We start from the raw sequence: 57,671 nt of genomic DNA on the forward strand, positions 1-57,671 counted from the left end.
TTCAAGAAACCAAATTATAGATTTGGACTTTCACTTATCTGCTTAATAATCATCACAGCTTAATTTCATATGCAGCTTGCACAAATATGTATGTAATTTCTAGTGTAGTGTTACGATTATAATTTCTCAATGATGCATGTATATTTCATTTATAAGTTTGATTATTAAATTGGATATCTATAGAAGCTTAAAATTTAGAAACAAATGAAAGGTTGATTTAAAATGGGAAAATTAAGAGTTATAGGAATAGGACCAGGAAGTATTGAAAATATGAGTTTAAGGGCATTAAAGGCCATTGAAGATAGTGAAGTTATTGTTGGATACAACAAGTATATAGATATGATAAAAGATTTAGTAAAAGATAAAGAATTATATTCAACAGGAATGAGGGGAGAAGAAGCAAGATGCCAAGAAGCTTTAAAGCTTTGTAAGGATAAAAATGTGGCATTAATAAGTACAGGGGATGCAGGTATCTATGGGATGGCGGGTCTTATACTTGAACTTAAAGAATATGAAGATGTTGAAATAATTCCAGGAATAACCGCAAGTAGTGCAGCTGGATCAGTAGTTGGTGCTCCTCTTATGCATGATAATTGTAATATTAGTTTAAGTGATCTTATGACACCTTATGAAGATATTAAAAAGAGAGTAAAGCTTGCCGCAGAAGGAGATTTTATAATATCGTTATATAATCCTAAGAGTAAGGGAAGACCAGATTATTTAAAAGAATGTATTGAAATAATAAGAGAATTTAGAGATGCTTCAACACCAGTAGCTGTGATAAGGCATGCTCTTAGAGAAGGACAAAGTTATAAATTGTTTACTATTGGAGATTTTGATCCAGAGGTTGTTGATATGATGTCAATTGTTATTGTCGGTAATACTAAAAGTTTTTATAAGAATGGAAACTTTATAACACCTAGAGGTTATGAAAATAAAAGAGATAAATGTGAAAATTAACTAGACCATAACCCAATTTTTATTGAGTTAGGAAATGGAGAAAAAATGATTGGATTTATACTTGGAACTTCAGAAGGAAGAAAAATTTTATCTTTAATAAATGAATATACTGACAATATTGCAGTAACAACAGCTACAACATATGGTGGGCAGCTTCTTGAAAAATTTAAAATGAAAAATTTAAACACAAAACCTTTAAACAAAGAAGAAATGTTAGAATGGATTAAAGTAAACTCCATCAATATATTGGTAGATGCATCACATCCTTATGCAGAAATTGTTACTAGAACTGCAATAGAATGTGCTGAAGAACTTGATATTAAATATTTGAGATATGAAAGAAAAGGTGCATTAGAAGATATTGAAGATGAAGATATAATAAGAGTTAAAGATTATGATGAAGCTATTAATATTATAAAAAACATAGAAGGTAATGTTTTGAATACCACAGGCGGAAATAATGTTACTAAATTTTTAAGCTTAGAATGCAAATACAGAGTGATACATAGAATTTTACCATCGCCAAATGTCTTATCTAAAATTGTAGATGCTGGAATCAAGCTTAAAGATATCATAGCACTTCAAGGACCTATATCCTATGAACTTGAAAAGGCTTTTATTAAGCAATATGATGCTAAGGCGATTTTGACAAAAGATAGTGGCACAGAAGGTGGAGTATTAGAAAAATATAAAGCAGCAAAAGAGTGTAATATTAAGTTAATAGTTATAGATAAACCTAAATTTATAGGGGATACACCTTTTTCTAGTGAAGAGGAATTAGTTCAACATATAGTAAAAATAACTCAAACATACTAAATACCACTGTTTTTTTACAATATATAAACAATTATAGATTGAAGAAGTATAGGCGAACAATTAATTGAATAGTAAATTTTAGTAGATAATTATTATTGATTAAAATTTATTTATATATTATAATATATAAATAAATGATTAAGAGGAGATGAATTTAATGAGCGTTAAAGAAAAGGTGTTAGAAACTATGAGAGAAGCAGGTAAACCAGTAAGTGCTGGTGAAGTTGAAAAATTATCTGGGTTAGATCGTAAAGAAATTGATAATGCATTTAAAGAATTAAAAAAGGAAAATGCTATTGTTTCTCCAGTTCGTTGTAAATGGGAGCCAGCTAACTAATAAGTATTTTTGAATACATATTTAATTTTATGAAATAATAAGTTTAAAATCAATTATGTCCTATGAAAAGAGTTAGGAAATCTATTTCATAGGATATTTTCATTTATACTTTAGCATTCAGAAAACCATTGTCTAAACAGGTTACCATGAATTATTCTGTTATAAGTTTAAATTTGTAGAAATTATATAATATATGTTGACAATAAAAGAATGTTCGTTTATTATAGAAATATAATAGAGGTGTTTACAATGAGAAAAAAGGATGATGAAAAAGAAAAAAGTATAAAAGAAGCGGTAATTAAATTAATACTTAAAGAAGGCTTTCATGGGACTTCTATTTCAAAGATAGCAAAGGAAGCAGGAGTTTCACCGGCAACCGTTTATATCTATTATGAAAACAAAGAAGTAATGCTTCGAGATATATATCTTGAGTATTCAGAAGAAATTCTAGAATATTTACTTAATAAAGTTTCCAATATTAATAATGGACAAATGCTCATTGAAATTTTAATTAAAGAGTATTATACCTATATTAGAGAGAATGAAGAAATATTTCATTTTGTAGATCAATTTTCAAATTGCCCAGCTTTAGCAAATCAATGTGCTTCAAGAAATAGTATTAATAAATTAAATTATTTATTGGACAACTTGAAAGAAAAAAGAATTTTTAGAGATTTTCAAAATGATAATCTAGCAGCAATAATTTTTTCACCAGTAAAATCAATTGCTATAAATAATTGCATTGAAGAAAGAAAACAAGTTGAATTGATAGATGAGATTACTAGAATTATACAAAAAGCTTTGCTTTTTTAATCGAAGAAGATTTATGAGCGAGAAAGTTTTGGAATTATTAGAATAACAAAATTTTCTCGCTATTACTAAAAAAATAATTAAATGAGCATTCATTTAAACACTGTTTAGAGAAAGGATGATTAATATGATGAATTTAGATAGAAAAAATACAAAAGCTGTAGTTATACCTATATCAAATATGGTTTTATTATCAAATATGACTCACAAATTAAAATTCAGTAGAATTAGTGATGAGCAATATGAAAGATTAAATAGTGAAAATCAAGATATTATTGTTTTACCATTGAAACAAAATTTTAATCAAGTCCAATTAAAAGAAGAAGATTTTCATAGAGTTGGAGTATTAATTCAAATAGATGGAATTGAAAAAAATCAAAAGGGATATGAATTTGCTATTAAAGTATTAGATAGAGTAGAAGTTAAATCAATTGAAGTTGGAGAAGATTTTGTAAGTGCTGAATTTGAAACAGCATCAGACATTATAGATCTTACTGAGAAAAGTAAAGAAGAAATGTTAGAATACATGAAAAATGTTACTTATGATATCAGTAAAAAATTTGATGGAGCAGAACCTATAGTAAGAAAAATAGAAAATCAAAAAGATTTGAATAAATTAATAGGTTATCTTGTTCAGTTTATGCCACTTTCAAATGATGAGAAATATGACTTAATGGAAACTCAATCTATAAAAGATAGAGGTCTAAAGTTTATGGACTATCTATTAAAGCAAAAAGAAGCTTTAAAATTACAATTTGAAATGGCAGAAAAATTCACTGAGAAGGCAAATAAAAATTATAGAGAAACAGTATTAAGACAACAATTAAAGGCAATTCAAGATGAATTAAACGAAGGTAAAAATGGAAGTCCGAAAGGCGAAAAAGATTACTTAAAGCAAATTGAGGAAGCTGGAATGCCTGAAGAAATAAAAGAAGCTGCGTTATATGAATTAGAAAAATTAGAAAGTCAAGGTCAAAATGGTTCTGAGTATAATGTTATACGCAACTATTTAGAATTATTAATAAAGTTACCTTGGAAGAAATCAGAAGCTACAATGGTTAATTTAGAAGAAGCTAGACGTATTTTAGATGATCAACATTATGGTTTAGAAAAAGTTAAGGATAGAATAATCCAACATCTAGCAGTTATGCAACTTAAAAAAGATAAAAAGGGATCTATTTTATTATTAGTAGGACCTCCTGGAACAGGTAAGACAAGCTTAGGAAAGAGTATAGCTGAAGCTCTTGGAAGAAAGTATATTAGATTAAGTTTAGGTGGTGTTCGTGATGAAGCAGAAATCAGAGGCCACAGAAGAACTTATGTGGGAGCAATGCCAGGTAGAATAATTCAAAGTATTAAAAAAGCAGGAGAAAATAATCCTGTAATGATATTAGATGAAGTTGATAAATTAATGACAGGTTATAATGGAGATCCAGCTGCTGCATTATTAGAAGTATTAGATCCAGAACAAAATAATACTTTTACTGATCATTATTTAGACTTACCATATGATTTATCAGATGTGTTCTTTATAGCAACAGCAAACTCATTAGAAACTATTCCAAGACCTCTATTAGATAGAATGGAAGTAATTCAAATATCAAGTTATACTATAAATGAGAAATTCCACATTGGTAAAAATCACTTAATCCCAGAAATACTTGAGGAACATGGCTTGAATGAAACTCAATTAGTTGTAGAGGATGAAGCTTTAGAAAAGACTATAAGTGAATATACTTTAGAGGCTGGCGTTAGAGGTCTTAAGAAACAATTAGCTACTATTGCAAGGGTAGCATCAGAAAAAATTGTATCCAATAAGGTAAAATTACCATTTAAAGTTACTGTAGATCAATTAGAAACTTTACTTGGTAGAAAGGTTTCAAGACATGATAAAGCTCAAGATGATAATCCACCAGGTGTTGTAACAGGATTAGCTTGGACAGCAGTAGGAGGAGAAATTCTTTTCATAGAAGCAACTGATATGCCAGGAAGTGGACAAGTTATTTTAACAGGTCAACTAGGAGATGTTATGAAAGAATCAGCAAGAATTTCTTTAAGTTTATTAAAATCAAGATTACCATTGAATACAGTAAACTTCAGAGAAAAGGATCTTCACATTCACGTTCCATCAGGATCTGTGCCTAAGGATGGTCCATCAGCTGGAATTACATTATTTACTGCATTAGCATCTTTAGTTACAGGCATAAAAGTAAATTCAAAGATTGCAATGACAGGTGAAATTACTTTAAGAGGAGCTGTTCTTCCAATAGGTGGTCTTAAAGAAAAATTATTAGGAGCTCAAAGAGCTGGAATAACAAAGGTGTTAATTCCAAAAGATAATTTAATTGATTTAAAAGATGTTCCAGAAGAAGTTAAGAAAGAATTAACTATTGTAGCAGTTGAAACTGTAGAAGATGTTCTTAGAGAAACTTTAGGAATATCGTTACCAAAAGTTGAACATGTAGTTAATTTTAATGTATCTCCAGAAGGAACTTTGAATTCAATATAATTTAATAGAACAAATAAAAAAGGAAGAGTCTAATAAAATAGATTCTTCCTTTTTTAAGTTCAGAAGATTTTTATATTAGAAAGAAACTTTATTTTTAATGTGTATATTAGAATTTACAATAATATTTATGGTAAAATGTATTAGAATATTTTTTATTAATAGCTTATTGATAAAAGCTTAGATAATTAATGATGCAAATCATGAAAGAGAGTTGTAAACAATGAATAATAGTTTTAATGATAAATTATTGCTTTGCCCTGTTTGTAAGGAAAGCTTAATTAAAGATACTTCAAGTAAAGTATATAGATGTGATAATAATCATTCTTATGATATAGCTAAGGAAGGCTATGTCAACTTAATTATTAGTAATCAAAAAAGAAGTAAGAATCCAGGAGATTCTAAAGAAATGGTTCTTGCAAGAATAGATTTTTTAAATAGAGGTTTCTATAAAAAGATATCTGATAAAATTAATGAAGTAATTGTTGAAGAGTTAGGAAAAAATAATTCTGAGAAAATAAATATTCTTGACTTAGGATGCGGTGAAGGATATTATTTAGTGAATTTGAAAAATTATATGCAGGAAAAAAATATTGAGGCAGATTTTTATGGCTTTGATGTTTCTAAAGATGCTGTAAAGCATGCTGGAAAATCAAATAAGGATTGCATATGGTCAGTTGCAAATAATTTTAATATTCCAGCAAAAGATAAATCTATAGATTGTATATTATCTGTATTTAGTCCTATAGATATTGACGAATGCAACAGAGTTTTAAAGGATGATGGAGTTTTTGTTAGGGTACTGCCTAGAATTAATCACTTAATTCAGCTTAGAAATATTATATATTCTGAAGTTCATTTGAATAATAAGGTTTATACAGCTAGCGAAGATGATAATGAATATATCAAAGAAAGCAATGTAACCTTTGATATGGAATTAAATAAAGAAGAAATCTTAAGTTTGTTAAAAATGACACCACATTATTGGAAGTCAACTCCAGAGAATAAAGAAAAATTAGAGTCATATGAAAAGTTAACTATTACTGTGGATATGAGGATTGGGATATTTATAAAGAAATAATATATGTTGTGAAAAAATTAAGAATAGAGATATTTTTTAGGAAGTGAGATTTAGTGAAATTTTATATTGAGTCAGAAAGAGTTGGATTTTCTGTGTGGGATAATGAAAATGAGCAATGTGCCTATCTATTATGGGGAAATAAAGTAGTGACTAAATATATATCAGCTACAGGAAATATGACAGAAGAGCAGATAGAAAAGAGATTAGAAAAAGAAAAAAATACATATGAAAGATATAGAATTCAGTATTTTCCTATATATGAGAAGGAAAGCAATAAATTTATTGGATGTTGTGGTTTAAGACCTTATGATCTAGAAAAAAATATAGCTGAATTAGGAATTCATTTATTACCAGAATATTGGGGGAAAGGTTACGCAAAAGAAGCTTGTTTAAGAATGATAAAATTTGCATTTGAAACCTTATCCTTTGAAGAGATATTTGTAGGGCATAATCCATATAATTTAGCGTCTTCACAACTTATAAAAAAACTTGGTTTTGAATACGTGCACGATGAATATTATGCACCAACAGGGCTTAATCATCCATCATATTTATTGAAGAAAATAGATTAAATTTAATGAAAAGGAATTAATTAATATGTTAAAGGATATTGCAATTGGGATGCTGTCTGAAAATTATCTGTTACATGTAGATATGTTGGAATGCATAAGAAGAGGTAGTGCCGAAATTTTATATGCTTCAGAAGAAGGCGTGCTTTTAGTAGATATTCCTTCACAAGTTTTCATGATTTCAGCTTTTAATAATCATACTTCTGAAAATTTAATTTCTAAAATTCCGGATAGCGCAGAAATTATTGCTGCTCATGATAAATTTTCTTATGATTCGTTGTTAAAAAAACATGACTATTCAGCTCAGATGATTTGTCACAATACAGTATACACAAAAAAGACCTTAATACCAGTTGAAAATTTTGATATTAAAATTAAGCATTTAAATACTGATTATAAAGATATTATAATTAACAATTATACTAAGGCAGAGGTTGTAGATAGCAATTATATTGAGGAAAGACTAAAAGCTAATGTTATGCTTGGTGCGTTTATTAATAACGATTTGTGCGGATTTATTGGCAACCATTCAGAAGGTTCAATAGGAATGTTAGAAGTTTTTCCTAAGTATAGAGGTAAGGGAATTGGAATGGCATTGCAGATTGCAGCAACTAATGATGTTTTAGCAAATAATAGATATGCGTATGGACAAGTTGCAGAAGATAATTTAGCTTCAACAAAATTGCAAAAAAAGCTTGGATTTGAATTATCAAAGGACAGAGTATATTGGCTAATAAGATAAATAATAAACACCAATGTTTAATTTTATATAAACATTGGTGTTTATTATTTAATGTATTTATGAATAAACTAAAATAAAGTATAATTAATGTAATTCAGAAGATAGTATTGAAAAGAGTGTGAGTTAAAGGTGCTAAGAAGATATAGAGAAATTTTAAATTCAATTTTAAATACAGATGGATGTATTACAGGGAACGAATTGGCTAAACTATGTAATGTAAGCATACGCACCATAAGACTTGATATTAAAGAAATAAACAAATTATTAGAGGGATATAATATAGAAATTGATTCGATTATGAAAAAAGGTTATTACCTTACGGAAATATGTAAAAAGCGTTTGAAAGAAAACGATATTATAAAGTCAGTTTGGGATCAGGAATATATAGCACAATTGCCTAATACACCTAGGGAAAGACAGATGTATATAATTCTAAAGTTAACAATGAAAGATTATATATCTATAGAAGAATTATCAGATAAGCTTTATATATCAACTTCAACTATTAATAATGACATTAGCGCCATAAAAAAATGGTTAAAAGAAAATTTAAACTTAAATATAAAGTATTCACTGAATAAAGGGATAAAGCTTGAGTGCAGTGAATGGGATAAGCGCAATGTTATTGGCTGGGTTATAGCAAAAAAATCAAATGCCAGTTCAGTAATGAAAAATTGTTATTATCTATTTAACCATCAGAATATTGTGATCTTAACTGATAAATTATTTCCAATAATCAATTCTGAAACAAAGAAATATGGATATGTATTATCAGGTCATAGCTCACAATTTTTATGTAATCAAATATTTATAGCACTTGAAAGATGTAAACTTGGGTTTAGGTTAAAAAGTACTGAAATTGAAGAAGAATTTTTACCAGTGGTTACTGCAATAAGAGAAACTATACTAACTCAACTTAAAATAGAATTGCCTGAAATTGAATGGTTAAATTTACAGCAATATTTTAAGTCAAGACAATTTATAGATGGAACAGATTTAAAAAATATAAATACTAAAGAAGCTATAAATATAACAAGAGAATTTATAAGAAATGTATATGCAAAGTTTGATGTGAACATAGAAAATTATCCCAAAATAAAAGATATTTTACTATTATATACAGCATCAATGATAAATAGATTGAGATTTAAGCATTGTATAGTAAATAGCATTGACGAAAATATAATAAAAACGTATCCATTTGAATATAAAATTGCTTGTGAGATGAGGAATGTGGTTAAAAAGGAATTAGGTTTAGAGGTTACATTAATTGAATTAGCATATATAACTATGCATTTAGTTTCAACAAAAGAAATGTGGAGTAAGAAATTTAAAACTATTATTGTTTGTGATTTTGATCAAAGTATAATTAATTTTATAAAGAATAAGATTTTTACATATCTTAATGAAAAGGTTTCATTTTATGGGTTTTATACATATCAAGAATTTACTTTTGGATTAGTTGAAAATTTAGAAGAAGTTGATTTTATAATAACAACTGCTACACTTGCTGGCAGAACTAATATTCCATTTGCCATAATCAGTCCAACAATGGAACAAAAAGATTTTATCAATTTGTATGAGCATTTGGAAAATTTGAAAGTTACGAATAAAAAATAAAATACCTTTTTGCACTCTAATAGGTGAATTTATCTAGATTGTTTAGAATAGTCGGAATCTGTAAAATAGGATTAGGAAATGTATTGTATGTCTAAATATATTTAATAGTGATTTAGATTACAATATTTTTATGAATCTAATGGTAAATTTCAAATTTTGTTAAATTGAATTTTAATGAGTGTGTAAATTATATATTATGAAATTTTAGGAGGAAAGTTTATGGCTTTTAGTAAAGATTTTCTATGGGGTGGTGCTGTTGCAGCGCATCAAGTTGAAGGTGGATGGAATAAAGGTGGAAAAGGTCCTAGTATTGCAGATGTTATGACAGCTGGGGCACATGGAGTGCCAAGAATAATTACTGATGGAATACTTGAAGGAATGAATTATCCGAACCACGAAGCTATCGATTTTTATGGTCATTATAAGGAAGATATCGCTTTATTTGCAGAAATGGGCTTCAAATGCTTTAGAACAAGTATTGCTTGGACACGTATTTTTCCAAAAGGTGATGAATTAGAGCCTAATGAAGAAGGTTTAAAATTTTATGATGATATGTTTGATGAATTATTAAAGTACGGAATTGAACCTGTTATTACCTTAAGTCATTTTGAAATACCATATTATATAGTTAAAGAGTATGGTGGGTGGCGTAATCGCAAAGTTATTGATTTCTTTGTAAGATATGCTACTACAGTAATGGAACGTTATAAAAACAAAGTTAAGTATTGGATGACTTTTAATGAAATTAATAATCAAAAGAATACTTTAAATCCAATTTTTGCATGGACTTGTTCAGGAATTGATTTTAAGGAGGGGGAAAAAAGAGAAGAAGTAATGTACCAAGCTGTTCATCATGAATTGGTTGCTAGTGCATTAGTTGTGAAAAAAGGACATGAAATAAATCCAAACTTTAAAATTGGATGTATGTGCTCTTTTGTTCCTATATATCCTTTCTCTTGTAATCCTGATGATATGATGCTTCAGGTTGAAGCAATGCATGATCGTTATTTCTTTGCTGACGTGCATTGCAGAGGACGCTATCCTTCTTATGCAATAAAAGAATGGAATAGAAAAGGCTATAACATAAAGATGGAAGCTGAGGATGCTGGAATTTTATCTGAAGGGATTGTAGATTATTTAGGTTTTAGTTATTATATGTCAGATGCAGTTAAATCAGGTGTTAATGCAGAGGATAAGGATTCAGTAACTGGAGGCTCAAGTTCCAGTGTTAAAAACCCATTTGTAAAAGCTTCAGATTGGGGATGGCAAATTGATCCTGTTGGATTAAGATATTCTTTAAATCTGTTATATGAAAGATATGAACTTCCATTGTTCATAGTAGAAAATGGATTTGGAGCTATTGATATTAAAGAAGCTGATGGATCATGTAATGATGATTATAGGATAGATTATTTAAAATCGCATATTAAGGAAATGGAGAAAGCTATAGAATTAGATGGAGTTGATTTAATGGGATATACTCCATGGGGATGTATAGATTGTGTTTCCTTTACTACAGGTGAAATGAAAAAACGTTATGGATTCATATTTGTTGATAAAGATAATGAAGGAAATGGAACTCTAGCTAGGTCTAAAAAGAAATCTTTTGATTGGTATAAAAAAGTAATTGCTTCTAATGGAGAAGAATTATAATTGATTAAAGTGATAATCTCAAAATAACGTTATTAAACTTTTATTTTGAGGTTATTCTTTAACATATATGTTGCAATAAGAATCATTTAAAACTTAAGAATTTCCAAAGGAAATCAACGTTCATTGATGCCTTGAAAGGGTACCCTGTGGGGTATTGAAAATTGCAATATGTATACTTTTCGAAAAATATAAGAAGATTACAAAATAGAGATATATTGAGTTAGTATTTTGTATGTCTAATTTGAGGTGAAATTAATGAAATTTTTAAAAAGTGCACTTGGATATTTTTTAGCTTCAATTATAATAAATGGATTTTGGGGAATTTTTACAGGTAAACTTGGCCCTTTTGGAGGATATCTTGCAGCATTATTTCTTACAGGATCGTCTTGGTACATAGCGCATTATTTAGGATTAATCAAACATGATGAAGATTCAGCTTTTATTGATATGGCTTTAGCTATAGGTCTTTCTTTAGTAGTAAAGGGCTATTTATTATATGGAATAAATTCTGTAATAAGTTCAATACCAACTTTCATATGTATAGCAATTGGTGCAATTTTAGGAGGATATGTATCTGTAGTTATAGAAAAAAATATTGAAGCAAAAAAATTAAATAAGAAGATTAGAGACGTAAACTCAGAAATAATTGATAATAGATGTGGAGGAGAATTATGCCAGGACAAGCTATAATTACAACAATAATTGGAGCATTTATATTTCCTATATTTATTAGGCTATTTTGGGGAAGGCTTGTAAATAAATTTGGAGCTATTGGCGGATTTTTATCAGCTATAATTATAGTAGGAACAATATGGGTAATGAATCATGGTATTGAAAAGCATTTAATACAACAAAGTGGAAGTACTTGGATAGATATGGCTTGGGCAGCTGCTATTGGAGTTTTCACAGCATCTGTTGTAGCAGGAGGGAAAATTAAAAAGTCACTTCCTAATATTGGTTCAGCTATAGTTGGCGGTATATGTGGAGGAATAGTACTTGTACTTATGTTTTAGATGTGGGATACTTCTAACATAATAAGCTTAATGGATTCAAAAAGAGCAATATGTTGCTCTTTTAATTTTATAAGTCTTGCAAAGGTAAACTCTAGAGTTCGTGCAAAACTAAACTCTAGAGTTATGTAGGATTAAAGTCTACTTATATTAATAAAATGATACTTCAAATTTCATTTAAGGTAAATTTTATCAAAAAAGTAGTGCAAGACTAAAGTCATTAATCACGAATTTAATATTGCAAACAAGAAATTAACTTTTCATTTTAGGCACAAGGCAATAAAAAACTATTGACCTTGAGTGGACTCAAAGGAGTAAAATATACTTGAAGTATTACTTAATGTAATATTTAATAGTTATTAAGGAGTGATTGTTTTGTTGTATAGAGAACTTGGAAGGACAAATGAAAAGGTTTCGGTATTGGGGTTTGGTTGTATGAGAATGCCAATAATTAATGGAGACACAACTAAAATTGACGAAGAAAAGGCTACAAAAATGCTTCGCCATGCAATTGATGAAGGGGTGAATTATGTTGATACCGCTTATCCTTATCATGGGACTGGAATGGGAAGTGGAGGAGAAAGCGAACCATTTGTAGGTAGAGCTTTAAAAGATGGATATAGGGAAAAAGTTAATTTAGCTACAAAACTTCCTAGCTGGTTAATAAAAACTAGAGAGGATATGGATAAGTATTTAAATGAGCAATTAGAACGCTTACAAACAGATAAAATTGATTTTTATTTAGTACATGCATTAAATAAAGGCTCATGGGAAAATTTAAAGAAATTAGGAATAAATGAGTTTCTAGATTCTGCTATTAAAGATGGAAGAATAAGATATGCAGGATTTTCTTTTCATGATAAATTAGATGTATTTAAGGAAATTGTAGATTATTATGATTGGTCATTTTGTCAAATTCAATATAATTATTTAGATGAAGATTTTCAAGCAGGAACAGAAGGTCTGGAATATGCAGCGAGCAGAGGATTAGGTGTCGTTATTATGGAACCACTTAGAGGTGGTAAGATTGTTAGAGATCTTCCAGAAGAAATATTAAATACTTTTGATAAGTCTGAAATTAAAAGATCACCAGCTGAATGGGCTTTAAGATGGGTATGGAATCATCCAGAAGTGTCAGTAGTATTAAGTGGAATGAATATAATGGATAATGTTACTGAAAATTTAAGAGTTGCAAATGAAGCACTACCAAATTCTTTAAATGAAAATGAACTTGAAATCATGGAGAGTGTGAAAAAGGCATTTGAAGAAAGAATAAAAGTTAATTGTACAGCTTGTGAGTATTGTATGCCATGTCCAGCAGGAGTTAATATTCCAAAGAATTTTTCTTGTTATAATGAGTATAATGTATTTGTTACTCCAGCAACAGAAAAAGAACTTAAAAATAGATATAATGGGATTGATGAGTCAGAAAGAGCTGATAAATGTGTAGAATGTGGTAAATGTGAAAGTCATTGTCCACAGGCTATTAAAATTAGAGAAGAATTGAAAAATGTTAAAGCTTTATTTGCATAAGATTTAAATTAAGTATTATATGCTTTTAAATTTAAAGAGATTTGATAATATGGAGCTATAAAAGTAATATTATAGGGACATCTCAAAATAATTTTAAATTATTTTGAGATGTCCTTAATAAAATATATAATGATTATTGTTGAAATAAATACTCAACAGAATTATAATATAAGTTAATAATGTTATAAATAATTATAAAAAATTGGGGATGATGGGAAATGAAGGAGCTATCGTTTGTTTTACAGTATATTAAGAAACCAAGGGCAACTGGGGCAATATTACCAAGTTCAAATTATTTAGCTGATAAGATGATTGAAGATATTAACTTTGAACAAGCAAGGTGCATTGTAGAATATGGGCCAGGGACAGGGATTTTTACAGAAAAATTACTTGAAAATAGACAAAGAAATACTACAGTTATGCTTTTTGAGTATAATTACGATTTTTATAATCTATTAAAAGATAAGTTTAAAAATGAAGAGAACTTAATTATAGTAAATGATTCGGCTGAAAATGTTGGTAATTATTTAGAAAAGTATGGAATTACGAATGTGGATTATGTAGTTTCTGGGCTTCCTTTTGCAAGTTTACCTAAGGAAATTTCTGAAAACATATTAAAGCAAACAAAGATTATTCTTAAAAGAGACGGAAAATTTGTAACCTTTCAGTATAGTAGATTTAAAATTAAATTCATTAAAAAATATTTTAAATACATTGATTTAAAAAGGGAATTTAGAAATGTACCTCCAGCATATGTGCTCAATTGCATAAATTATAATCAGTAAGATTTACATAAGATAGATTTAGTAAAAATAGAATAAAAGCTTATAAAAATGCATGGTGGGTGTTTTTATAAGCTTTTATTTTTTTATTAGAGGGATAATAAAGTTTTTAGAAAAGAACATTATGAGTTTTATCTACTTTTGTTATATAATAGTTTTATGAAGCTGTAAGTTAAAGTAATATAGTTATCAAAAGCAAGAATTAGATATATGCGGAACTTACCGAAATTAAACACATATTTATTACAGCGGACTTATGAAATTTTCGCTGGATGGGTTCTAAGTGGAAGGTTGCATCCATTCCTGCATGTTCCTAAAGTAAATTTATGACAAGCAGAAAGTGGAATAACCCATAGAGGAAACTCGACTCGCGTTCGTTCGCTGAGTAAGCGATTCACACCAAATCACAGATTTGGGTTCTCTGCTTAATAATCATCACAGCTTAATTTCATATGCCGCTTGCACAAATATGTATCTAATTTCTAGTGTAGTGTTATGATTATAATTTCTCAATGATGCATGTATATTCCATCTATAAGTTTGATTCTTAAATTTGATATCTATATAATATAAATTTTATACATATTTATGGAGGAAAAAATGAGTAATAAAAGCAGTGGGAAAGTCACTTTATATTTAATGAGACATGGACAAACTATCTTGAATAAAGCGGAAAGAACGCAAGGATGGTGTGATGGAGTTCTTACTAGTGAAGGAATTGAGGTCGCAGTAAATGCAGGTTTTGGACTTAGAGATGTGAAATTTAAAGCAGTGTATAGCAGTGACTTAGGAAGAGCTATAAAAACAGCTAAAATTGTTATAAAAGAAAATCAAGCAAGTGAAAATCTAGAATTGAAAGAATTGGAAGGCTTAAGAGAAGTAGGTTTTGGAAAATACGAAGGAGAGCTTGAAAGCGTGAAGTTCAAGCATATACTTAATTTCCTTAATGTAAGTTCATTTAAAGAGGCTCTAGAAAAATATGATTTTCAAAAGGCATATTGTGATGCCTGTGCAGCTTTGGATGAAACAAAGCAAGCAGAGGATTATGCTACTGCTTCAAAAAGAATAATGAAAACTTTAGAAGAGGTATGCAAGGAGAATGTGAGTGATGAAGGCGGAAATGTTCTAGTAGTATGCCATGGTGGAATGCTTAGATTAATTATTGATTCTTTGGACAAAAGTTTTAATGTGAGAAATATGGACAATTCAAGTATATCTAAGATTACATATGAAAATGGAAAGTTTAAAGTTGAATCTGTAAATGACAATAGTTATAGTGAAAAAGGTAAGGCTTTAAAAGCACAATTGTAAATACAAAACTAGAATTAAGCATATATCTGCACAAAATAATTATAAGTTTTAGTGCAGGTATATGCTTAAAAATTTAATATTTATTTTAATGACATAAAAAGGAGTTATTGTTTACATGAGAAAAAGGAAAAAGAATATTAGAAGAACGATAATTACAATAATGCTTCTGTGTTTTTCTTTATTAATTGGAGTAGAAATTTACTTTGGTTATGCAGAAAAATATAAGGATATTAATTTAGAACAGCTAAATACAAAATTATATATAGAGGCAGCTGATAAAGCTAGTATTGGGAAGTTGCAAGTAAATTGGCAGTATATGGCTGCCATTGATGGAGTAAGATATAAAAATAATTTTTCTAATGTTACAGATGAAAGTTTAATTGAATTAGCAAATATGTTTTTAGAAGAAAATAGTACAAGCATTAAGCTTAAGAATAGCGAATATAAGTTAGTAGAATTAGACGATGTATTAAAAAAATTATCCTTTAGTAAAAGTCAAAAGGAAAAAGTTTATCATTACATAGATAACTTAAAATATACTGGAACTCAAAAAGATAATTTAAATGATAATTCAAAACAGGAATTTATAAAAGGGATATATCCTCAAGCAGCTGATATATATGATAAATATGGAGTGTTACCTTCTTTAACTATTTCACAAGCAATATTAGAAAGTGGCTGGGGAAAATCAGACTTAAGTGTTAAAGCACATAATTTATATGGAATTAAAGCAGACTCTAGTTGGAAGGGTAATAAAATTAAGATGAATACCTCAGAATATTATAATAAAAAAATTAAAGATGAATTTAGAGTTTATGGTAGTAATGAAGAATCTATAAAGGATTATGGAGAATTTCTTAAAAATAATAAAAGATATAATAAGAGTGGTGTATTTGCAGCGACTCAGTATTTAGAACAGGCAAAAGCTATAGAGAAAGCTGGATATAGTACTGTGGAAAATGATAAAGGTGAAGAAATTTATGCAGAACTTTTAACAGAAATTATACAAGAACAGAATTTGCAGCTTTTAGACTACGAATGTGAGATGAATTACTTTAAGAATAATCAATAATTAAAAATTTAATTATAATAAAATTAATGAGAAAAGATCCAAGGAAAAAGTTGATGTTTCTGAATATAAAATTGGACATTCATTTTTGTATACATACTTTTTGGAGATTAAAGATACCCAAAGCGAGAATTAAACTTATGCAACAATTACCTAAATAAGATACATTTATCTTCCACAGGACTAGTGAAATTTTCGCTGGAAGGTTCTAAATGGCGGCTTGTGGTCATTTCAGCGTGTTCCAGATATAAAATCTGGACATGCTGTAAATGAAACAAGCCCCCATTAAGAACCATCATCAGCTCAATTTCACATGCCTGCTTCCAGAAAAATGTATCTAATTTCTAGCGTAGTGTTACGATTATAATTTCTCAATGATGCATCTATATTCCCTTAATAAGTTTGATTATTAATTTGGATATCTATAAAAAGAATTTAATGATTTCCAAAAGAGTTTAATATATTGATAATTGAGGAGTGAACCTTGATAAATGGAATATATTAAAATTAGAGGTTTGGATGATATAAACATTTTGGTATAATAGAAAAATAAAAGATTTCAAAAATATTCATAGCATTTAATTGAATTAATGATTGGGGATATAAAATGAATGAAAATATAAAAAAATTAAATAATATTATTAAGGTTATAGAAGGGGCAGATAATGATGCTATCTTGCAAGCAGAGAAAAGAATGACTTCCCTTGCAAAACCTTTAAAAAGTTTAGGAAAGCTAGAGGAAATGGCTATAAAGCTTTCTGGTATTACAGGGAAAATAAAAAATAATATTAATAAGAAGTTAGTAATAATAATGTGTTCAGATAATGGAGTTGTTGAAGAAGGAGTTGCTTCAGCACCACAATCAGTTACTCTTTCTCAAACAATTAATTTTACTAAGGGGCTTACAGGGGTTGCCGTTCTAGCAAAAGCTAATAACACAGAACTTATGGTAGTTGATGTTGGAATAAATTATGATTTTGATTACCCAAATGTGATTAATAGAAAAATAAGAAAATCAACAAACAACATTGCTAAAGGGTCAGCTATGAGTTATGAAGAAGCAGCTCAGGCAATTTTAATTGGAATTGAGGCAGTTAATAAAGCACGAAATGAAGGTTATGAGATTATTGGCGTCGGTGAAATGGGAATAGGAAATACTTCAACAAGTAGTGCTGTTTTATCAGCATTAACAGCTATAAGTGTAGAGGATGTAGTTGGAAGAGGAGCTGGAATTACTGATGAAGCTTTCAGAAAAAAAATAAAGGTAGTAAAAAGAGCTATAGAAATAAATAAACCAGATAAGTCAGATCCAATCGAGGTTGTTTCAAAGGTTGGTGGATTTGATATAGCTGCTATGGCAGGAGTTTTTTTAGGAGCTGCTTATTATAAAATTCCAGTAGTTATAGATGGTTTTATATCAGCTGTTGCAGCATTAATTGCTTTTAGGTTAAATAATAATACAAGAGATTATATGTTTACTTCTCATTGTTCAAAAGAAGTGGGATATAATGCAGCTATTAAAGAACTTGGTTTAAGTCCAATTTTAAATTTGGATATGGGATTAGGAGAAGGTAGTGGATGTCCATTGGCCTTTTCGATCATAGATTCAGCTTGTGCAGTAATGAATAATATGGCTACCTTTGAGGAAGCTGAAATTAATGATAGTTATTTAGATGAACTTAAAAAAATGCAGAATAAATAGAAAAGGTATAGAAAGGAGAAGAAAAATGGAGTTAGGACTTATTCACATTTATTGCGGAGATGGGAAAGGAAAGACTACAGCTTCAATGGGGCTTGGAATTAGGGCCTTAGGCAGAAATAAAAAAGTATTGTTAACTCAGTTTTTGAAAGACAATGATACTGGAGAGTTGATTTCTATTGAGAAATTGGGAGAAAATTTTCAAGTATTAAAGGGAGAACCAGTAAGAAAATTTTTCAAATTCATGACTCCAGAAGAACAAAATCAAACAAAGCTTGAGCATGAAGAAAGATTTAGAAAGGTAACGCAAAAAGCAATAGATGAAAACTTTGATTTATTAATTATGGATGAGATAATAGCATCAACGAATTTAAATTTAATAGATTTGGAGGAAGTTGTAGAGTTTCTAAAAAATAAGCCTAAAGGTTTAGAAGTTGTTTTGACAGGAAGAAATCCAAATGAAAAATTAATTGAACTGGCAGATTATGTTTCAGAAATAAAAGCTATAAAGCATCCCTATGAAAAAGGGATAACATCAAGAATTGGTATAGAAAAATAAATTAAGGATAGAAAATGAGATGAATTATTTAATAATTGGTGGCTCAAAAAGCGGAAAATCTGAAGTTGGGGAAAAGCTCGCTCTAGCTTTAAATAACGATAAGGTGATATATATTGCTACAATGAAACCATATGATGAAGAAGATAAAAGGAGAATAGCAATACATATTAAAAATAGAGAAGGGTTAAGATTTATTACTATAGAGAAGCAGAGTAAATTACATGAAATAATTGATAAAATAAATGTTCATGATACTGTATTAATTGATAGTATAACTTCACTTTTAACTAATGAAATGTTTATAAATAATAAAATAATATTTAACCCAAGTGAAACTATTTTAAATGGACTGAAACAAATTATTTTGAAAGCTAAAAATGTAATAATTGTATCAGATTATATTTTTAATGATGCTATTAAGTATGACGAGATAACAGAAAATTATAAAAGAGAACTTGGAAAAATTAATAAAGAGCTTGCTAAATTATGTGATAAGGTAATTGAGTGCAGTTTTGGTAACATTAAATATCATAAGGAAAATTGATTATCAAATTTAGACTGCATTTAAATTCGATTTTTATTTAAACTAATATGAAATTTGTATATTTTTTAGGAGATATTTTTATGAAAAAACTTTATAAGAGCTTTATAATGGCACTTAGTATGTTTACGATACTTCCAACGCCTTATATCGAATGGGATGATGAAGGTGTTAAAAATATGATGAAGTTATATCCTATTATTGGATTAATTGTAGGGTGCATTTGGAGTGTAGTGTATTATTTATTAAGCTTTTTTAATTGTTCAATTATTTTAAAAAGTGTGATAGTCATGGTAGTTCCGTTTATTGTGACAGGTATGCTTCATTTAGATGGTTTTATGGATGTATGCGATGCTATTCTTTCAAGAAGGGATAGAGAAGAAAAGCTTAGAATATTAAAAGATTCGAGAATAGGAGCATTTTCAGTAATATTTTTATTAATTTTATTTTTTCTTCAGTTTGGAGGAATGTATTCTGTTGTAGAAAAAAATATTAAATTTTATTTGCTGATTTTGATTCCAATAATAAGTAGAAGCATTGTCGCATATTTTCTTTTGAGTAGAACAACGATAAAAGAAAGTACACTTGGAACTTATTTCAAAAAAGGAACTAATATTAAGGATAGAATAATAATGTTAATATCATTATTTATAATGATTATAATATCTTTTGTTCTACTAAAGGTTTATGGATTAATTTTGGTATTAGCAGTGGTTATTTCAGTTGCCTTAGCAGTAGAAAAATGTAGGAAAGAATTTGGAGGCATTTCAGGAGATGTCGCTGGATTTGCATTAGTAGTAGGTGAAGTTGTAGGCGTATTAGTATTAGGGATAATGTAAATGTGAAGTTGGAGGAAAAATTGATGATATTAGTTTTTGGGGGAGCTTATAACGGAAAACTAGAATTTATAAAGGAAAAATTTAAAATAGGACAGGAAGAAATATTTTTTTGCAAAGATGAAAAAATCGAATATGATAAGAAAGTCATATGTGGATTACATATATTTATTAGAGCTTGTATTGAACAGAACATTAGCTCACTTGAGATATTAGAGAATAATATAGATTTGATGAAAGATAAGATAATCGTTTGTGATGAAATAAATTCTGGAATTGTCCCTATTGAGCAGCTAGATAGGATTTGGAGAGAAGAAACAGGGAGAGGAATTCAATTTATAGCTAAGAATTCTTCTTCAGTGTATAGAATATTTTTTGGGCTTGAAGAAAAATTGAAATAAATATTTGGAGGTGAAGTTTAGTGATGAAATTAAATTATAAATTTATTACTAAATGTAAACCATGAGAGAAATTAAAGTATATTTAATTAGGCATGGAAAAACTTATTGTAATGAAAAGCAACTATATTGTGGGAAAAGTGATGTGGAATTAAGTGAAAATGGAATAAAAGAATTAAAGAATATTTCAGAAAAATACAAATTTCATAAATGTGATTTCTATTTTACAAGTGGAGCTAAAAGAGCAAATCAAACTATGGAAATTCTATGTTCAAGAAATAAATATAATGTTTTTGATAAATTATTTGAATATGATTTTGGAGATTTTGAGTTGAAATCTTATGAGGATTTAAAAGCATTAAAGGAATATACAGCTTGGATAGATGATATTGAAGGAAAGATAAAATGTCCAAATGGTGAAAATAAATTAGAATTTAGAAATAGAATTAAAGAGGGTTTCATAGAACTCATTAATTTGCTATATGAAGAAAATATTAATACTGCTTTTGGAGTACTTCATGGTGGAAGTATAGGAATGTTGTTGGAAATGTTGTATGATGATAGTAAAAAATTTTATGAATGGCAACCTAAAAATGGTGAAGGCTACGAACTTATAATAGATGTACTAGAAAAAAATAAGTTCAAGATTAGTAAAGTGAGGTTAGTATGATTGAATTAACAATAGGATTTCTTTTAGATATAATAATTGGAGATCCTAATAATCCATTTCATCCAGTTAGAGGAATAGGATATATAGCAAAAAGACTTGAAGCATTATTTAGGAAAATCTTAAAGAAAAGTTTAAAAACTGCAGGTTTTTTAACTTGGATATTCACAATATTAATAGTATTTGCAATTACCTTTGAAATTGTGAGTATATGCAAAAGAATTAATGTTTATTTTGGCGTTATTATTGAAGGAATATTAATATATTTTTGTATAGCATCAAAAGGCCTAGTAGTTGAAGGTTATAAAGTGATTAAGTTTTTAATGAAAGATGATATAGATGGTGCGAGAAAACAATTGTCTTTTATTGTTGGAAGGGATACTGGAAGCTTAAGTAGAGAAGGTATAATAAAGGCAGTTGTAGAGACTATAGCTGAAAATATGGCAGATGGAATTATAGCTCCATTGTTTTATGCAGGAATTTTTGGAGCACCTTTAGCTTTTGCATATAAAGCTGTAAATACCATGGATTCAATGTTTGGCTATAAAAATGATAAATATATGGAATTTGGTTATTTTCCAGCAAAATTAGATGATATCTTTAATTATATTCCTGCAAGGGTAACAGGAGTTTTAATAATAATTGCAGCTGGAATTTTAGGTTATGATTACAAAAATAGTTTTAAAATTTATAAGAGGGATAGGCACAATCATACAAGTCCTAATAGTGCTCATCCAGAAGCAGCTATGGCAGGAGCTCTGGGAGTAGAACTTGGAGGGGCCAATTTTTATTTTGGCAAGCTTGTTGAAAAGTCAACTATAGGAGATAAAATTAAGGAAATAGAAATTAGAGATGTTGATAAAACTGCTAGAGTACTTTATTTATCTTCTTTTATAGGATTTGTCCTTGTTATATTAATAAAGGGCATTATTTTTTATAGCACTTATGTTTAAATTATCAATTAATGATGACTTTTTTTAGAATTTCTTAATTTGAGCTGTAAATACTAATCAGAGAAAATAAATATGTAAGAAGTAAAAGCAGAAGGTACGAGTTTTAGGTGAAAAGCCTATTGGGTTTTCTAGAATTAAAATTATTAAAATAAAAAAATGTTAGAAAATATGGAGGGCTTTTATGGCGAACTTTGGTCATGGTGGAGATGCAAAGGAGTTAAGTAGAAAAAATAAGTTAGAGTATAATAAAATTATTGATTTTTCAGCTAATATAAATCCTTTAGGAATGCCAGCTAGTGTTAAAGAAGCAATAATTGATGGATTAAAGGAAGTTGAAAAATATCCAGATATAACTTATTTTGAACTTAAATGTGCAATTAGTGAGTTTGAAAATATAGATAAAGAAAGTATAATATTAGGTAATGGTGCAGCAGAAGTATTATTTAATATAGTCAGAGGTTTTAACCCTCAAAATGCATTAATACTAGCACCAACATTTTCAGAATATGAAGAGGCAACAAGAGCTGTAAGCGGAAATGTGATTTATTACAACTTAAAAGAAGAAAATAAATTTAAGATACAAGATGATATTTTAGAATATATAAATAGAGAATTAGATGTTTTATTCATATGCAATCCCAATAATCCAACAGGAGTTATTACGCCTAAAGAATTATTGATTAGAATTTTAATGAAAACAAAAGAAAATGATGTTATAACTATAATAGATGAATCATTTTTGGATTTTATTGAGGAAGATGTATCTATGATTTCTTATGTAAATGAATATAATAATTTAATTATAATAAAATCATTAACTAAGTTCTTTGCACTTCCAGGATTAAGAATTGGATATGGAATAAGTGGAAATTTAAAACTAAAAAGAGAAATAGAAAAAATTACTCCTGCTTGGAATATAAATATTTTAGCTGAAATAGCAGCGAAAATTGGTATTAAAGATAAAAAATATATATCAGAATCTATTAAATACGTGATTAAGGAAAAAGAATATTTATATAATGAATTAAAAAAGAATAGTGAATTGAAATTATATGAACCAAGTGTCAATTTTATTTTAATAAAAACTTGCAAAAATATTAATTTGAAGAAGGAACTACTAAAAAGAAATATATTAATCAGAAGCTGTAGTAACTATGAAGGGTTGAATAAGAATTATTATAGGATAGCTGTAAGAACGCATGAAGAAAATGTTATTTTAATCGAGGAGATTAGACGTATATTTGAAGAATTATAAAGTTAGAGGTAATATAAAATATATAGTAATAAGTAAATGAGGTAAGTATAAAATGAGTAAAGAAAAAGTTGTGATTTCATTTAGTGGCGGTAAAGATTGTACTTTATCCATGTATAGGATGATGAAAAAGGAATATGAAATAATCGGATTATTAGTAACCTTTGATAATCAAAATGACTCGTGTTTTCATAGGATACCAAAAAATGTTTTACAAATGGTTTCAAAAGAATTAGAAATTCCTCTTATTGAAGTTGAATGTGGAGAAGGAAAGGAATATGAAAAGGAATTTGAAAAAGCATTAATTGGGGCTAAGAAAAATGGTGCAAAAATATGTGTCTTTGGTGATATTGATATAGAGACTCATAAAAAATGGTGCTTAGATAGATGTGATGCAGCAGGAGTTGAAGGAGTATTTCCAATATGGCAGGAAGATAGAGAAAGCTTGACTAATGAATTTTTAGATTGTGGTTTTAAAGCAATAATAAAAAAGGTTAATTTAAAAGCTTTAGGAGAAGAGTTTTTAGGAAAAGAACTAACTAAAGATGTTGTTCAAGAAATTAAGAAGTTAGGTTGCGATCCAAGTGGAGAAAATGGTGAATATCACACCCTGGTATTTGATGGACCAATATTTAAAAATAGGGTTGCTTTTAACCAAATTAAAAAAGATATAGATGATAATTTTGGTTATCTAGTTATAGATGGGATATAAATACATAAAACTAAACAGTATTTAAAATAAGAGCAGAAGGATTAGTTTTAGTATACCTAAGTATTGGAACTCAAATTTGAGAGGAGTAAAATCAATGGATAAAAAAAATATAATGTTTTTAGGTACAGCATCCTCAGTTGGAAAAAGTACCATAGCAGCAGCTATATGCAGGCATTTGAAAAATCAGGGTTTTAGTGTAGCTCCTTTTAAGGCGTTAAATATTTCATTGAATTCATATGTAACTAAAGATGGATTAGAAATGGGAAGAGCACAAGTGGTTCAAGCGGAAGCTTGTAAAATAGAACCAGATGCTTTAATGAATCCAGTCTTATTAAAACCAAGTGGGAATTGTACGCAGGTAATTTTAAATGGAAAGGTTTTTCGTAATATTGAACCTTATAAATATAAGGAACTTAACAAAAATTTAAAGAAAAAAGTAAAAGAAGCATATGAAAAACTTAAAGAGGATTATGATATAATTGTTTTAGAAGGCTCTGGAAGTTGTGCAGAAATAAATTTAAAAGATAGTGATATTGCTAATATGGCAATGGCTGAAGTGGCAAATGCACCCGTGATTTTAGTATCAGATATTGATAGGGGGGGAGTTTTTGCTTCAATCGTTGGAACTATTCAATTATTATCAGAAGCAGAGAGAAGTAGAATCAAAGGTGTTATAATAAACAAGTTTAGAGGAAATGTAGAATTATTTAAGCCTGCAATTAAGCAATTGGAGGAAATTATTAAAATTCCTGTACTTGGAGTTATGCCTTATGAAAAGTTTGACATTGAAGACGAAGATAGTGTGACTGAAAGAATCAAGAATAGTGAAGAAGAAGGAACTTTGGATATTGCTATTATAAGACTTTCACATATGTCAAATTTTACTGATTTTAATATATTAGAAAGAATGCCAGGAGTAACAGTAAGATATGTTACTAAACCATCTGAGTTAAAAAATCCAAACTTAATAATAATACCTGGAACTAAAAGTACCATAGAAGATTTGCAAAATATTAAAGAAAATAAATTATTTAATAAAATCAAAGAATTAAAAGCAAATGGAGCTCCAATCTTTGGAATATGTGGTGGATATCAAATGTTAGGAACGTGTATTCTTGATAAGTTAGGAGTTGAAGGAGAGATTTCTCAGGAAGATGGTTTTGGATTTCTGGATATTAAAACAAGGTTTAACGAAACTAAGATCACAAAACAAACTAAGGGTGAAATACTATGTGATCTTAAATTAATAAGAAATATTGAGGCAACCACCATAAGTGGATATGAAATTCATAATGGAATAAGTAAAATAGGTAAGAAAGCAATTCCATTTATAAAAGATTTAGAGGGTAATGTGGTTGGAGTATGTGACGAAGAAAAGATGGTTGCAGGAACTTATCTTCACGGGTTGTTTGATTCTGAGGAATTCATGAGTTTATTTGTAAAGTCTCTCAAAAAATACAACAATATAATAACATCTGAAGAAATGGTTATTGAAAAAATTAATGAATATAAAGATAATCAATATGATAAATTAGCTAAATTGCTTGAAGAAAATATAAATCTAGAAAAATTAAAAGAGATTATTGAAATTTAGGTTTAGAGGTGAAGAGAATATGTTGACAGTTACAGAAGAAAGGTTATTAAAATACATAGAAGATCGTGCAAGAGAAAACATTAAAGGAAAAAAATTTTATAAAACCACAGATGTATTAGAACAAGCTTTTTGGATATCTGAAGAAAAGGCCTATGAAGTTTTAAAGAATATAATCTCTAGAAAAAATATAGGAAATTCTAAAGAAGCTATTGTAGATGAATATATTGATATGCTAAAAAAAGGATATGGATCAATACAGGAGCAAGTAGAAGTTTTTGGCGGTGATAAAGTTTCAAGTGTACTTTATACAGCACAAAAAAGGGTGAAAACTTTTAGTGGAGGATCTTTTTTTGATGTGTTAAGGGAAGTGTATAAGGTTCCAGAAGAAGAAATTTTTCCTTTAACAGAGAAGTATTTGAATTTTTTAAATTCTAATCTATTTGCCTATAGATTAGAGAAAGAAACTTTTCATAAGTTTTTACAATCAGATTTAGAGGAATTGGACAAGCAATTTAGTCGATTTGTGAATTTATAAATGTAAGTATTGTATTTAGGTTTAAATAAAGTTTATATAAAAGCAGTGAAATTTGAGCTTATGGATATTATAATAATCATCCGGCATCAAATTGATCACTGCTTTTGCATATAATATATATTATATAAGTTTTTTATTTTATGTAAATCTAATTTTTATATATCTTTATATAAAGTATGTTTAAAATTAGTAATTAATTCATAAGCTGTGTCATAATCAAAAACATTCAATAGATTCTTGATTTTATTTAGAATTATAAATTGGCTTTCAGTTAAATCATATTCCAATAATTCATTTAAATATTTGTTGCTAGAATCCAAGTCGAAATTATCGATTGTGTTAGCTATATTAGTAACTATAGTTATTAAATCTTGAAAATTAAATTCCTTAATTTTAGGTTGGGGAACTGTAGTTTCTTTTGTAATTACAAATTCAATATTAGATAAAAGGGTAGTATATTTATTAAGTAAAAGATCAACATTCTCTGTAATGAATTTTAAATCTTTATTTGTTCCAGCGATTTCATGAAGTTTAGCTAACTGGCATAGGCTTTCATCTCCAATTAAAGCAGCAACAGTTTTTAGAGCATGTACCTCTATAGTATAATTTTCAATATCTTTATTATTCGCAAAATCTTTAATTATATTTATTTTATTTTTACCATCATAATAAGCAACTGAAAGAAGTGAAAGATAATTATCCATATTGCCACAGCAATTTTTAATTGCTTTTCTTGTATTAACATTCTTTATTTTTATTTCATTTGTTATCTTTGCTGGTTTTTCTGTAAAGGTTATTTCTTCAATATATTCTTTTGGAAGATAACTGCGAAGAATTTTATTTAATTCAAAAATTTTTATTGGCTTTTCTAAATAATCATTAAAACCGTTCTCAACATAGAGAGCGAGTGAATTAGAAGAAATGCTTGCAGTTAAAGCGATTATTGTAATGTTTTTCAAATGTTCTTCTTTCTTTTCACGGATCTTAGAAGTTGCTTGAATTCCATTTAGAATTGGCATTACAATGTCCATAAAAATAATGTCATATGAATTGTTTTTTAGTAATTCTAAGCATTCCTCGCCACTATGTGCAGTTGATATATCCATAGCAAAACTACTCATTATGTCTCTCTCAATTGTTAAGGTTACATTACTATCATCAACAATCAATACTTTAGCTTTAGGAGCAATAAAAGGTTTTACAATAATATTTTTTGATGTGACCATATCTATTTACCTCCTAAATCTTCAATATATGATTGTGAGATATAAAGAAAGGAATCACTTACTGATAAAAATACATCGACAATAGCTGGTTCAAAATGGGTTCCAGTCCCTTGTGATATTATTTCAACAGCTTTTTCATGGCTGAATGGTTTCTTATATACACGTCTTGAGGTAAGCGCATCATAGACATCAACAATAGCCATAATACGTGCACATAAAGGAATATTATATTCTGAAAGGCCATATGGATATCCAGTACCATCCCATCTTTCATGATGACAAAGAGCCATATCTTTAGCTATAAATAGAAAATTTTCTTCATTTGAAGCATCTATTACCTTTTGGAGTGCAGCCCCTCCTAAGATAGTATGTTGTTTCATGTAATCACGCTCATTTTTATTATAATCTTCTGTTTTTAGAAGTATGTTATCAGAAATGCCTATTTTTCCTATATCATGAAGAGGGGCTGAACGAATAATGTTGCGAATATAATCTTCTGTAAAAATATCTGGATATAATCCTGCATCAACCATTGCTAATACTAAGATTTCTATATATTTCGCTGTTCGCTTAATATGTCCACCTGTTTCACCATTTCTGCATTCAACTAGCTCTGCAAGTCCAACAACGATACTGTCTTGCAAGTTTTCTATAGTTTGTGTTTTTTTAAGTACAAGATATTCAAGTTCCTTTCTGTACCGTGCAAGTTCCAAATGAGTATTAATTCTAGTTAGCATTAATTCAGGTACGAAAGGTTTACTTATAAAATCTACAGCACCAAGTTTAAGGCATTTTAATTCACTTTCAATATCTGTTGATGAAGTCAAAAATATAACTGGTACTTTATTTAATCTATCCATTGATTTAATAGTACTCATTACTTCATATCCATTTATACCAGGCATATTTATGTCAAGTAATATTAAATCTGGAGTATTTTTTAGTAAGAATTTCATCGTTTGTATAGCAGAAGTCAACAGCGTGACGTTATAATATGGTTTTAAAACCTGTTGTGAAAATTTTAAATTAGTCACGCTATCATCCACGATCAAGATATGTTCCATATGATTCCCCCTAACTAATTTTTAAAAAATATATTTGGAATCTATATACTAAATAAAGTGTTCTCATTTAGCCCCGATATAAATAACATTTAATAATAGTATATTTATTTTTAAATTATAACTAAATGACAAATTTAAGTAACTATATATTAAATAATTATATAAGTTTTAAAAAAAAATATAAATTAACAATCCCCTAATATTATTTTAGCAGAATTATGGCAATAAGTAAAAGATAATGTAAAATAATGAAGGGGTAAATAAAATTTTAATTAAATGTATAAATATTGTAGTTTACGTAAGAAGTAAGAGTATTTTTATAATTTAAATTTGAGAAAAATTGATGGAATTTTCGACATCAACTTGTAATTATTCGCTTTTACTTCTTACCTATTTTAAAATGCTAGTTTGAATCTGACATACTTATTATTTTAATACTCTGAGTATTGCTAATAATATAAGCAGAGCACCAGAAAGCCAGGACAAGTTTAAATTTAATTTTTGTGCAAATTTTTTCCCAAGGAAACTACCAAAGGAAACTGCAATAAGGCCGATAATAAAGCAGAGTACTAAAACTTCAAAATAATTTACATTGCATAAACTTGAGCCAATTCCAACAGCAAGACTGTCTAATGATAAGGCTAATCCTAAATAGAAGGATTCTTTAATATTTAAAGATTTAGAATTATCAAAATCTGCTTTAATTTCATCTGCATAGACCTGTAGAATAAATTTAAAATCAAAAATTTTAAAGGTTAGTGGTTTGTCTGACCTAGAATATTTGGAAATATATGATTTAAAAATACTTTCAAACAACCTGTATGTTCCTAGTAACATTAAGAGAAAAAAACCTAAAATTACGGGGAGATTACTTGGAAGAAAACTTTTTAATATAGAACCAATAAGTAAAGAACAAGCTAGTGTGATTGTACATACGAGGTTTATAATAATTTTTGATATATGAGGAATATGAATTTTAGAAGTCCCATAAGCAATGCTTGCTACAAAGGAATCTATACATAAGGATGATACTAATAATAAAGATTCAAGCATAAATATTACCTCAGAAGTTTTGATACACTTTATAATATGAAAAATAATTACTATTAGTGACAAATTTTGAGGAATTATTTAGTAAAATATTAACTCGGAATTAAAATTGAAATAAATTATAGATATCCAAAGCAAGAATTAGACATATGCGGAACTTACCGAAATTAAACACATATTTATTACAGCGAACTAATGAAATTTTCGCTGGATGGGTTCTAAGTGGAAGGATGCACCCATTTCTGCATGTTCCTAAAGTAAATTTATGACAAGCAGAAAGTGGAACAACCTTAGAGGAAACTCGACTCACATTCGTTCGCTGAGTAAGCGATTCACACCAAATCATAGATTTGGGTTCACTGCTTAACAACCAATTTCATATGCCGCTTGCACAAATATGTATCTAATTTCTAGTGTAGTGTTACGCTTATAATTTCTCAATAGTATATGTATATTCCATTTATAAGTTTGATTATTTATTTGGATATCTATAATAATACTTGTAAACTTAGTATATTAGATTAAAGTTGAAGTAAAATAAGATAGTTAACTTTGTGAATAGTATAAGTTGGATTGATAACTTACAATTGTACATTGATAATTGCAATATATATATTATAATTAGATTATGTAGTAAATTTCAAATGTAGAAAGATTGCACATCAAAAGAAAACTATATTATTAATAAAAGATATTACAGAAGTTAAGTTAGTTATATCATGAGTATTAGTAATAATTGTATTAGCAACAAATGGAGGAGAAATATGTATAAATTAATAGCATTAGATATGGATGGAACTTTATTAACAACAGATAAAAAGGTTTCGATTAAGACTCAAGCTGCAATAAAGGCGGCAGAAGCAAAAGGTGTTAAAGTTGTACTGGCATCAGGAAGACCATTAATTGGTTTAACCAAGCATTTAGAAGAACTTGATTTAATGAAAGATGAAGATTATGTTTTGAGTTTTAATGGTGGATTAGTTCAAAATGCCAAAACAAAAGAAATTGTATCTAAGTTACCATTAAAAGGTAAAGATTTAAAATACTTATATGAGATAAGTAAAAAAAATAATGTAAATATTCATGCCTTTTCTGCAAGAGAAGGATTAATAGCTCCTAAAATTAGCAAATACACAGAGTATGAGGCAGAAATAAATGAAATAGATATAAATGTAAGGGATCTTAATGAAATTGATGATGAGGAAGACATTATTAAAGTTATGATGATTGACCCACCAGAAATATTAGATCCAGCTATAGAAAAATTACCTAGTGAAGCTTATGAAAAATACAATGTATTTAAGAGTTCGCCTTTCTTTTTAGAATTTACTAACAAGGAAGTAGATAAAGGATTAGGTTTGAAAAAGCTTGCAGAGTATCTTGGTATAAAACAAGAAGAAATAATTGCTTGTGGTGATGCAGCTAATGACTTATCTATGATAAAGTATGCTGGACTAGGAGTTGCTATGGCAAATGCAACTTCAGATGTAAAGGAAATAGCTGATTTTATTACTACATCAAATGACGAAGATGGAGTAGCAAATGTAATAGAAAAATTTATTTTATAAGATATGCTTTATGGGTAAATAATATATGGGGAAGAATAAAATTTATATGTTCAGCAAAATTAAATATAGAAAAGTAGCTGATGCCTTAAAAAATGGGAATTATATAGTGAGTGGGAGGGGATACGAGCTATGAGATTAGTCCCAATTGAAAGTGTAAAGCCTAATACAGTTCTTGGCAAAACCTTATATGATGTAGACGGTAGAGTTTTGCTAAGGGCGGGAGTTGTTTTAAGAGAAGTTACAATTGCAAAAATAAAAGAAATAAATATTTTATCTATATATATTGTTGATAAATATAGTGATGAGGAAATTGACGACATCATAAAACCAGAGATAAGACAAAAAGCAATTATAACTATAAAAGAAGCCTTTTCCAATATTGGAAGACTTAACACTACTGATCAAGAAAGAAATAAAGAAAGTGATTATACGTGGCAAGAACAAAGCTATTTTTATAATATAGGGAAAATGGCAGTTAATATAATTGAAGATATTTTAAAGCATAAAGATGTACTGTTGGCTTTAGTTGATATAAGAAGTATGGATAATTATATGTATTCTCATTCAGTAAATGTTGCTGTAATATCACTTACAATAGGAATAACTTTTCAGATGCCCAAAAAGAAATTGGAAGCTCTTTGTATAGGTGCTTTGATTCATGATATTGGAAAATCATTTTTGCCAAAGAGACTATCTGACATAGAAGCTGAATTAACTGCTGATGAAAAAGAAATGATTAAGCAACATCCGAGATTAGGATATAAATATTTATCAAGTACTTATAATATAAATAGTTTAAGTAAAATGATTGTATTACAGCATCATGAGAGACCAGATGGGAAAGGTTATCCAGATAGATTAAACAAAGATAATATTGTGGATTTGAGTTATATAGTAAGCATTGCGGATGCTTATGATAATTTATCAACAGATTTACCTGAAAAAAGAGCTATGTTTCCTAGTGATGTATTAGAGTATTTAATGTCTAATGCTGGATCAATGTTTGATTATAATATTGTTAATATTTTTTGCAGAATTGTTATTCCTTATCCAAAGGGAACTATAGTGGAAATCAGTACTGGAGAAAGGGCATTAGTAAGAGAAACAATCCCAGGTTTTCCGCTAAGACCAATTTTGAAAATAATTGAGAGCCAGAGAGTAACTAGGATTGGTGATGAAATTAATTTAATTAAAGAAATTTCTATAGTAATTACAAAAGTTGTACATGATGTATAGAGTGGTAAAGTATTAGTAATATAGAGTTAATATGAAGACACAATAAAAAGTTACAAGTGATAAGTAATTGTAAACACTTATCACTTGTAACTTTTCTTATTTTTCAGGAATTTATAATGCAGTAAAATCTGTGGATAATGTATAAAGTTAATTTTTACAAATATCTATAAATTCAAATTTAGTAACGTCAAATAGACCCTTATCAGTAATTTTCAAATCTGGAATCACTGGTAATGACAAAAATGACAATGTCAAAAATGGATTGAAATTAATATCTGGAGCTATAGCTTTAATAGCAAAATGAAGATTTTTTAAATCATCTTCAATTTCATGATACTGTCTGTTAGTCATAAGCCCTCCAATTTCAAGGGAAATATGAGCTAGGATAGTTTCATCTTTAACTATAATTATTCCACCATGCATTTTTTCTAACTCTTTAGCAGCAAATAGCATATCTTTATCATTTGTACCTGCAAGGATTAAATTATGGGAATCATGAGCAATAGTAGTTCCAATTGCACCTTCCTTAAGACCTAAGCCTTTTAATATTCCAAGGCCAACATTTCCAGAGCCTTTATGTCTTTCAATGACTGCAATTTTTGCTAAATCATCTTTAGGCGAAGGTTTGAATTCTGTATAATTATTATGATTCATAGATTTTATATCATCAATATTTAATTCTAAATGAATACTTTCTAATTTGTTTGGAATTATTTCTATTACATTTAATTTAGTGTTATCCTTACGTTTTATGCTAATGGTAAAGCTATTTTCACTAAGAAAGGGTAAATTAACAGTATTGCTGTATAAGCCAGAAGCTTTTTTTACTAAACTAGCGTTGTAATTAGTAATTTTATTGTTATCAACAATAAGTTTTCCAGCCTTAAATACTTTAGAAATCTTAAATTCTTCTAAATTATCCAAAATAATAAAATCAGCAATATATCCAGGAGCAATAGCACCCTTATCATTTAATTTATAAAGATTAGAAGGATTAATAGTTGCCATTTGAATTGCAGTTTCAGGTTTCAAACCATTCTTTATAGCATAAACAATAGAATTATTAATTGAGCCATTGTTAGCAATATCATCAATATGTTTGTCATCAGTACAAAAACAAAATCTACTGCTATTATTTTCATTTACCGCTGGTAGTAATTCTTTTAAATTTTTAGCAACAGTACCTTCTCGAATTAGGATATGCATTCCTCGTCTGATTTTTTCAAGGGCTTCATTTGCATTGATACATTCATGATCTGTTAAAATGTGAGCACTTCTATACGTGTTTGACATCATAGGTGTAAAACCAGCTCCATGCCCATCAATTACTTTATTATTATGTACAGCATCATAAATTTTATCAATAATATTTTCTTTACAATAGGCTACAGAGGGATAATCCATAACTTCAGCCAAACCTAGAATTCTATCATTTTTATAATAATTTATGAGATCTTGAGATAATAAGGTAGCGCCAGAACTTTCAAAACAAGTTCCAGGAACACATGAAGGAAGCATGAAATATATATCAAAAGGAAGGTCTTTTGAAGAATTTAGCATAAAATCTATGCCATCAGTGCCCATTACATTAGAAATTTCATGAGGATCAGCAATAATAGAAGTTATTCCGTTTAATAAAGCATACTTAGAGTATTCTGCAGGGGTAACTAAGCTGGATTCTATATGACAATGTGAGTCAATAAGGCCGGGACAAATATATTTGTTAGTACCATCTATAATTTCTTCACCATCGTAATTTCCAATACCAACAATATAACCATCTTTGATTCCTATACTGCCAACAAATCTATCTTTATTAAAAACATCTATTATAGTTATATTTTTAATTACTAAATCACATTTGATTTCTTTTCTAGATGCTTTTATAGTGTTTATTAATGTTTGTTTATTCAAAGTAATATCCTCCTCCTAATAATCATCATATTATAAAAAAAGCGCAAAGCGCAATCACGTTAAAATATATTTTTATTATTATAATTAAGTTAATTACTATTGTCAAAAAGATAAAAGGTTTACAATAAAATAAATTTTATTTCACGTATGATTTGGAATATATGAAGTGAAATTTTATTTATATATACGTATATTAAAAAAATATAGGAGATGAGCATTTGTTAAAATAGTGATCTTCTATATTTATATATAATTAAATAAATTCTATGCATGTGGGAGTTGGAATATTCTCAGATTTTATGAAAGTAAGTACTCCTGTTAATTGATTAATAGAGAATATTGTTATATTGTCAGAATTCTCGTTAGCACTAAGTAAAAAGTTTCCTGTTGGATCTAATTGAAAATCTCTAGGAGAATCACCGTTGCAAGAAAATGAATCGATATATTTTAAGTGGCCATTATTTTTGTCAATTAAAAATAAACTTATTGAATTATTTCCTCTGTCAGAAGTATATAAAAATTTATTATTATTATGAATTCTAATTGCACCTCCAGATTTTTTCTCAGTGTAATTAGGTGGTAAACTACTCAAAATTTGAATATTTTCAAAGAGATTTTCTGAATTTACGTTATATTTAAAAACAAAAATTTCAGAAGTTAATTCACTTATTACATAATAGTATTCAGGGAATGTTTTTGAATAAGTAACATGTCTTGGTCCTGTTCCAGCAGGAAATGTATAATTAAGATTATCCTTATAATTAAGAGTACCATCATTAATTGTTGAAACCATCAGTTTATCAGTTCCTAAATCTATTGAAATAATATAATTTTCATCATGTGTAAACATTGAACAATGGATATGAGGTTTTTCTTGTCTTGAAATATTTATACTATGTCCACAATGGCTTCCTAAAATAGGAGAATCTAAAATTAATCCATCTAAGGTTTTATATATAAGCATCTTATTTTCATGATAATTTGATGAAATTAGTATTTGTTTATCTTTGCTTATACTTACATGACACGGTGGTTTTTCTTCTGAGATATAGTTATTTATTATATTTAGCTCATCTTTTTCTTCCCAATATTTAAAAGAGGAGACCCCAGCTTTTTTATCATCTTTGCAGGAAGAATATAGAATGTGTCTATCTCTATCAATAGATAAATATGTAGGGTTTTCTATTTCAAAAGCTAAATTTACTTTTTCAATATGACCTGATGTAGTATTAAAATTAATTCTATAAATTCCTTTACTATTATTCTTAGTATATGTTCCGATATATCCAATTGCGATATTATTATTTGACATAAATACACGAACTCCTTTTTCTTACATATGTATTAGTATAGCATAAAGCTAAAAACAAAGCACAGTAATAAGATTATTATGTGAGGGTTTGTGATATATATACAGATTTAATTAACTTAAGTCGTGCTGCAATGTTGATTACAAAAGGAATTTTGATATAATAAATTATAAGCAAAAAATAGTAATGTCTATAATTTTTTAGTTATAGTAAAAGCACTTGCTGAGAAGTATATCATATGGATAATGTGAGGGTTACTGTTTTCAGTAATATTATCCTATGAGTAAGAAATATTTAAATAGAAGGGGGACTTAGGAATGCCAATAAAAATTCCTATACAATTACCTGCGTTTCAGGTTTTATCTAATGAAAATATCTTTGTAATGAATGATGAAAGGGCTAATACTCAAGATATAAGACCATTAAAAATAGCAATTTTAAATTTAATGCCTAAAAAAATAGTTGCTGAAAATCAATTGTTGAGATATTTATCGAATACACCTTTACAAGTTGAAATAACACTTATTCAAACAAAAACTTATATTTCACAAAATACACCATCAGAGCATTTAGATAAATTTTATAGTTATTTTGATGATATAAAGGATCAAAAATTTGATGGACTGATAATAACAGGTGCACCAGTAGAAAAAATGGAATTTGAAGAGGTTACATACTGGAATGAACTCACTAAGATAATGGAATGGAGCAAAACTAATGTGTTTTCTACAATTCATATTTGTTGGGCATCTCAAGCAGGCTTATATTATCATTATGGAATACCTAAATATGATTTGGAAGAAAAGATGTTTGGAGTATTTCCACATTGGGTAAATGATGAAAAAGCAGATCTTACTAGAGGTTTAGATGATGTATTTTATGCACCTCATTCAAGACATACTGAAGTGAAACGGGAAGATATTGAGAAAGCACCAGAATTAGAGATTTTATCTGAATCTGAAGAAGCTGGTATATTTATTGTCGCAACAAAGGATAGAAGAGGCGTGTTTATTACAGGTCATATGGAATATGACAGAAATACACTTAAAGATGAATATATTAGAGATAAAGAGAAAGGTGATAATGTAGCAATACCTAAAAATTATTTCAAGAATGATGATGTGAATGAAACTCCTAAGTATATATGGAGGGCAACAGCAAGTTTAGTTTTTGGAAATTGGTTAAATTACTGTGTATATCAAAATACACCTTTCGATCTTAATAAACTATAAATTAATAAAAAATGACATGCTTTAATTTTGATAATTTCATAAGCATGTCTTTGTTTTTTTCTATTGATTTATTAAATTTTATGGACTAAACTTAGGATAAATAAAAATGTGTAAAAGAGTAATAGTTTAATATATTTGGAAATATTAAATAGGGGTAAAGTAATGAGAAGAGAGTATTTATGTAAGTTCTTATTAATTAGTATATGTATAATTTTGATTTTATCAGCAATAAATTGTCATGATTTATTTACATGGGCACTAGAAGTATTACCGGCTATAATAGCGGGGGTAGTATTGATAGTTACATATAATAAATTTAAATTTTCAAATTTCACTTATTTGCTTATATGGATTCATGCAATAATATTAATAATAGGTGGGCATTATACGTATGCTGAAATGCCATTGTTTAATTGGATAAAAGATATTTTTCATTTAAGTAGAAATTATTATGACAGGGTAGGACACTTTGCACAAGGATTTGTTCCTGCAATAGTTCTTAGAGAAGTGTTTATTAGAAATAAAGTAATAAAAAACAGAGCATGGACTAATTTTATTGTGATTTCTATATGTCTTGCAGTTAGTGCTTCTTATGAATTGATAGAATTTGCTGTTGCAACATTTACTGGGGAAGCAGCAGATGCTTTTTTAGGAACTCAGGGAGATGTTTGGGATACTCAATGGGATATGACGTTTGCATTGATTGGAGCAATTTTTTCAATAATAGCATTAGGGAAGTATCATGATAAATTATTGGAGAAATTATAATTGCTCCAGTACCCTTTGATAAGTAAATTAAATTATTGTAAATAATATATAAAATGAGGTGTATTATAAATGAATAAAGAAAATAATTCAAAACATTGGAAATTTGGAATTTTTTATTATAATCCAGATGACCCATCAGAAGTTATTGAAAAAAATAATGGGAAAGGATCAACAATTAACTTTGCAAGTAAAGGTGGAAGAAGAACTTTTGCCCTTATGATGATACCTGCCTATATAGCAATTATTTTAGTCATAGCAATATATTTATTTTTCGTTTAATTTCTGTATGTAAGTTATGTATAATTAATAATTAAAATACAATATGATTAATCCAATTTCAATAAAAAGTATGAATGGTACACCAAACTTAAATTTTATATGTTTGGTTTTATGTCTAAAAGCAGACATTCCAAACAACATACCAATAGAGCCACCAATTATGGAAATACCAATAAGTGTATTTTCAGGTATTCTCCATTCCTTGTGAATAGCCTTTTGTTTATCAATAAGCATGATGATAAAGCCAACTAAATTAATTACTAATAAATATGCTAGAATAATTTTTAACATAAGTTTCACTCCTAAATAAATAATGTAAATTATAACAATATAATTTATTTTAGAGTATAAACCTAGTATAGTAAAGTATATTGTAATTTCAACCGCCTAAAGTAACATCCTGTTCATCATACCAAGCTAGAGCATTATAAAAATCTTTAGTTTTAAAATCAGGCCAATAATTTTCTAAAACATAAAAATCTGCGTAAACAGCTTGAATAGGCAACAAACCACTTAAACGTCTACGTCCACCCCAGCGAATTATCAAATCAATTCTAGAAATATCCTTTGAATGAATGTAATGTTGAATGTTTTTATTAGAGGCACTGCTATTTTTTAATAAATTTAAATCCCACTCCCAACCATAATTAATTAAAAAGTTTACCTTTATTCCACCATTACCGAATTTTCTTCTTGTGGTGAAAGGTAATAATTCAACTGGAAAGCAATTAGATTTTGTATTTCCCAATACTAATATTTCACAATCTTCTTTAGTTAAGAGAATTACTGAATCGATGCACGCCTTGGTAAAAGCTATTTTTTGATCTTTGGGACGTTTAGTATTATCTACAGTAAAACCATAAAAGGTCACTTCTTCAACCTGTTCTTTTTGGCATAACTTAAAAACTTCAAGTCCGGGATTTATACCATGCTGATATCCCTTATCTTTAGTCATAGAATTAAACATAGCCCACCGTCTATTTCCATCAGGAATAATACCTATATGTTTTGGAATGCGCATTTTTAGATCACCTCATAAATTTTAATTTTGCCTTTTAGAGTATATCCAAATGGGAGAAAAAAATACACACAGATAAAAAAAGCGCGAAGCGCAACCAAGATCATAATGAAAAAAACAAGAACCTATGGAAATAGTGTGAAGGACAATTAGAAACTTATTTGTCCAACCAAGATCAGGATTTATGCAGTTTCTCATTCTAATTATCAAAACATGCGTAATTGAGTTTCTAGTCAAATTTATTTTTTTATGTATTGGAAAAAGACATATTTCCGCTTTAGGACAAAAAACACCCACAGACATTCTCAGAAGAGAAAATCCGTGGGTTTCCTTATATTGATATATTTAGTGTTACTATTTGTCTCGACATTACAGATATTTTTTTCCTTCGACCCATGCATTTCCAGCTTTATCACCTAATGAAAAATAGCTGTTGCTGAACGAATCAAAAAATAACATTCCTGTTTTCTTGGCATCAATTATGCCGGTGTTATCTAATACTGACTCATCTGCCGCTACATTGACAATTCTGGCAAGTACAGTAGTGAAATTATTTGATCTTACAACCTCTATGAGTTCGCATTCGATGACTAGTGGACTGCCTTCGATGATAGGGGCATTGACGTGTTCACTCTTTACAGCCTTCAAGCCTGCTTTTTCAAATTTATCAGGAACTCTATGGCCGGTTACAATTCCAAAGTAATCAACTTCCTTTATCAAATTCTTATTAACAAGTGCAACAGTAAATGCACGTCTCTTTTTAATATTATCATGCGTCTTACTACGTGGACCAATACATAATGAGAGATCACCGGCATTTGTCCTTGTACACTCATGCAAATTCATCACATTGACTGTTCCATCATCATTATAAGTGCCAACCATTAAAACCGGCGCTGGATAACCATACGAAAAAGCATTTGGACCTAAATTTTTCATCATAATAAACAACCTCCTCTCAGTTCTTCTCTCTCAAATGAAGTCCGTCGCGGTAAGCATCACCGACCTTTTTACCAACGGACAGATATGACTTATTCATCCAATCGAAAGTGATCGGATGGAATTTTTCAAATGATACCTTTCCATCTTCTCCAAGAATCCGTTCATCCAGACTTACATTGACGATTTCGCCTACCAGTCTCCAGGTTTCCTCATCATAGCTCTTCACTCTGCACTCAACGGCAAAAGGAAGCTCATCGATAATCGGTGAATCTACGAATTCGGACTTTGTTGTATGGAATCCGGACTCTTCAAACTTATATTCCATTTTATTTCCAGTTGTTATACCAAGGTAATCACAGGCAACTTCATTTTCCACATCCGCCATACTTACAACAAAGGAACCTCTGCCAAGAATACCCTTTAACGTATTTCTCTGGGATGCTACGGTAATAGTAATTTCTGTCTCATTCGTGATTCCGCCCCATACTGCTAACATGGCGGTCGGCTTTTCAGCCTCATCATAAGATGAAATCATCAAAACCGGCATCGGTGTGATGTATGGCTTTGCTCCGATATTTTTTCTAGACATATTTATCCTCCTTAAATTCAGGATGTCGGGTTCTCCACTCCCAGTGCTTTTGTCATTTTGATCATCTGTTCTTCTGCAGCCTTACGTTCTGCAAAGAAATCATAATAGTATGAGAAATCATAATCGTTACTAATCCATCATATAGATTTTCATCTTCCAAATCAGCGCTAAATATTAACTTGAATTATGGCATATTTTAACCTACAATTAGATACAAGTATATCTGATTTGCCAAAAACGTTGCAATGCTTGAAATAATTGCTCAGAAATCTGAAGAAAGGAATGTTGTTATGTCTTGGAATTGCGATACCGAAATTGATCACGCATTAGAAAAACTCGGTCGGGACTTTCCACACCTCAATTGGGACTTTAGCTCGGATCCGTCATCAGGAAATAACGAACTGATTTCGCATTGGTTAGGAGAGAAATCTGAGGAAGTTATGGTGTGTGCATTTAAAGGAAAAAAAATTGATGAGCGTTTTCACCGCCAGGAGTTTTTTTTCATTCATTTTGCCTACCACGGAGATTATGATGCATTAAGCGCCAACTATAACAATCGGATCACGGTAAAAGAAGGAGACTGCTATATAGGTCAACCCTACAGTGGCTATGCTGTTAAACATGATTCTGATCACGAATGTATTATTCTCGGAGTACTGATTCGTAAAGAAACCTTTTTCCGAGAATACCTGAGTGTGCTCTCAGCAGATAACTCCATGCTTAATTTTTTTCTGGAACCACAGAAAAACAAATATGCAGAAGAGTTCGTTCATCTTGAAATTCCAGCTTCTTCGCCAATCTGGCAGCTGCTGAATGTCATGATTCTTGAATATGCCCATAAAACAGAGGACTCACAGAAAATTTTAAAACCTATGGTCATGTCCCTTGCAATGTATATTTCTTATGAGTACAAGCGTCAGCATCTACCTACTGGTACGACATTAATTGACCGGATTATGGAATATATCGAATCACACTCTGATTCTGTAACATTGAATGACATTGCATCCCATTTCGGATATCACCCAGTTTATATTTCCCGTCTTTTGCCGGAAAAGACAGGTAAGACCTTTTCTGCTCTGCTAGCAGAATCACGTATGCGAAGAGCCAAGCTATTATTGGATCATACGGATCTTTCCATTGAAAAAATTGCTGATATGCTCGGATACAGCAATAGCAGCAATTTCTATAAGGCCTTTAAACAGTATTATGGTACTTCTCCTCGTCAGCTTTAATGGTCAATGTTACGGCTCGTGAAATGCATCAATAACGTTATTAAACCATTTTTTCAACCATAATACTGATTAGTTCATCATGCAAGATCTCACCTTTATTAAATTTAGTACAGTCCTAAAGAAACTGGCTGCTTCTGCTCGTCACCTGCTTTTGTGCAGTCTTCAGATGCTCACAAAGATCAGCCAGTTCTTCAAAGCCTATCTCTGTTTTTTCGGTCGGAGCGAGTTCTAAAAGAGATTCCGCTAATGCAAATTTATACGATTCCGCATTCATTCCAAACTTAAAGCTTTTCAATACAAATCAACTTTGAATATTAAATATTGAACATTGATAATTGAAATATATATAATAAAAAAAACCTAAGTATAAATAAGGGAATATTATACTTAGGCTAGCCATAAAATGACTGAAATTATATTTTATAAGGGGTAAATAACAATCAACTACTTTATAATATTATTATAATCATATTATGTGTCAAATTTATGGCAATAAATAATAAACTTCAATTAATGCTTTTTCTATAATAATAGTATATACTAAATTATTGTTGAGATATTTTTGTTAACAATGTAAATTAAATATATAATTGGATGATATAATTAAATCAACAGGCGAGGTGACAATAGGTGATAGGTTTAATTGGTATAAAGAAAGACACTCCGTTGGAAATAAGAGAAAAGTTTATAATAAAAACTAAAAAACGTGAACTATACTTGAAGGAATTACTTACGGAGTTAAAAGAAGCAGTTATTTTAGCAACCTGTAATAGAACAGAGATTTATTTTAATGCATCTTTTGAAAAAGAAGAATTATTAGAAAAGGTTTTTTTAATTTTTAATTGGAATTTTGAGTATAGAAAGTACATATTTATTGCTAGTGATAAAGGTGCATATAGACATCTTTTTGAAGTATGTTGTGGATTTCACTCTAAAATACTTGGAGAAGATCAAATTTTAGGCCAGGTAAAAGAGGCTTATGAAGAAGCAATAAAATTTAAAGCTGTATCTTTAGAATTACATAGATTATTCCAAGAGGCTATTACTGCTGGAAAGAGATTTAGGAAAGAAGCTAAATTGTTTGAAATTCCAGTCTCTTCTGCATCAATAGTTATAAATGAAGCTATAAAACAAAAGTGTAATAGTTTTATGGTTTTAGGATATGGGGAAGTTGGGCAGCTTATTTTGAAATATTTACTTTCTCACAAGGTTGAAATTATATATTTAGTGGTTAGAAATGCTAAAGTTAATGATGAGATAAATGATAAAAGAGTTAAAGTAATTGATTTTGAAGGGAAAAATAATTATATAGATAATGTAGATTGTATAATTAGCTGTACATCTGCACCTCATGCAGTCGTTAGAAAAGGTGATTTTAATGAGGAAGGTAACAAAATTTTAGTATACGATTTGGCTGTTCCAAGAGATGTAGAAGAAGAAGTTTCTTTTATAAGTAGAACCGAAGTTTATAATATTGATACTATAAGCCGAATCGATGATAACAACAAATTATTAAGAAAAGAAAGAATGGAAAATAATAAAGATATTATGCTTAAATATCTTAATGAATATGAAGAGTGGCTTAAGCTTAGGGAAGTTTCTCCTGTTATACAAAAATTAAGAACTTTAGGTAATGAAGTTTATGAAAAGAGGAGCAAAACTTTTATACATAAAAGTGATAATGATAAGGATATAATTTTAGCTGATAGATTAATTAAAAGTACATCAGATTTTTACATAAATAGAGCCATTGAAGTTGTTAAGGAAGAAGCTTTAAAAGGAAGTGGTGAAGAATGGATAAATATAATGCAAAAGATATTTTTCACGAAGGAATAGATTATTCTTATATTTCATTGATATCAAAAAAGCTTAGAATAGGAATAATTGGAGGAGGAAAAGCTGGTACAATAAAAGCAAAGCATTTTGTTAAGAGTAAATCTTATGTAGAAGTCTTAGCAAAAACTTTTGACGAGGAAATAATTGAATTAGCTAAGAACTCAAAAGACAATTTAAAGCTTATAAATGAACCCTTTAATTTTAGATTTTTACATGATAAACATATAGTAATTTTAGCCTTTAACGATGATATTTTAAAAAATAAAATAAAAGACTATTGTGATGAAAAATATAAAATATACATAGATTCCTCTGATTTTATGAATGGCATGGGAGTTGTTCCAGTTCAAAGAAGCACCGATAACTTAACTTTTGCATTGAATACTGAATATGGAAATCCTAAAGGTTCAGTTTTTCTTTCTAATAAGATAGAAAATTTATTAAAAGAATATGATAGTTTTATGGCGTTTATCACTAAAATACGAAATAAAACAAAAGGGATGGAATCATACAAAGATGATATAATTAAATTTATAGTAAGTGATGAATATAAAAAAGCTTTTGATGAAGGAAAAAGTGAGGAAGAACTAAGAAATAATTTCCCAAAGAATATTGTAGATTACTTACTTGAGCCTTAGAATAAAAAGATAAGGAGGGAAAATTGAAAAGTGGATAAGTTTATAATAGCAACAAGAAAAAGCCAATTAGCGCAAGTGCAAACTGAAATAATAATGAAGGATTTAAAAGATAAGTTTAATATAAATAGCGAAAAATTGCTTATAGTTACAGAAGGGGATAGGAGATTAGATGTTTCCTTAACTAAAATTGGAGGAAAAGGTCTTTTTGTCAAAGATATAGAAGTTGCTTTGCTAGAGGAAAGAGCACATGGTGCGGTTCATAGTATGAAGGATGTACCCTATGAATTAAGCAGTGAATTTGAAATTGCAGCAATAACTGAACGAGAAGATATAAGAGATGTCCTTATTTCAAAGGACAATATACCTTTTAAAGAAATGAGATCAGGAGCTGTAATAGGGACTAGCAGCATTAGAAGGGCATGTCAGCTTAAATTACTTAGAAATGATTTGGAAATTGTATCAATTAGAGGAAATGTGCAAACTAGATTAGAAAAGATGAAAAGGGAAAATTTAGACGGCATTATTTTAGCTAGTGCAGGATTAAAGCGGTTAAATGAGGAAAATTTAATAACTGAATATTTTGATCCAAAAGAATTTATACCAGCAGTTGCTCAAGGTGCATTAGGAATTGAGTGCTTAAGGAATAGTGAAAGCAGACAATATTTCAATAAATTGGAAGACGCAAATGCAAAATTAACAGTAGAAGCTGAAAGAAGCTTTATGAAAGAATTAAATGGTGATTGCCATAGCCTTATTGGCGCATATTCAGAAATTCAAGGTAATGATTTATATATGATTGGTATATACGATATTGGTGGAAAAATAGTAAAAAAAGATATTCTAGGAAGCAAAGAAAAGAATATTGAACTAGGAAAGAACCTAGCCCAAAAGATATTGGGAAAATAACTGTAAACTGTGAACTGTGAACTGTGAACTGAATCAAGGAGGGTGTTATGAGTCAAGTATATATAATAGGAACAGGACCTGGTGACGAAGAATTATTAACATTGAAAGCAGTAAAGGCACTTAAGAAGTGTACAGCTGTTCTTTATGATAGATTAGTTTCAAATAATATATTAAATTATTTAAATGAAAATTGTGAAGTTTATTATTGCGGAAAAGAGCCTGGGGCGCATTCAAAAACTCAAGAGGAAATAAATGAACTCTTGGTTGAACTTGCAAAGAAAGGACATATAGTTGGAAGAATAAAGGGTGGAGACCCTTATGTTTTTGGAAGAGGTGGAGAAGAGGTATTAGAATTAAGAAAAGAAAATATTTCTTTTGAAGTTGTTCCAGGGGTAACATCGCCTATTGCAGTATTGAATTATGCTGGAATTCCAATAACTCATAGAGGTATTGCACAAAGTTTTCATGTTGTAACTGGTAAATCAGCACAAGATTTAAATGTTAATTTTAAAGCTTTAGCTGGGGAACAAGGAACCTTAGTTTTTATGATGGGGCTAAGCAATCTAGATAATATTATTAGTCAGTTAATAGCTAATGGTAAATCACCATTAACTCCATGTGGAGTTGTAATGCGAGGAACTTCAGCAAAACAAAAAAAGGTAATAGGAACATTAGAAAATGTATCTGAAAAAGTTAAAGCAGCAAATTTAAAAGCACCATGTATAATAGTGGTTGGAGAAGTTGTAAATTTAAATGAAAGTTTAAGTTGGTATGAAAATAAACCACTTTTTGGTAAAAATATCTGTATTACAAGAACTAAAAAGCAGTCAGAGAATCTAAAAGAGAAATTAGTAAAAATGGGTGCAGAAGTTACAAGCTTTAATGCCATAGAAATAGAAAGCTGTGCAGAAAAGTTAGATGAATATTTAAATACAATAGAGGATTATGATCATATAGTATTTACTTCAGTTAATAGTGTGGAAATATTTTTTGATTATTTAATTGAAAAAGCGTATGATGTAAGAAGAATTAAGGCAAAAATTTCTGCAATTGGCCGTGCCACTGAAAGAGCCTTAAACAAAAGAGGTATTGTATGTTTTGCAAAAGCTAAAGAATTTGTAGGTGAAGGCTTAGTAAGTATTTTGAAACCTAACTTAAAGGTAAATGAAAAGTTACTTTTACCATGTTCAGCTAAGAGCAGGCAATACATATATGAAGAATTAGTTAAAACAGGTATTGAAGTAGATAGAGTATTTATTTATGATACAATTTGCGGTAAGGTAGTAAATAAAAAATCTTTTGAAGAAGTTGATATAGTATTTTTCACAAGTCCATCTACGGTGAAAAATATGGTTGATATGTTAGGAATAGATGAAATAAAAAAGAAACAGGTTATAGCTATAGGACCTAAGACAAATGAACCTTTAATAGAATTAGGAATAGAGGCTTATGTATGTAAAGAACATTCTGAAGATGGTTTTTTAAAGGAAATAGAAAACTTATTATTAAGAGAGAGGAAGTGAAGCTTTTAGTGATCAGGTAATTGATATTATTACTCTTGATCAACTAAAATTATATTATGATTAAAAGAGGAAGAAGACTTAGAGCAAATTCAGCTATTCGTGATATGGTTAGAGAAACAATATTAAATTCCAAGGACTTTATATATCCTATTTTTGTTGTTGAAGGTAAAAATATAAAAAATGAAATTTCTTCATTACCAGGAAATTATCATTTTTCAATTGATAGATTACATGAGGTAATTAATGAGGTAAAAGAAGCTGATATTGCAGGAGTTTTACTTTTTGGAATACCAGAACATAAGGATGAATGTGGTTCAGAAGCTTATAATGATAATGGAATTGTTCAACAAGCTATAAGGGAAATAAAAAGAATAGATAAGAATTTACTTGTTGTTACTGATGTTTGTATGTGTGAGTATACTTCTCATGGACATTGTGGGATAATTCATGATGAAGATGTGGATAATGATGAAACCTTAGATTATTTAGCTAAGATATCTGTATCTCATGCAAAAGCAGGAGCTGATATTATTGCGCCTTCTGATATGATGGATGGGAGAATTGGAGCTATCAGAAAAGCATTAGACGAAAATGGATTTAAAAAAATAAGTATAATGAGTTATTCAGCAAAATATTGTTCTGCATTTTATGGACCATTTAGAGACGCGGCAAATTCTGCACCTCAATTTGGTGATAGAAAAACTTATCAAATGGATCCAGCAAATAGAATGGAAGCTATTCGTGAAACACAAATGGATATAGATGAAGGTGCTGATTTTATTATGGTTAAGCCTGCACTTGCTTATTTAGATATAATTAGGGATTGTAGAGAAAACTTTAATCTGCCTTTAGTAGCCTATAATGTAAGTGGAGAATTTGCAATGATAAAAGCAGCTGGTAAGCTTGGACTTATCGATGAAGAAAGAGTAATGATGGAAACATTAACGTCAATTAAGAGAGCAGGAGCAGATATTATTATCACGTATCATGCTTTAGAAGCGTCGAAAATAATTAACTCAGTTAGGAGTTAGGAGCAGTTATGAGTTAATTATGAAAGCATTAAGTGGGATTTCATAATTAACTAAGAACTTAAGGAGGAAATTATTGTGAAGAATCTTGAGATATTTAAAGAGTCAGAAAAGTATATGCCAGGTGGAGTTAACAGTGCTGTTAGAGCATTTAAAGGAATTAATTTAAATCCACCTATAATAAAATCTGGAAAAGGCGTAATGATTACAGATGAAGATGATAATGAATATATAGATTTTGTATTAGCGTGGGGGCCATTACTCCTTGGACATAGTGATGAAGATGTTGTAAAGGCTATTCAAAAAATTAGTTTGAAGGCAGTAGCTTTTGGGGCTCCAACAAAATTAGAATTAGACATGGCTAAATTTATGTGCACCAATTTAGATAATATTGAAATGATTAGAATGGTTAATTCAGGTACAGAGGCTACTATGAGTGCAATAAAACTAGCAAGAGGATATACTAATAGAAATAAGATAGTAAAATTTGCTGGATGTTATCATGGGCATTTCGATGGATTTTTAGTAGAAGCAGGTTCAGGAGTAATGACTGGAGGAATTCATGGTTCTCTTGGGGTTCCAAAAGAGAGTATAGAAAATACGTTAATAGGTATTTACAATGATAAGAAGCAAATAGAAGAATTGTTTGAAAAGTATGGTAATGAAATAGCAGGAGTAATTATTGAACCAGTAGCAGGAAATATGGGCGTTATAAAAGCAGAAGATGACTTCATGGAAACTTTGAGAAAACTATGTGATTCTTACGGTGCTTTATTAATTTTTGATGAAGTTATGAGTGGATTTAGAGTTGACTTTAAAGGAGCTCAGAGTCTATTTAAAGTTAAACCAGATTTGGTTACTTATGCTAAGATTATGGGAGGTGGACTTCCATGTGGAGCTTATGGCGGAAGAAAAGAAATAATGGAAAAATTATCGCCATTAGGTGGAGTTTATCAAGCAGGAACTATGTCAGGAAATTCAATTGTTATGGCAGCAGGACTTGCAACATTAAATAAAATTAAGAATAATTTGGATTATTATGATCATATAGAAAAAATGGGAGCTAAGTTTGAAGAGGGTGTACTAACTATATCAAAAAAATATAATTTACCAGTAGTTATAAATAGGGTTGGTGGAATGATGACTATATTCTTTACTGATCTTAAAGTAGTTAGAACTTACGATGATGTTAAAAAATGTGATGTTGAGAAATTCAATAAGTATTTTGAGCATATGTTAAAGAATGGAATAAACATTGCACCATCACAATTTGAAGCTATTTTTTTAAGTGCAAAACATGAAGAAAGTCACATTGATAAATTTATAAAGACATTTGAAGAATTTGCATGTAATTGTTAATTATGATATTAAGTTTGTAAAGGAAATGGCCAACATATGAATAAGATAAATTATCAAAAGGAACTAGATTTTTTGATAGAAAATTTAACAAAGGAAGAAAAAGTACCTACATTGTTACTACATAGTTGTTGTGCACCTTGTAGCAGCTATGTCTTAGAATATTTATCGCAATATTTTAAGATAACAATTTTCTTTTATAATCCTAATATACATCCTTTGGAAGAATATGCCAGAAGAGTTGAAGAACAAAAGAAATTTATTTCTGAGCTTAAAGTTAAGAATAAAATAAAGTTTGTTGAAGGAGAATATGATACAAAAAGTTTCTATGAAATAGCAAAAGGGTTAGAAGAGGATAAGGAAGGCAACGTAAGATGCTTTAAGTGTTATGAATTAAGACTTAGGGAAGCCGCAATTGCCGCTACGAAAGCTGGTTTTGATTATTTTACAACTACATTATCAATAAGTCCTCATAAAAATTCACAAAAATTAAATGAAATTGGCAAAATGTTAAGTGAAGAGTATAATGTAAAATATCTATATTCTGATTTTAAGAAAAAAGAAGGATATAAGCGTTCAATAGAATTGTCTAAAGAATTTAACTTGTATAGGCAAGATTATTGTGGGTGTGTATTTTCTAAAAATGAAAGTATGAAGGAAAAATAGGCTATTTACAGTGGATGAAATCTTGTTATTATAGAATAAAGGAGATGATCAAATGTCTGACAAAATCATAGACTTCAATGAATTAAAAAATAAAGTTAAAGATAAAGATGTAGATAAGTTTGAAGAATATATTTACTCAATGTATTATAAATTGGCTGAAGGTAAAATGAATATGGCAGATTTCTCAAAAAATATAATGTCTTATATGCAAGAAAATAATATATCTCAAGATAAACTTATCAATATACAAAAAAAATTTTTAGAGAGATATGGAATAGATCCATCTACCATAGAAGAGCAATTTAATATTCCAGGCTTTAATATGAATAACAATAATTATGAAACTATGAAAAAGACAGCTAGTTTCCATGATAAATATAAAAGCAGAATAGCAACAAGAACAATGTCTGAGTATTTTGTAAAAAATGAAAAAAATGATTTAAAGATATTTTTAGAAAATACAGATGTTATTTTAATAAGTGAAAAGAACGTGGATTTAAATGACAATGAACTAAATGAATTTTTGTGTTCATATAAAAAAGTTATTGATGATAAGAAGATAAATATAATTTTATGTGAAAATACAAAAAGTTATGAATATTAGTTAGTGATGTTAAGATATCATTAAAGGTACAAATAAAAATACAGTAAAGAGGCCATCACATATCGGATAAAAAATCCGTTAGTGAAAGCTTCTTTTTTTTGTTATATAAAATAAAGATATCCAAAGCGAGAATTAGACTTATGCAACAATTACCGAAATAAGATACATTTATCTTCCACAGGACTAGTGAAATTTTCGCTGGAAGGTTCTAAATGGCGGCTTGTCGTAATTTCAGCGTGTTCCAGATGTAAAATCTCCAAGGAGAAAGTTCATGTTTCCAAATATAAAATTTGGACACTTACTTTTTGGACATTCACTTTTGGACAAGCTTTAAATGAAACAAGCCCCCATTAAGAACCATCATCAGCTCAATTTCACATGCCTGCTTCCAGAAAAATGTATTTTATTTCTAGTGTAGTGTTACGATTATAATTTCTCAATAATACATATATATTACATTTATAAGTTGAATTATTAATTTGGATATCTATAATTGTTAAGTTGAATAATTGATTAAGCATGAAATCTTTAAAAATAAACGTGTATAGAATAAATAATAAGGACTTTATTTTTTGAATTGGAGAAAAGTATATATTTTAAGGAATAAAAAGAATATTTTACATTAAATTATAATTAACTTCCGTTTATGACTTATTTTGTATCTTTAACGACTAATATATTTACTTGGATTAATTCATATGTTAGTCTTTATTTGAACATTAATAGTTTAATTTAATAGCAAAGAGTAAAAATAACTATGCATAAATTGGAAATTGCATAGGGATTTTTAAGTGGCTGAATAGGGGGGGATTTTATAGGTAAAATGGATATTTAATTATGTTACAAAGGAAGGAAAATATTTATTGTTAAGAAGGGGAAGTGTAAATATGATCAAAAGATCGCCAATGTTTTTATTGACATTTACATTATTATCTGGATTTGCTCTGAATACGTATACAGCAAGTGCGAATACAGATATAGGAACGACTGCATTAGTTACTACAAAACAAGCTGTATCAGTTGTGAGTACAAGTGCTCTTGCTAAAACCCCAGGGTATTCTAATCCTCTTATTACTCAAAAGTTTGGAGCAGATCCGTTTGCCATGGTTTATGATGGCAGAGTATATGTTTATATGAGCAGTGATGCTTTTATGTATAAAAACGGAAATGTATCTGATAATGATTATAGTAATATTAAGACTATAACATGTATATCATCCGATGACATGGTAAATTGGACAGATCATGGTGAAATTCCAGTTGCAGGATCGAATGGTGCAGCAAAATGGGCAAGTAATTCTTGGGCGCCAGCTGTTACACATAAGATTATTAATGGAAAAGAAAAGTTTTTTATGTATTTCGCAAATAATGGAGGAGCAATAGGAGTTCTTACAGCAGATACACCTATTGGACCATGGACAGATCCTATTGGAAAACCTATTGTTACTACTAGCACTCCAGGAGTAAATGGTGTTGTATGGCTTTTTGACCCAGCAGTATTGATGGATGATGATGGAACAGGTTATTTGTATTTTGGTGGGGGAATACCAGGAGGAAGTAGCCCTAGTCAAAGTCAAATTGCAAATCCTAAAACAGGAAGAGTCATAAAATTAGATAGTGATATGATTCATACTACTGGAAATGCATCAGTAATTGATTCACCTTTTATGTTCGAGGATTCTGGTATTCACAAATACAATGGAAAATACTATTATTCATATTGTTCTAATTTTTCTGGTACACATCCAACAGGAACTCCACCTCAAGGAGAAATTGCTTATATGGTAAGTGATAATCCTATGGGACCGTTTACTTATAAAGGTACTTTTCTTAAAAATCCAGGAAGTTATTTTGGAGTAGGCGGAAATAATCATCATGCTGTGTTTCAATTTAAGAATCAATGGTATGTAACATATCATGCTCAAACGCTTGGAAAAGCAATGGGAATTACAAAAGGATACCGTTCACCACATATCAATAAGCTTGAATATGATGGAAGCGGACTTATAAAGACGGTTCAAGCTGATATGCAAGGTGTGGGTCAAGTTGCTAATCTTAATCCATATAAAAGGACTGAGGCAGAGACAATTGGATGGAATAGTGGACTTTCAACTGAAAAAAGTAAAGCTTCAGGAAGCATGGTAAGTAGTATTAATCTTGATGTTACAAATATAAATAACGGTGATTGGCTTGCAGTATCAAAAGCTGATTTTGGAAGTGGAGCTAAATCATTTAAGGCTAATATTGCATCTACTGTAGGAGGAACAATAGAAATACATTTGGATAGTTTAGATGGACAGCTTATAGGCACCATTAATGTAAGTCCTACAGGTGGAGAACAACAATGGAAAGAAATGAAATGTGACGTAAAGAGTGTTAGTGGAGTGCACAATGTTTACTTTAAGTTTAATGGAAATGGCACTAACAACTTATTTAATATTGACTATTGGCAATTTATTTCTTAATTAATAGGTTAATTACAAATTACATGGAGAAGTCCAAATATTAATAAAATAAAATTGCATGAAAGGGAGAAGGTAGAAATGAATGTTAAGGTAAGAAGGCTATTATTGTCATTGTTAACGATTTCTATAACGGGTTCACTATGTGTAGGATTATCAGCAACAGCTAATGCTGCATCAAATGTTTCAATAAATTTATCAGCAGAAAAGCAAGTGGTTCGCGGTTTTGGAGGAATGAATCTTCCAGCTTGGGCTGGAGATTTAACAGCAGGTCAAAGAGAAACAGCTTTTGGTAATGGAGAAAATCAGTTAGGCCTTTCTGTCTTGAGAATTTATGTAGATGATAATAAAAATAATTGGTATAAAGAGTTGCCAACTGCAAAAAAAGCAATTGAACACGGTGCAATAGTTTTTGCTACACCATGGAATCCACCAAGTGACATGACTGAGACTTTTAATCGTAATGGTGATACATCAGCAAAGCGACTTAAGTATGATAAGTATGCTGCATATGCACAGCATCTTAATGATTTTGTTTCATATATGAAGAATAATGGTGTAAATTTGTATGCTATATCTATTCAAAATGAACCTGATTATGGAAAAGAGTGGACATGGTGGACACCACAAGAGGTACTCAAATTTATGAAAGAAAATGCTGGAACAATAAATTGTAAGGTAATGTCTCCTGAGTCATTTTCTTATCAAAAAAATATGTACAATCCTATTTTGAATGATTCACAAGCTCTTGCTAATATGGATATTCTCGGCACCCATACTTATGGTACTAAGGTTAGTGATTTTGCTTATCCACTTTTTAAACAAAAAGGAGCTGGAAAAGAACTTTGGATGACAGAAGTATATGTACCAAATAGTGATGCTAATTCAGCAGATCGTTGGCCAGAAGCATTAGATGTTGCAGAACATATAAATAATGCTATGGTAGAGGGAGATTTTCAATCATATGTATGGTGGTACATTAGAAGATCCTATGGTTTCATTAAAGAAGATGGTAATGTAAGCAAGCGTGGTTACATGATGGCTCATTTCTCTAAATTTGTTCGTCCTGGATATGTAAGAGTTGATGCAACAAAGAATCCAACAACAAATGTTTATGTATCTGCGTATAAAGGCAATAATAAAGTAGTTATTGTTGCAATAAATAAAGGAACTTCTGAAGTAAAGCAAAGTTTTAATGTTTCAAACAGTAAAGTTTCTAGTGTATCGTCATGGCAGACTACAGCAACAGCAAACTTGGCTAAATCAGCTTCAAGTATAAATGTATCTAATGGAAGTTTTACAGCAACACTTCCAGCACAAAGTGTGACTACCTTTGTGGGTGAAATTAATTAGAGTGGTTTTAAGTATAAGTATATTATTGCTAATTTGTATGTCTATATTAATATCCCCAAATATAAATGGTACATTCCATTATAACTTATCAAGAATATAAAAAGTTGAAGGAGGATTATTATGTTAAGATCAAAAGTTATCAAAATGTCTGTAGGAGCAGTTGCACTTAGTTTATTTTTTTCAATGTCTACTTCTATAAATGCAAATGCTGCAATGTCTAAAAATAAGTTTATAGGAAACATAATTGGAAATAGTGTTCCGTCTAATTTCACAACTTACTGGAATCAAGTAACACCAGAAAATGCCACTAAGTGGGAATCGGTTGAATCAACCAGAGATAGAATGAACTGGTCTGGTGCAGATACTGATTACAATTATGCAAAAAGCAAGGGGTTAAAATTTAAATTTCATACATTAGTGTGGGGAGCTCAAGCACCAAAATGGATAACAAGTCTTTCAGCGGCAGATCAAAAAGCAGAGATATCTGAGTGGATTCAAGCTGCAGGTCAAAAGTATTCGGGTTCAGAGTTTGTAGATGTTGTAAATGAACCGTTGCATACTAAAATAGATTTTAAGAATGCTATAGGTGGAGATGGTGCAACAGGCTGGGATTGGGTTGTTTGGTCCTTTGAACAAGCAAGAAAGGCATTTCCTAATTCAAAATTACTAATTAATGAATATGGTATCATTGGAAACCCTAGTGAAGCCGATAAGTATGTAAAAATTATAAATATACTTAAGAGCAGAGGTCTTATCGATGGAATAGGTATTCAATGTCATCAATTTAATATGGATACGGTTTCTGTAAGCACAATGAATAATGTTTTAAACAAATTATCAGCAACTGGTTTGCCAATATATGTATCAGAACTTGATATAACTGGTGATGATGCAACACAATTAGCGAGATATAAGGAAAAATTCCCAGTATTATGGGAAAACCCTAATGTTAAAGGCGTAACCTTATGGGGATATATCCAAGGGCAAACATGGAAAAGTAATACTCATTTGATTAATTCAAATGGAACTGAACGTCCAGCACTTAAATGGTTAAAATCATATTTAGCAAGTCATTAATTAATATAATTTAATAATTGAGTAAAGGAGAGATATTGAATGATAAATAGAAAAATAGGTATTTTCTCAATAGGATTAGCTATGCTTTTAGGAACAATGACTACAATGACTTCTATAGCTGCCAATGCTGCAGCAAATCCAAATCCTACTTGGCAAGTAGGTTCAGTATGTTTTTATAATGGGCCAACAAATGCATGGGATGCTGTTTCAGTTAAGGATCCATCTATAGTTTATGCTAATGGCAAATATCATTTGTTTTATACTGGTTATGATAAAACTGGTAAGTTCCAAATGGGATATGCTTCTGCATCTACAATTAATGGGCTAAGCAGTGCTCAGCATAAAAAGCTGAACTTAAATGGAAATGGAACTGGAAGTTATGGAGCACCACAAGTTTTTTATATGGAGTCTAAACAAATGTGGTATCTCATTTACCAAGGTAGCCTAGGAGCTTGTTATGCAACAACAACTAATATAGATGATCCAAATTCATGGAGTGGACCAAAATCTTTGGGGGCTAGTGGAAACATGGGTTGGGATTATTGGGTTATCTGTGATGATAAATATGCATATCTTTTCAATACACCATCAGATGGTTCGCATAATATTTACTGTCGTAAAACATCTCTTGCAAACTTTCCAAATGGTTGGGGACCAGCTACAGTGGCAGTAAAAGATACTTTTGAAGGAGCTTGTGTTTATAAATCTAAAGCAGATAATAATTACTATATGATAGTTGAAGATATGAAGGATAATAGGTATTATGAACTACATCAAGCTAGTAGTTTAAGTGGTCCATGGACAAAGGTTAGTGAAAAGTGGGCATCATACCACAATTTATCTTACACTGCCAACAAGTGGACAAATCGCGTTTCTCATGGTGAAATACTTCGTTCAGGCATAAATCAAAAACTAGAGATTAATGATATTAATAAAGCTGATTTCTTAATTCAAGGTTCTACTGATGGTAACGTTGCATATGAAAAAATTAAATGGAATCTTGGGATAATAAAAAATTATAAGTAAGAGATAGCATCTATTCAGAATTTAGAGACAATCAAATTAAATTCAGGTAATTTATAGAAAGTATTAAATCATATATTGGATTTAGTCATTAAATTGTGATTTAAACAATAGATGTTCGGAAGAGTATATAAAAGGCTATGAAAAATTAATTAATTTAAAATGAGATGAGGAGGATAAATTTATGAAAAAAAAGATTTTTAATGTATTACTAATGTGCATGATGCTTTTAACATTTATATGTGGTTCATCAAGCACAGCATTAGCAGCAACATCAACAAGTCCAACTATGCCACCATCAGACTTTGATAGCTTTAAAAGTAATATTTCACATGGTACTGTCAAATATATTTATTACCAGTCAACAGCAACAAACAGTCAACGTAGGGCAAAGATTTATTTACCACCAGGATATTCAGCAGACAAAAAGTATAGTGTAATGTATTTATTACATGGCATTGGTGGAAGTGAGAATGATTGGACTAATGGTGGAGGAAATGCGAATCTTATTGCCGACAATCTCATTGCATCAAGGAAAATTAGCCCTTCAATAATAGTAATGCCAAGTTGTAATGCAACTGGAGCAGGAGTATCTGATGGTTATGAAAATTTAACTAAAGATTTGATTAAAAGTTTAATTCCTTATATAGAAAAGAATTATTCAGTTTATACTGACAGGGCTCACAGAGCTATATCTGGATTATCAATGGGAGGTGGACAATCGTTTAATATTGGTTTACCAAATTTAAACTTATTTCCATATGTTGGTGCTTATTCTGCAGCCCCAAATACCCATTCAAATTCTACATTATTTCCTGATGGTGGCACTGCAGCAAAACAACAGTTAAAACTATTATTTATTTCTTATGGTACCAATGATAATCTTATTAGCTTTGGTACAAGAGTGCATGAATTCTGTGATTCTAAAGGAATTTCAAATACCTATTGGTTATACCAAGGTAGAGGGCACGACTGGAGTGTTTGGAAACCAAGTTTGTGGAGCTTTCTCCAAATGTTAGAGAAATCAGGATATACTGTGGGTAAGTAAGACGCATCTAAAGTTAAGTGCCTGCTTTAAGTGTTGCTGCAGGAACTTATAGTTCTGCTCAAACAGTAACTATTAGCAGTAAAACTTCAGGTGAAGCTATATATTATACAACTGATGGAAGCATTCCTACAACTTTATCTACAGTATATAAAAGCCCAATAACAATATCGAAAAC

At 29.5% G+C, this 57,671-nt stretch carries 56 protein-coding genes (1 of these 56 running past the window's edge); 47 read left to right on the forward strand and 9 right to left on the reverse strand.

From position 1 onward, the window contains the following. Nucleotides 1–222 precede the first annotated feature (222 nt). The 27 genes from cobJ (at nt 223) to L3B98_RS25695 (ending at nt 26,545) form a co-directional block, all read left to right on the forward strand. Nucleotides 223–960: a precorrin-3B C(17)-methyltransferase gene (gene cobJ / locus L3B98_RS25565; RefSeq protein WP_238918759.1), complete on the forward strand. Its 738-nt coding sequence runs from the start codon at nt 223–225 to the stop codon at nt 958–960. Between the two features lie 45 nt (nt 961–1,005). Then, nucleotides 1,006–1,776: a cobalt-precorrin-6A reductase gene (locus L3B98_RS25570; RefSeq protein WP_238918760.1), complete on the forward strand. Its 771-nt coding sequence runs from the start codon at nt 1,006–1,008 to the stop codon at nt 1,774–1,776. 157 nt (nt 1,777–1,933) lie between these two features. Next, a complete protein-coding gene (locus L3B98_RS25575; protein WP_015391540.1) occupies nt 1,934–2,113 on the forward strand; it encodes a hypothetical protein in 180 nt (59 codons plus the stop codon). A gap of 249 nt (nt 2,114–2,362) precedes the next feature. Then, nucleotides 2,363–2,926, forward strand: a complete 564-nt coding sequence (locus tag L3B98_RS25580) for a TetR/AcrR family transcriptional regulator (RefSeq protein ID WP_015391541.1) — start codon at nt 2,363–2,365, stop codon at nt 2,924–2,926. Nucleotides 2,927–3,050: 124 nt separating this feature from the next. Continuing rightward, the gene (gene lon, locus L3B98_RS25585; RefSeq protein ID WP_238918761.1) at nt 3,051–5,432 is read left to right on the forward strand and encodes an endopeptidase La; all 2,382 of its coding nucleotides are present in this window, start codon (nt 3,051–3,053) and stop codon (nt 5,430–5,432) included. Nucleotides 5,433–5,652: 220 nt separating this feature from the next. Continuing rightward, complete coding sequence (locus L3B98_RS25590; RefSeq protein WP_238918762.1) at nt 5,653–6,510, forward strand: putative RNA methyltransferase; 858 nt, start codon at nt 5,653–5,655, stop codon at nt 6,508–6,510. Nucleotides 6,511–6,563: 53 nt separating this feature from the next. Next, nucleotides 6,564–7,082 (forward strand): GNAT family N-acetyltransferase, encoded by a 519-nt coding sequence (locus L3B98_RS25595; protein WP_238918763.1) that lies wholly within the window; start codon nt 6,564–6,566, stop codon nt 7,080–7,082. Between the two features lie 25 nt (nt 7,083–7,107). Beyond that, nucleotides 7,108–7,821, forward strand: coding sequence for a GNAT family N-acetyltransferase (locus L3B98_RS25600; RefSeq protein ID WP_238918764.1), 714 nt, complete (start codon nt 7,108–7,110; stop codon nt 7,819–7,821). 129 nt (nt 7,822–7,950) lie between these two features. Then, nucleotides 7,951–9,441, forward strand: coding sequence for a transcription antiterminator (locus tag L3B98_RS29185; RefSeq protein ID WP_238918765.1), 1,491 nt, complete (start codon nt 7,951–7,953; stop codon nt 9,439–9,441). A gap of 219 nt (nt 9,442–9,660) precedes the next feature. After that, a complete protein-coding gene (locus tag L3B98_RS25610) occupies nt 9,661–11,094 on the forward strand; it encodes a 6-phospho-beta-glucosidase (protein WP_238918766.1) in 1,434 nt (477 codons plus the stop codon). A gap of 255 nt (nt 11,095–11,349) precedes the next feature. Then, complete coding sequence (locus L3B98_RS25615) at nt 11,350–11,784, forward strand: hypothetical protein (protein ID WP_238918767.1); 435 nt, start codon at nt 11,350–11,352, stop codon at nt 11,782–11,784. Continuing rightward, on the forward strand, nt 11,766–12,107 hold the full coding sequence (locus tag L3B98_RS25620; protein WP_015391549.1) for a hypothetical protein: 342 nt from the start codon (nt 11,766–11,768) through the stop codon (nt 12,105–12,107). The genes L3B98_RS25615 and L3B98_RS25620 overlap by 19 nt, the downstream gene beginning before the upstream one ends. A 372-nt stretch (nt 12,108–12,479) precedes the next feature. Further along, complete coding sequence (locus tag L3B98_RS25625; RefSeq protein WP_077361310.1) at nt 12,480–13,637, forward strand: aldo/keto reductase; 1,158 nt, start codon at nt 12,480–12,482, stop codon at nt 13,635–13,637. A 218-nt stretch (nt 13,638–13,855) separates the two neighbouring features. Next, on the forward strand, nt 13,856–14,422 hold the full coding sequence (locus L3B98_RS25630; RefSeq protein ID WP_015391551.1) for an rRNA adenine N-6-methyltransferase family protein: 567 nt from the start codon (nt 13,856–13,858) through the stop codon (nt 14,420–14,422). A 597-nt stretch (nt 14,423–15,019) separates the two neighbouring features. Further along, nucleotides 15,020–15,730, forward strand: coding sequence for a histidine phosphatase family protein (locus L3B98_RS25635; protein ID WP_238918768.1), 711 nt, complete (start codon nt 15,020–15,022; stop codon nt 15,728–15,730). A 115-nt stretch (nt 15,731–15,845) separates the two neighbouring features. Continuing rightward, nucleotides 15,846–16,802 (forward strand): glucosaminidase domain-containing protein, encoded by a 957-nt coding sequence (locus L3B98_RS25640; RefSeq protein ID WP_238918773.1) that lies wholly within the window; start codon nt 15,846–15,848, stop codon nt 16,800–16,802. Nucleotides 16,803–17,406: 604 nt separating this feature from the next. Next, entirely contained in the window at nt 17,407–18,501 is a 1,095-nt protein-coding gene (gene cobT / locus L3B98_RS25645) for a nicotinate-nucleotide--dimethylbenzimidazole phosphoribosyltransferase (protein ID WP_238918774.1), read from the forward strand. A gap of 25 nt (nt 18,502–18,526) precedes the next feature. Continuing rightward, nucleotides 18,527–19,057 carry a cob(I)yrinic acid a,c-diamide adenosyltransferase gene (locus L3B98_RS25650; RefSeq protein WP_238918775.1) on the forward strand — a complete coding sequence of 177 codons (531 nt, stop codon included), beginning with the start codon at nt 18,527–18,529 and terminating at the stop codon, nt 19,055–19,057. A gap of 19 nt (nt 19,058–19,076) precedes the next feature. Continuing rightward, nucleotides 19,077–19,601 carry a bifunctional adenosylcobinamide kinase/adenosylcobinamide-phosphate guanylyltransferase gene (locus L3B98_RS25655; RefSeq protein ID WP_238918776.1) on the forward strand — a complete coding sequence of 175 codons (525 nt, stop codon included), beginning with the start codon at nt 19,077–19,079 and terminating at the stop codon, nt 19,599–19,601. Between the two features lie 80 nt (nt 19,602–19,681). Then, on the forward strand, nt 19,682–20,437 hold the full coding sequence (cobS, locus tag L3B98_RS25660; RefSeq protein WP_238918777.1) for an adenosylcobinamide-GDP ribazoletransferase: 756 nt from the start codon (nt 19,682–19,684) through the stop codon (nt 20,435–20,437). 23 nt (nt 20,438–20,460) lie between these two features. After that, on the forward strand, nt 20,461–20,835 hold the full coding sequence (locus L3B98_RS25665; RefSeq protein WP_077361320.1) for a bifunctional adenosylcobinamide kinase/adenosylcobinamide-phosphate guanylyltransferase: 375 nt from the start codon (nt 20,461–20,463) through the stop codon (nt 20,833–20,835). Between the two features lie 61 nt (nt 20,836–20,896). After that, entirely contained in the window at nt 20,897–21,502 is a 606-nt protein-coding gene (locus L3B98_RS25670) for a histidine phosphatase family protein (RefSeq protein ID WP_077361322.1), read from the forward strand. Then, complete coding sequence (gene cbiB / locus L3B98_RS25675) at nt 21,499–22,452, forward strand: adenosylcobinamide-phosphate synthase CbiB (protein WP_238918783.1); 954 nt, start codon at nt 21,499–21,501, stop codon at nt 22,450–22,452. Before L3B98_RS25670 ends, cbiB begins: the two co-directional genes overlap by 4 nt. Before the next feature lie 181 nt (nt 22,453–22,633). Then, nucleotides 22,634–23,707 (forward strand): threonine-phosphate decarboxylase CobD, encoded by a 1,074-nt coding sequence (gene cobD / locus L3B98_RS25680; RefSeq protein ID WP_238918786.1) that lies wholly within the window; start codon nt 22,634–22,636, stop codon nt 23,705–23,707. A 52-nt stretch (nt 23,708–23,759) separates the two neighbouring features. Further along, nucleotides 23,760–24,416, forward strand: coding sequence for a diphthine--ammonia ligase (locus L3B98_RS25685; protein WP_238918788.1), 657 nt, complete (start codon nt 23,760–23,762; stop codon nt 24,414–24,416). 94 nt (nt 24,417–24,510) lie between these two features. Beyond that, the gene (locus L3B98_RS25690) at nt 24,511–26,010 is read left to right on the forward strand and encodes a cobyric acid synthase (RefSeq protein WP_238918790.1); all 1,500 of its coding nucleotides are present in this window, start codon (nt 24,511–24,513) and stop codon (nt 26,008–26,010) included. 19 nt (nt 26,011–26,029) lie between these two features. Continuing rightward, a complete protein-coding gene (locus tag L3B98_RS25695; RefSeq protein WP_015391564.1) occupies nt 26,030–26,545 on the forward strand; it encodes a hypothetical protein in 516 nt (171 codons plus the stop codon). Nucleotides 26,546–26,700: 155 nt separating this feature from the next. Here L3B98_RS25695 and L3B98_RS25700 read toward each other — a convergent pair whose 3' ends face one another. The 3 genes from L3B98_RS25700 to ytaF form a co-directional block, all read right to left on the reverse strand. Then, nucleotides 26,701–27,771, reverse strand: a complete 1,071-nt coding sequence (locus L3B98_RS25700) for a response regulator (RefSeq protein ID WP_077361332.1) — start codon at nt 27,769–27,771, stop codon at nt 26,701–26,703. A 2-nt stretch (nt 27,772–27,773) separates the two neighbouring features. Then, nucleotides 27,774–28,835, reverse strand: coding sequence for a response regulator (locus tag L3B98_RS25705; RefSeq protein WP_077361334.1), 1,062 nt, complete (start codon nt 28,833–28,835; stop codon nt 27,774–27,776). A gap of 426 nt (nt 28,836–29,261) precedes the next feature. Next, complete coding sequence (ytaF, locus tag L3B98_RS25710; RefSeq protein ID WP_077361336.1) at nt 29,262–29,888, reverse strand: sporulation membrane protein YtaF; 627 nt, start codon at nt 29,886–29,888, stop codon at nt 29,262–29,264. A gap of 761 nt (nt 29,889–30,649) precedes the next feature. Here ytaF and yidA point away from each other — a divergent pair. Together yidA and L3B98_RS25720 are read left to right on the forward strand one after the other, a co-directional pair. Continuing rightward, nucleotides 30,650–31,453 carry a sugar-phosphatase gene (gene yidA / locus L3B98_RS25715; RefSeq protein WP_077361338.1) on the forward strand — a complete coding sequence of 268 codons (804 nt, stop codon included), beginning with the start codon at nt 30,650–30,652 and terminating at the stop codon, nt 31,451–31,453. Nucleotides 31,454–31,582: 129 nt separating this feature from the next. Further along, nucleotides 31,583–32,689, forward strand: coding sequence for an HD-GYP domain-containing protein (locus tag L3B98_RS25720; RefSeq protein WP_015391569.1), 1,107 nt, complete (start codon nt 31,583–31,585; stop codon nt 32,687–32,689). A 147-nt stretch (nt 32,690–32,836) separates the two neighbouring features. Here L3B98_RS25720 and ade read toward each other — a convergent pair whose 3' ends face one another. After that, nucleotides 32,837–34,603: an adenine deaminase gene (gene ade / locus L3B98_RS25725; RefSeq protein WP_238918791.1), complete on the reverse strand. Its 1,767-nt coding sequence runs from the start codon at nt 34,601–34,603 to the stop codon at nt 32,837–32,839. Nucleotides 34,604–34,856: 253 nt separating this feature from the next. After that, nucleotides 34,857–35,915 carry a lactonase family protein gene (locus tag L3B98_RS25730; RefSeq protein ID WP_238918792.1) on the reverse strand — a complete coding sequence of 353 codons (1,059 nt, stop codon included), beginning with the start codon at nt 35,913–35,915 and terminating at the stop codon, nt 34,857–34,859. A 315-nt stretch (nt 35,916–36,230) separates the two neighbouring features. On the opposite strand from L3B98_RS25730, the gene metA reads away from it, so the two are divergent. From metA to L3B98_RS25745, 3 genes are all read left to right on the forward strand, one after another. Beyond that, the gene (gene metA / locus L3B98_RS25735) at nt 36,231–37,145 is read left to right on the forward strand and encodes a homoserine O-succinyltransferase (RefSeq protein WP_015391572.1); all 915 of its coding nucleotides are present in this window, start codon (nt 36,231–36,233) and stop codon (nt 37,143–37,145) included. A 162-nt stretch (nt 37,146–37,307) separates the two neighbouring features. After that, a complete protein-coding gene (locus tag L3B98_RS25740; RefSeq protein WP_238918793.1) occupies nt 37,308–37,913 on the forward strand; it encodes a DUF2238 domain-containing protein in 606 nt (201 codons plus the stop codon). Between the two features lie 69 nt (nt 37,914–37,982). Continuing rightward, nucleotides 37,983–38,192: a DUF5808 domain-containing protein gene (locus L3B98_RS25745; RefSeq protein ID WP_238918794.1), complete on the forward strand. Its 210-nt coding sequence runs from the start codon at nt 37,983–37,985 to the stop codon at nt 38,190–38,192. A 24-nt stretch (nt 38,193–38,216) separates the two neighbouring features. On the opposite strand, the gene L3B98_RS25750 is transcribed toward L3B98_RS25745, so the two are convergent. From L3B98_RS25750 to L3B98_RS25765, 4 genes are all read right to left on the reverse strand, one after another. Then, the gene (locus L3B98_RS25750; RefSeq protein WP_238918795.1) at nt 38,217–38,483 is read right to left on the reverse strand and encodes a DUF1294 domain-containing protein; all 267 of its coding nucleotides are present in this window, start codon (nt 38,481–38,483) and stop codon (nt 38,217–38,219) included. Nucleotides 38,484–38,571: 88 nt separating this feature from the next. Continuing rightward, nucleotides 38,572–39,213, reverse strand: coding sequence for an undecaprenyl diphosphate synthase family protein (locus L3B98_RS25755; RefSeq protein ID WP_238918797.1), 642 nt, complete (start codon nt 39,211–39,213; stop codon nt 38,572–38,574). Between the two features lie 366 nt (nt 39,214–39,579). Then, a complete protein-coding gene (locus L3B98_RS25760; RefSeq protein ID WP_238918798.1) occupies nt 39,580–40,152 on the reverse strand; it encodes a flavin reductase family protein in 573 nt (190 codons plus the stop codon). Nucleotides 40,153–40,168: 16 nt separating this feature from the next. Next, on the reverse strand, nt 40,169–40,741 hold the full coding sequence (locus L3B98_RS25765) for a flavin reductase (RefSeq protein WP_238918799.1): 573 nt from the start codon (nt 40,739–40,741) through the stop codon (nt 40,169–40,171). 245 nt (nt 40,742–40,986) lie between these two features. On the opposite strand from L3B98_RS25765, the gene L3B98_RS25770 reads away from it, so the two are divergent. The 15 genes from L3B98_RS25770 to L3B98_RS25840 form a co-directional block, all read left to right on the forward strand. After that, complete coding sequence (locus L3B98_RS25770) at nt 40,987–41,976, forward strand: helix-turn-helix transcriptional regulator (RefSeq protein WP_238918801.1); 990 nt, start codon at nt 40,987–40,989, stop codon at nt 41,974–41,976. Between the two features lie 630 nt (nt 41,977–42,606). Next, nucleotides 42,607–43,812 carry a glutamyl-tRNA reductase gene (gene hemA, locus L3B98_RS25775; RefSeq protein WP_238918802.1) on the forward strand — a complete coding sequence of 402 codons (1,206 nt, stop codon included), beginning with the start codon at nt 42,607–42,609 and terminating at the stop codon, nt 43,810–43,812. Next, nucleotides 43,770–44,450: an NAD(P)-dependent oxidoreductase gene (locus tag L3B98_RS25780; RefSeq protein ID WP_238918803.1), complete on the forward strand. Its 681-nt coding sequence runs from the start codon at nt 43,770–43,772 to the stop codon at nt 44,448–44,450. The genes hemA and L3B98_RS25780 overlap by 43 nt, the downstream gene beginning before the upstream one ends. Before the next feature lie 30 nt (nt 44,451–44,480). Further along, the gene (gene hemC / locus L3B98_RS25785) at nt 44,481–45,356 is read left to right on the forward strand and encodes a hydroxymethylbilane synthase (RefSeq protein WP_238918808.1); all 876 of its coding nucleotides are present in this window, start codon (nt 44,481–44,483) and stop codon (nt 45,354–45,356) included. A 47-nt stretch (nt 45,357–45,403) separates the two neighbouring features. Beyond that, complete coding sequence (cobA, locus tag L3B98_RS25790) at nt 45,404–46,879, forward strand: uroporphyrinogen-III C-methyltransferase (protein WP_238918810.1); 1,476 nt, start codon at nt 45,404–45,406, stop codon at nt 46,877–46,879. Nucleotides 46,880–46,935: 56 nt separating this feature from the next. Then, entirely contained in the window at nt 46,936–47,910 is a 975-nt protein-coding gene (gene hemB, locus L3B98_RS25795) for a porphobilinogen synthase (RefSeq protein ID WP_015391585.1), read from the forward strand. Between the two features lie 75 nt (nt 47,911–47,985). Next, complete coding sequence (hemL, locus tag L3B98_RS25800) at nt 47,986–49,266, forward strand: glutamate-1-semialdehyde 2,1-aminomutase (protein ID WP_238918811.1); 1,281 nt, start codon at nt 47,986–47,988, stop codon at nt 49,264–49,266. Nucleotides 49,267–49,302: 36 nt separating this feature from the next. Next, nucleotides 49,303–49,929, forward strand: a complete 627-nt coding sequence (locus L3B98_RS25805) for an epoxyqueuosine reductase QueH (protein ID WP_238918812.1) — start codon at nt 49,303–49,305, stop codon at nt 49,927–49,929. A gap of 52 nt (nt 49,930–49,981) precedes the next feature. Beyond that, a complete protein-coding gene (locus L3B98_RS25810) occupies nt 49,982–50,533 on the forward strand; it encodes a DUF3867 domain-containing protein (RefSeq protein WP_015391588.1) in 552 nt (183 codons plus the stop codon). An 887-nt stretch (nt 50,534–51,420) separates the two neighbouring features. Beyond that, a complete protein-coding gene (locus tag L3B98_RS25815) occupies nt 51,421–52,998 on the forward strand; it encodes a glycoside hydrolase family 43 protein (RefSeq protein ID WP_238918813.1) in 1,578 nt (525 codons plus the stop codon). 78 nt (nt 52,999–53,076) lie between these two features. After that, nucleotides 53,077–54,348: a glucuronoxylanase gene (locus L3B98_RS25820; RefSeq protein ID WP_238918814.1), complete on the forward strand. Its 1,272-nt coding sequence runs from the start codon at nt 53,077–53,079 to the stop codon at nt 54,346–54,348. 120 nt (nt 54,349–54,468) lie between these two features. Further along, complete coding sequence (locus L3B98_RS25825) at nt 54,469–55,425, forward strand: endo-1,4-beta-xylanase (RefSeq protein WP_077361358.1); 957 nt, start codon at nt 54,469–54,471, stop codon at nt 55,423–55,425. A 39-nt stretch (nt 55,426–55,464) separates the two neighbouring features. Beyond that, on the forward strand, nt 55,465–56,451 hold the full coding sequence (locus L3B98_RS25830; protein ID WP_077361360.1) for a non-reducing end alpha-L-arabinofuranosidase family hydrolase: 987 nt from the start codon (nt 55,465–55,467) through the stop codon (nt 56,449–56,451). A 181-nt stretch (nt 56,452–56,632) separates the two neighbouring features. Beyond that, nucleotides 56,633–57,496, forward strand: a complete 864-nt coding sequence (locus L3B98_RS25835; protein ID WP_238918818.1) for an alpha/beta hydrolase-fold protein — start codon at nt 56,633–56,635, stop codon at nt 57,494–57,496. Between the two features lie 17 nt (nt 57,497–57,513). Further along, nucleotides 57,514–57,671, forward strand: the 5' portion of a protein-coding gene (locus L3B98_RS25840) for a chitobiase/beta-hexosaminidase C-terminal domain-containing protein (protein WP_238918819.1). 49 nt of this gene lie beyond the right edge of the window; only the first 158 of its 207 coding nucleotides appear in the window; it begins with the start codon at nt 57,514–57,516; its stop codon lies off the right edge, out of view.

Origin of the sequence: Clostridium sp. YIM B02555, assembly GCF_022320955.1 — a bacterium.
In the GTDB taxonomy this organism is placed as follows: Bacteria; Bacillota; Clostridia; order Clostridiales; family Clostridiaceae; genus Clostridium; species Clostridium saccharoperbutylacetonicum.

Bases quoted from the DNA above. Each gene is read 5' to 3' on its own strand.
- L3B98_RS25615 (WP_238918767.1), top strand. From the start codon at position 11,350: ATGAAATTTTTAAAAAGTGCACTTGGATATTTTTTAGCTTCAATTATA.
- L3B98_RS25655 (WP_238918776.1), top strand. From the start codon at position 19,077: ATGAATTATTTAATAATTGGTGGCTCAAAAAGCGGAAAATCTGAAGTT.
- cobJ (WP_238918759.1), top strand. From the start codon at position 223: ATGGGAAAATTAAGAGTTATAGGAATAGGACCAGGAAGTATTGAAAAT.
- L3B98_RS25755 (WP_238918797.1), bottom strand. From the start codon at position 39,213: ATGCGCATTCCAAAACATATAGGTATTATTCCTGATGGAAATAGACGG.
- L3B98_RS25665 (WP_077361320.1), top strand. From the start codon at position 20,461: ATGATATTAGTTTTTGGGGGAGCTTATAACGGAAAACTAGAATTTATA.
- L3B98_RS25745 (WP_238918794.1), top strand. From the start codon at position 37,983: ATGAATAAAGAAAATAATTCAAAACATTGGAAATTTGGAATTTTTTAT.
- lon (WP_238918761.1), top strand. From the start codon at position 3,051: ATGATGAATTTAGATAGAAAAAATACAAAAGCTGTAGTTATACCTATA.
- L3B98_RS25580 (WP_015391541.1), top strand. From the start codon at position 2,363: ATGAGAAAAAAGGATGATGAAAAAGAAAAAAGTATAAAAGAAGCGGTA.
- L3B98_RS25635 (WP_238918768.1), top strand. From the start codon at position 15,020: ATGAGTAATAAAAGCAGTGGGAAAGTCACTTTATATTTAATGAGACAT.
- cbiB (WP_238918783.1), top strand. From the start codon at position 21,499: ATGATTGAATTAACAATAGGATTTCTTTTAGATATAATAATTGGAGAT.
- L3B98_RS25640 (WP_238918773.1), top strand. From the start codon at position 15,846: ATGAGAAAAAGGAAAAAGAATATTAGAAGAACGATAATTACAATAATG.
- yidA (WP_077361338.1), top strand. From the start codon at position 30,650: ATGTATAAATTAATAGCATTAGATATGGATGGAACTTTATTAACAACA.
- L3B98_RS25685 (WP_238918788.1), top strand. From the start codon at position 23,760: ATGAGTAAAGAAAAAGTTGTGATTTCATTTAGTGGCGGTAAAGATTGT.
- L3B98_RS25830 (WP_077361360.1), top strand. From the start codon at position 55,465: ATGATAAATAGAAAAATAGGTATTTTCTCAATAGGATTAGCTATGCTT.
- L3B98_RS25670 (WP_077361322.1), top strand. From the start codon at position 20,897: ATGAGAGAAATTAAAGTATATTTAATTAGGCATGGAAAAACTTATTGT.
- L3B98_RS25750 (WP_238918795.1), bottom strand. From the start codon at position 38,483: ATGTTAAAAATTATTCTAGCATATTTATTAGTAATTAATTTAGTTGGC.
- L3B98_RS25780 (WP_238918803.1), top strand. From the start codon at position 43,770: ATGGATAAATATAATGCAAAAGATATTTTTCACGAAGGAATAGATTAT.
- L3B98_RS25730 (WP_238918792.1), bottom strand. From the start codon at position 35,915: ATGTCAAATAATAATATCGCAATTGGATATATCGGAACATATACTAAG.
- L3B98_RS25650 (WP_238918775.1), top strand. From the start codon at position 18,527: ATGGAGTTAGGACTTATTCACATTTATTGCGGAGATGGGAAAGGAAAG.
- L3B98_RS25740 (WP_238918793.1), top strand. From the start codon at position 37,308: ATGAGAAGAGAGTATTTATGTAAGTTCTTATTAATTAGTATATGTATA.
- L3B98_RS25810 (WP_015391588.1), top strand. From the start codon at position 49,982: ATGTCTGACAAAATCATAGACTTCAATGAATTAAAAAATAAAGTTAAA.
- metA (WP_015391572.1), top strand. From the start codon at position 36,231: ATGCCAATAAAAATTCCTATACAATTACCTGCGTTTCAGGTTTTATCT.
- L3B98_RS25600 (WP_238918764.1), top strand. From the start codon at position 7,108: ATGTTAAAGGATATTGCAATTGGGATGCTGTCTGAAAATTATCTGTTA.
- L3B98_RS25590 (WP_238918762.1), top strand. From the start codon at position 5,653: ATGAATAATAGTTTTAATGATAAATTATTGCTTTGCCCTGTTTGTAAG.
- L3B98_RS25835 (WP_238918818.1), top strand. From the start codon at position 56,633: ATGAAAAAAAAGATTTTTAATGTATTACTAATGTGCATGATGCTTTTA.
- L3B98_RS25820 (WP_238918814.1), top strand. From the start codon at position 53,077: ATGAATGTTAAGGTAAGAAGGCTATTATTGTCATTGTTAACGATTTCT.
- cobS (WP_238918777.1), top strand. From the start codon at position 19,682: ATGAAAAAACTTTATAAGAGCTTTATAATGGCACTTAGTATGTTTACG.
- L3B98_RS25570 (WP_238918760.1), top strand. From the start codon at position 1,006: ATGATTGGATTTATACTTGGAACTTCAGAAGGAAGAAAAATTTTATCT.
- L3B98_RS25690 (WP_238918790.1), top strand. From the start codon at position 24,511: ATGGATAAAAAAAATATAATGTTTTTAGGTACAGCATCCTCAGTTGGA.
- cobD (WP_238918786.1), top strand. From the start codon at position 22,634: ATGGCGAACTTTGGTCATGGTGGAGATGCAAAGGAGTTAAGTAGAAAA.
- cobT (WP_238918774.1), top strand. From the start codon at position 17,407: ATGAATGAAAATATAAAAAAATTAAATAATATTATTAAGGTTATAGAA.
- L3B98_RS25720 (WP_015391569.1), top strand. From the start codon at position 31,583: ATGAGATTAGTCCCAATTGAAAGTGTAAAGCCTAATACAGTTCTTGGC.
- L3B98_RS25620 (WP_015391549.1), top strand. From the start codon at position 11,766: ATGCCAGGACAAGCTATAATTACAACAATAATTGGAGCATTTATATTT.
- L3B98_RS25610 (WP_238918766.1), top strand. From the start codon at position 9,661: ATGGCTTTTAGTAAAGATTTTCTATGGGGTGGTGCTGTTGCAGCGCAT.
- L3B98_RS25760 (WP_238918798.1), bottom strand. From the start codon at position 40,152: ATGATGAAAAATTTAGGTCCAAATGCTTTTTCGTATGGTTATCCAGCG.
- L3B98_RS25695 (WP_015391564.1), top strand. From the start codon at position 26,030: ATGTTGACAGTTACAGAAGAAAGGTTATTAAAATACATAGAAGATCGT.
- L3B98_RS25630 (WP_015391551.1), top strand. From the start codon at position 13,856: ATGAAGGAGCTATCGTTTGTTTTACAGTATATTAAGAAACCAAGGGCA.
- L3B98_RS25805 (WP_238918812.1), top strand. From the start codon at position 49,303: ATGAATAAGATAAATTATCAAAAGGAACTAGATTTTTTGATAGAAAAT.
- L3B98_RS25700 (WP_077361332.1), bottom strand. From the start codon at position 27,771: ATGGTCACATCAAAAAATATTATTGTAAAACCTTTTATTGCTCCTAAA.
- L3B98_RS25815 (WP_238918813.1), top strand. From the start codon at position 51,421: ATGATCAAAAGATCGCCAATGTTTTTATTGACATTTACATTATTATCT.
- L3B98_RS25765 (WP_238918799.1), bottom strand. From the start codon at position 40,741: ATGTCTAGAAAAAATATCGGAGCAAAGCCATACATCACACCGATGCCG.
- hemB (WP_015391585.1), top strand. From the start codon at position 46,936: ATGATTAAAAGAGGAAGAAGACTTAGAGCAAATTCAGCTATTCGTGAT.
- L3B98_RS25705 (WP_077361334.1), bottom strand. From the start codon at position 28,835: ATGGAACATATCTTGATCGTGGATGATAGCGTGACTAATTTAAAATTT.
- cobA (WP_238918810.1), top strand. From the start codon at position 45,404: ATGAGTCAAGTATATATAATAGGAACAGGACCTGGTGACGAAGAATTA.
- ytaF (WP_077361336.1), bottom strand. From the start codon at position 29,888: ATGCTTGAATCTTTATTATTAGTATCATCCTTATGTATAGATTCCTTT.
- L3B98_RS25825 (WP_077361358.1), top strand. From the start codon at position 54,469: ATGTTAAGATCAAAAGTTATCAAAATGTCTGTAGGAGCAGTTGCACTT.
- L3B98_RS25770 (WP_238918801.1), top strand. From the start codon at position 40,987: ATGCTTGAAATAATTGCTCAGAAATCTGAAGAAAGGAATGTTGTTATG.
- L3B98_RS25575 (WP_015391540.1), top strand. From the start codon at position 1,934: ATGAGCGTTAAAGAAAAGGTGTTAGAAACTATGAGAGAAGCAGGTAAA.